Here is a 54,670-nt window from a genome sequence, read left to right as displayed (position 1 = left end):
CTCCCACGCCGTCGCTCGCGCCCAACGCCGCCACCCCGACGCCGATGGCGAACGCCACGACGAGTCCGATGGCCGTCGCGCGCCGCACCAGCCTCCGTCGACCGCCGGCCGCGTCGCCGTCGCCGTTCGTCCCGCCGTCGTCGCCCGGGTCGTCGCCGTCCCCGGTGGCCGATCGCTCCCGATTCCGGTCCCCGTCCCCCTCCACTGCCGCGGACGCGCGACCCGGCGTCCCGCCCGATCCCGCCGAGTCGTCGCCGGACGTCCGGTCGTCGTCCGCGCTCGTCGCGTCGTCGTCCGCGCTCGTCACGTCGTCGTCCGCGTCCGCCGTCCCGTCCGCCGGTCGCCGCTCGAACGACTCGGGATCGCGGTCGAGGAACTCCCGGCAGAGACGCGTCCGATCGGCGGGCGCGAGGCCGTAGGCGACCAGCCGATGGAGCGCCGCGGCGTCGACGACGCCGTCCGTGGCGTCCCGGTCGTCCTCCGGGTCCCTGATCGCGAGCCGTCGCGGCCGCTCCGCTCGCGGTGGCGTCGCCCGCAGGCCCCCGTCCGTCCGCTCGACGTCCCACCCGCGGGCCTCGTACGCCGCCGCGGTGAACGCCGCGAACGCTTCGTCGTCGAGCGCGTCGAGGCACTCGCGGAACGCCGGTCCGGGAACGGCCGTCATACCGAACCCTACGGCCTGTGGCGCAAAACACTTCGGCCCCGGCGGGCGGGAGTCGACGGCGTCCCGGATCGCTCCCGGCGGGCGTCGGACGGGGGCTCCGCGGCCGGCCGCCTAGAACTCGGTGCCCTTCCGCGCGCGCTGGCCGGCGTCGATGGGGTGGCGCTCCTTCCGAACCTCGGTCACCAGGTCCGCGTCCTCCGTGAGGTACGTCGGCCGCTCGTGGCCGCCGGTGCAGACGAGTTCCAGGTCGTCGGGCTTCGACGCCGCGAGGTCGGCCACGTCCGCGGGGTCGATCAGGTCGCGGTTGGCCGCGTACAGCACCTCGTCGAGGACGAGCATGTGGACCCCGTCCTCGGGGTCGCCGTCAAGGGGGAGCGGGGACGTGAGGTCGGCGGCGTCCGCCGCGTCCAGCAACTCGCGGGCGCGTTCGAGGCCGCCCCGGGCCTTCGCGGCGTGGTCGGCGTCGTCGCTCCCGTCGGTGAAGCCGTGCCAGCCGTAGTGGCCCGTGTGTTCGTAGGAGAACCCGTCGACCTGTGCGATGGCCTCGTACTCGCCGCGGACGTCCTCGACGCTCTCCGCGCCACCCTTCATGAACTGGAGCAGGTGGACGCGGTAGCCGTGGCCGGCGGCGCGGAGACCCATGCCGAGGGCGGCGGTCGTCTTCCCCTTCCCGTCGCCCCACCACGCCTGGACGAGGCCGAACTCCTCCGGCGCCCGGGCCTCGATACGGTCGCTGTCGTCGGTCATGGTCGTTCGCTCCCAGTCGACGCGGATCGGCCTTCAATGGTCCGGTGCGAGCGCCGACACCGCCGCGCGCTCGTCGGTTCGGACGCCGGACTCGGGCGGACCGTACTCCCCGTCGGGGTACCGGGAGGCGAGGCTCGCGTCGACGGCGTCGCGGACGCAAGCCCGCGCGGCCGCGCCGACGGGCGTCGCGCTCCCCGAGAACGCCGCCCGCTCGCCCGCCGGGTCGCAGGCCGCGACGACGGCGTCCGTCGTCGTCCCCGGAACGCCGACGCGTTCGAGGAGGGTCGCCGCCTTCGCCTCCGCGGCGACGGTCAGCAGGTTCGCGAGCGCACCCGGCGCGAGCGAGCGGGTCGTCCCGACGACGACGTTCACGGTGCCGGGGCCAGGGTCGCGAACGCCGCCGTCGCGGGCGTCGCCGTCGCCGGCCCCCTCGACCGGCGGCGGGTCGCGCTCCCCCACGGGCAGCGCCGCGGGGTTCGAGACGCCGGCGGTGGCGACGGCCTCGACGCTCCCCAGTCGCGCCCGGCGGGCGTGTCGCTGGCCGACGCCGGTCAACAGCGCGGGGGCGTCGGGGTGGGCGTCGAACCCCGCGTCGGCGAGGCGTTCGGCGACGTAGGCGTCGAGGTCGGTCCGCTCCCACCCCTCGGGGACGGTCACGTTGTAGGCGGCGGGTGCGACCCGCTCGCCGCCCGCGTGGCCGGTCGAGAGCCAGCGCGTCCTCGGTCTGGCGAGCCGACACGCGCCGTCGCGGACGGTGGCCTCGAAGGTCACAGCAGGGCGTCGAGGAGGCGGTCGTTCTCCGCGGGGCGGCGCACGGCGACCCGGACGTGGGCGTCGAGGCCGCGGAAGGTGGTGGCGTCGCGGATCACCACTCCCCGCCGGCGGGCATCGTCGGTCACGTCCTCGACGCGCCGGTCGCCGACCCCGAGGAGGAGAAAGGGCGCGTCCGAGGGCCACACCTCGTACGCGTCGTCGAGGGCGTCGGCCATGCGCTCGCGTTCGCGGCGCACCCGGTCGCGCGTCTCGGCGACGAACTTCGTCCGGCGGAGGCAGTAGGCCCCCACGTCCGCGGCGGGGATGGAGAGCCCCCAGGCCGGCCGCGCGGCGTCGAGGCGGTCGCGCAGGTCGCCGCTCGCGACGGCCATCCCGGCGCGGATGCCGGGGAGGCCGAACATCTTGGTGAGCGAGCGGGCGACGACGACGCCGGGTTCGCCCGCGAGCGTCCGGTAGTCGGTGAAATCGAGGAACGCCTCGTCGACGATCAGGACGGTGTCGGCGGCACGACACTCCTCGGCGTACGCCCGGACGTCCGCCCGCGGGTGGGCCTCGCCGGTCGGGTTGTTGGGGTTGCAGAGGACCGCCACCTCGTAGGGGGCGGGGTCGGTCTCCAGCAGTCGGTCGTGCGCGACGAACGTCGGTTCGGCCCCCTGGAGGCACACCTCGCGTTCGTACTCGCCGAAACTCGGCTCGGGGAGGAGGGCGCCGTCGCCCCTATCGAGCGTCACCTCGAAGGCGAGGCGGAGCGCCTCGCTCCCCCCGGCCGTCGGAATGACGGACAGCGGCTCGCAGCCGAGATACGCGCCGGCGGCGGTGCGGAACTCGCAGTAGTCGTCGCTCGGATACCGCGTCGCCGCCCCGTACGCCGACTCGTAGACGCTCACGACGCCGCTCGGCCGCTCCGGGTTCGTGTTGGCGCTGAAATCGAGGAGGTCCGTATCCGTCGCTCCGCCGTGCGGCACGCGGTCAACCTCGGAGACGGCCTCAGGGTTCATGTGGGGTGCCAAGACGCTCCACTACCTCAAGCGTTCCGTCCGGGACGGCGTCGAGGACGCCCGCCCGCTCGGCCAGCAGGAGCGCCCCGCCCATCCCAGCCCCCTCCTTGGCCTCGCCCGCGGCGTAGCGCGCGAGGGCGTCGTCGCGGCCGCCGAAACCCGGATCGGTGACGACCGTCTCGCAGTCCAGGCCGGCCGCCGTCGACCGGACGTCGGCGTCGGCGGCGACGTACGTCGTCGTCGCGAGGGTCAGCGGGTCGGCGACGCCGGCGTGTCGCACCAGCGCCGCCGCGGCCAGCATCTGCGACCCGCCGCCGAGGACCACCTCGGTCCCCGACTCCAGGGCGCCGGCGGTCAGGCCGGCGACGACGGCGAGGACCGGATCGCCGAGGAAGCGCACGGCGAGTTTCGGGCGGTAGGCCGCCCCGCCCGGGTCGACGTCGCTCGACTCGAAGGCCGCCGCCACCACCTCCTCCTTCAGGGCCAGCGGGTTCTCCGGAAGCGACGAGGAGACGGCGGCGTCGACGCCGAGCGCCCGGCAGACGGCGAGGGCGGTCGTGGTGCCGCCGGGAACCGTCTCGCCGACCACGAGTTCGTCGTCGGGGAGGTTCCGGCCGAGTTCGCGGGCGGCCACCCACGCCCCCGGCGCGGTGGGGACGGGGTCGGGGTCGCGCACGTCGCGGCCGGGCTTGGCGCCCACGCCCACCGTCGGCGCCCCCGTGGGTTCGGCGAGGCCGGCGTCGACGACGAGCGTCTCGAAGCCGGCCCGCTCCCGGACGGCGCGGGTGACGGCCGCGGGCGTCGGACACCCCGTCGGACTCACGGGGACGACCGGCGCGCGCACCAGGTGGCCGTACTCGATCAGTTCCGCGTCGGCGCTCGGCGTGTGGGCCCGCAGGTCGGGGTCGGCGCCCGCGGCGCTCAGCCCGTCGATCCGGGCCGTCGCCGTCGTCCCCGCGACGAGGACGAACCGGGTCACGACAGCGCCTCCGCGACCCACAGGTCCGAGGGGCGGTTCACGTTCACGGCGAGTCGCCGGTCGTCGGCGACGCGTATGTCGTCGTCGGTTCCCGCGACGACGTTGACGCCCGCGGGCGCCAGCGCCCGTCCGTCGCGCTCGAACGTCGCGTCGACGCTCACCCCCAGCCGTCGCTTCAGGTCGACCGGCACCGCCACCGCGAGCGACCCGTCCTCGGCGGCGTCGAGGACGCGGTTCACGACGCCGCCGGTCAGCAGGGGGAGGTCCGCGGCGACGGTCAGGGCCGGCCGCCCGACCCGATCCAGCGCGGCGGTCAGGTCCGCGACGTAGCCGTCGCCCGGCGTCTCGACGACGGTCGCCCCGGCCGTCCGCAGGCGCTCGCGGGTCGCGGGCGCCTGCGGCGAGACGGCGAGGTGGACCGCCCCGACCCGACTCGCCGCGAGCGCCGCCCGCACCCGGTCGACCATCGGCGTCCCGTCCACCTCGACGAGCGGTTTCTCCACCTCGCCGCCGAGGCGCGTCCCCGCGCCGCCACACATCACCAGAGCGTCCACACGACCACCCCCGCGTGGAGCGCCGCGACCCGGCCGAGTTCGTTCGCCGCGCCGAGGGCGTCGCCGGTGACGCCGCCGAGCCGTGCCGTCGCCCACCGGCCGACGAGGAGCGCGACGGCCGGCCCGGCGAGCAGCGCCGCGACCAGCGCCGGGCCGCTCCCCGCCGGCGCGGCGACGGCTGCGGGGGCGGCGACGGCGACGACTGGGAGGAGGGCGACCCCCGACGCCTCGCCGACGACGGCCGAGCCCAGCCCCTCGTGTCCGGGGTCGCCGAGCGCCGCGAGCGCCGCCATGCCGGCCTTGGCGCTCACCTCCGCGGCGAGGGCGAGGCGGACGGCGATCCGCGGGCCAGCGCCGGCGACGCCGAGGCCGCCGAGCGCGAGCGCCAGGAGCGCGAGTCCGAGCGCCAGCGCGCCGCCGACGCCCGTCCCCGGGTCCTCCAGGACCTCGCGCCGGTCCGTCGCGGGGCCGTGGGCCGCGGCGGCGTCGCCGCAGTCCGCGAGGCCGTCGGCGTGGGTCACGCCCGTCACGAGATAGAGGGCGAGGAGGTAGCCGGCGACGGCCGTGGGCAGCGGCGTCGGGGCGAGGAGGGGGAGGGCGGCGAGGCCGCCGACGACGTAGCCGGCGACGACGAAGGCGGCGGGCGTGGCGCGGAAGGCGTCCCACGCGGCCTCGTCGCCGCCGACCGGCAGGCGGGTGAGGAAGGCGAGCGCGCCCCGAACCGCCGTCAGCACAGCGCGATCACCCCCGCGAGGCCGAACGCCAGCCACCCCGCCCGGGAGACGACGGCGACGCCGCGGTCGGCGTCGGCCGGCGTCGGCGGCGCCGGCCCGCCGGGCAGCGCGTAGGCGCCCGGTTTCTCCAGTCGCACCCCCAGCAGGACCGCGAGGGTCGCCATCGGCCACCCGGCGTTCGGCGAGTCGGTGACGTGGGCGAGCGGCCGGGCCGACCGGAGGGCGCCCGGCCGCCCGGCCGCGACGGCGAGGAGTGCGGCGCTCGCCCGCGCGGGCAGCCACATGGTCAGGTCGTCGAGGCGGGCGGGCGCCCACCCCATCGGCTTCGACCGGTAGCCGAACGTCGAGTCGAGCGTGTTGACGGCCTTGATCCACGCCGCCGCCGCCGCGGCGAGGGGGAGGGAGACGGGAGCGAGGAGGGCGAAGCCGGCGAGCGGCGCGACGAGGCCGTCCGCGAGGTTCTCGGCCGCGCTCTCGACGGCGGCGCTCCGCACGTCACCGGCGTCGAGGGCCGCGGCGTCCCGGCCGGCGAGCGACCGGAGGCGCTCCCGTGCGGCCGGGAGCTCCGTCCCGCTCAGGGCGACGACGGCCCGCGCCTCCGCCAGCAGCATGCGTCGGCTGGTGGCGACGAAACAGACGAGGCCGGCGGCGACCCCGCCGACGAGCGGGTCGATCCGGTCGCCGACGACCACGAGGCCGCCGGCGAGGGCCGCGACGAGGAGGGGGACGGCGCCCGCGACGAGGAGGCCGGCGAGGCGCGGCCGCGACCAGGGTCGGTCCAGCGGCCCGAGCGCCCGCCCGAGCCACGCGACCGGGTGGAGGGCCGCCGGCGGTTCGGCGACGAGGCGGTCGAGGCCGGCGGCGAGGGCGACGCTCCCGGCGGCGACGAGCGTCACGGGGGGGCCTCCAGTCGGTCGCCGAGCGCCGACAGGGGCGTCTCGCGCACGTCCACGAAGGTGCCGCCGAGGGCGTCGATGCCGCCGTCGGTCGCGGGGTCGTCGCCGACGTGGACGAGGGCGGCGACGTCGACGCCCAGGTCGGTCGCGAGCGTCTCGAAAGGTCGGGGGTGGGGTTTGCGGAAGCCACAGGCGGCGCTGGTGACGACGGCGTCGAACCGGCCCCGGAGGTCCGCCCGAACGAGCGTCCGGGGGACGAGTTCGGGGACGCTGCAGTTCGAACAGAGGCCGACGGGGCCGCGCCCCTCGGCGGCGGCGAGGGCGGCGGCGACCCCCTCGCGGCGCTCCACGTCGGGGTCGAAGGCCGCGACGACGGCGCGTCTGACGACGCCGTCGGACGCCGTCACACCGCGGCTCCGGAGCGCGGCGGCGACGTGTGCCGGGAGGGGAACCTCCGCGTCGGCCGGGACGTCGAGGTGGGACGTGCGGTAGGCGTCGGCCCAGTCCCCGGGGACGGGGACGTCGCGGTCGCGGAGTTCGGCGGCGACGGCGGCGGCGGGGTCGTCCAGGGTCGTCGCCCGCACGAGCGTCCCGAAGAGGTCGAACGAGACTGGCACGGTGTGTCGGCGCAGTCGGCGCGCACCCACTTGACCGTCGCGGTCGGCGCGGAAGCGTTAGGTCGCCCCGACCGGAAGGGAGGCCGTGACCCTCGTCCGACTGCTCGGAATCGAGACGCCGGCCGACGCCGCCGACTGGTACGCGGCCGGCCGGGCCTACACCCGCCGGGTCGCGGCGGGGATGGACTTCGCCGGCGTCGACGCGGTGGACGGCGAGGCCGTGACCGCGGCGCTTCGCACCGATCCCGCCACCCTGTCGTCCCGCGAGGCCGAGTCCGTCGTCGGCGTCCTCGTCGGCGACGCCGTCTTCTCCGAACCGTTCTGTGAGTGGATGCCGACGTGGTACGAACTCGCCCTGTGGCCGGCGGTTCGCGTCCTCGAGCGGCGGTTGCGCGGCGTCGCGCGCCGGGTGGCCGCCGCGACGGGACTGACCGTCACCCTGCCGCGGTTCCCGCGCCCGCGGGACGCCCTCGTCGAGGGGCGGTCGCCGCTCGCGGGGGTGTCGGGGCTCCGCGAGCGGTTCGTCCTCGCGGCGGCGGTGACCCACCTCGAGTGGTTCGCCCACGCCGCGGCCGCCGACGGCGTCGACGTGCCGGCGGCGTTCCTGTCCCGGGCGCGGACGGAGACGCTCGCCCGCTACGCCGGCACGCGTCGGACGCTGTCGACGCGGGTCCGCCGCTTCCAGCGCCTCCTGTTCTCGGATCACGCGTGGGTTCGGGAGATAGACGAAGCCTACGGGCTCGACAGTCGGGTGTTCGACTGCTGGGAGCGGTGGCTCGGCGCCGAGCGGGAGCGCCTCGCGGCCGACGGCTGACAGACGGCCGTCAGACACGCACGAAGGTTTGAAATAACCCGGGGACGTGTGCGTGAACGATGAGCAAGATCACGTTCCGCGCCGACGACGACCTCGTCGAGCGCCTGGAGGAGTTCGACGCCTCCAAGAGCGAGGTGATGCGCGACGCGTTGCGCACGTACCTCGACGACGCGGAGCGTGAGGGCGGCAGCGGCGGCGACGCGCGACACCTCGACCTGCTGGAACGGGTGCTCACCGAGCGCGCGTTTGCGCGCCCCGACCCGCCGGATATCAACGTAAACGTCACGCTCGACGGCGAAGCCGTCGATTCGTCGGACGTGTCCGTCGAGAGCGAGCCGGAGCCGACGACGCGTAAGACACCCCGTGAAAACGCGGCGGACGAGGCGAAAACGCCGAGTAAAACGTGTTCCCAATGTGGCGAGGAGATGTCCTCTGGACACGTTTACTGCCCGAACTGCGGTGAGAAGGGTGCCCACCGCGTGTTCTGCGACTGCGGCGACGAGATCCGTTCGGACTGGGCGTTCTGTCCGAGCTGTGGCCGACGAACTCCCGCTGCGGACGTGTTGGACCGTGCGTAAACCGGCTGATACCTGTGTTTACGGCCGTTTCGAGGGTTCGTCTTACACCGGCCGTTAGTTTTATAAGGTATTGGTCTGTTGGTACGTCCGCGTAAGACGGTCGTCTTACAAGCTGGTCGCCCTGGAGGTAGCACGCCTCCGTCGGGCGGTTTCGGCCTGTAAGACAGTATGCGGGGTGCTGCCCCTTCCGTCTTACCGGGGGAATGCAAACATGGAGCGTGTGACACTACGAATTCCGAAGCAGCAGATCGAGGAGGTCGAACAGATGGTCGAGACGGGAGAGTTCCCGAACCGAAGCGAGGCCATCCGCTCGGCAGTCCGCGAGATGCTCAACGAGCAAAGCGAGTCCCGTGACGACAACCGCAACCGCAACCGCAGCTGGGCGAAGGTGTGACGATGCAGGGATTCGTCCAGGACGCCATCGAGCGCGAGGAGGCCGAACAGCGCGACGCCGACGAGGGCGACGACTTCGGCGATCCGCGGATCGTCATCGTCGGCGCCGGCGGCGCCGGCAACAACACGGTCAATCGTCTGTACAACATCGGCGTCGACGGCGCCGAGACGGTCGCGATCAACACCGACAAACAGCACCTGCAGATGATCGAGGCCGACACGAAGATCCTCGTCGGCAAGTCGCTCACGCAGGGGCTGGGCGCCGGCGGCGACCCCTCGATGGGGGAGCGAGCGACCGAGATGGCCCAGGGGACGATCAAGGAGGTCCTCGGCGAGGCCGACCTCGTGTTCGTCACCGCGGGCATGGGGGGCGGCACCGGGACCGGTGCCGCGCCCGTCGTCTCCAAGATCGCGAAAGAGCAGGGCGCCATCGTCGTCGGCATGGTGTCGACGCCGTTCAACGTCGAGCGCGCCCGCACGGTCAAGGCCGAGGAGGGACTCGAGAAGCTTCGCGGTGAGGCCGACTCGATCATCGTCCTCGACAACAACCGCCTGCTGGATTACGTGCCCAACCTGCCCATCGGCAAGGCGTTCTCGGTGATGGACCAGATCATCGCCGAGACCGTCAAGGGGATCAGCGAGACCATCACCCAGCCCTCGCTCATCAACCTGGACTACGCGGACATGTCCACGATCATGAACCAGGGCGGCGTCGCGGTGATGCTCGTGGGCGAGACCCAGGACAAGAACAAGACCCAGGAGGTGGTGAGCGACGCGATGAACCACCCGCTTCTCGACGTCGACTACCGCGGTGCGTCCGGGGGACTCGTCCACATCACCGGCGGTCCCGACCTCACGCTGAAGGAGGCCGAGGGCATCGCCAACAACATCACCGAGCGACTGGAGGCGAGCGCCAACGTCATCTGGGGCGCCCGCATTCAGGAGGAGTACAAGGGCAAGGTGCGGGTCATGGCCATCATGACCGGCGTCCAGAGCGCCCAGGTACTCGGCCCCTCCACCCAGCGGCAGGCGGAGAAGTCCCGCCGCAGTCTCAACGGCGAGGACGTTTCGGAATTCGACGCCAGCGAGAACGTCGGCCAGGATCAGGCGTCCTGGTCCGACGGCGGTCGCGATCAGGTCGACCAGCGCAACGGCGTCGACGTGATCCGGTAGCGGCCGCGGCGGACACCCTCTTCTCGCTCGACCGATCCGACCACCGACGGCTCAGACCGCCTCGATCGATTCGACCAGTCGGCACTTCCGACAGATCCGCCCGCCCGTGCTCGACCCACAGCGCTCGCACTCGCCGAGGTCACGGCCGTCGTCGTTCTCGCGGTAGCGTTCGGCCGCCAGTTCCGCGAGTTCCTCGTAGCCCGCCATGATCGAGTGTCTGGTTCCCGGGTGGTCCTCCTCCACGTCGAGCAGGAGTCGCTGGATCTCGCCACGATAGGCCTCGCTCGCGTGCGGACACTCCGTGATGTGTGCCGGCAGGTCCGCGAGGTGGGCGTACAGCGCCACCTCCTTCTCCGGCACGTCGCGCAGGGGTTTGGCGCGCGGGACGAAGTGGCTGCTCTCGGCGCGCCGGTCGAAGGGACCGAGGCTCGCGTCGAAGTGGTTGGCCATCTGCTTCAGATCCCCCTCGAAGAAGTTCATGAGTGCGGTCTGGGCCTCGTCGTCGAGGTTGTGGCCCGTCAGGAGTTTGTCGGCGTCGAGTTCCTCGGCGTACGACTCCAGGAGGTCGCGTCGGAACACGCCGCAGTACGCACAGGCCGCCATGTCCTCCGGGTCCTTCTCGACGACGTCGTCCATCCTGACGCCGAGTTCGTCGGCGTAGGACACCACCTCGTGGCGCAGGTCGCGGTCCGCGGTCAGTTCGCGACAGGCGTCGAGGCTCTCGTCGCGGTAGCCCTCGATCCCCTCGTGGATCGAGAGGGCGACCAGTTCGACCCGCGGGTCCTTCCCGAACGTCGAATCGAGGACGTGGGTCAGGACGACGCTGTCCTTGCCGCCAGAGAGGCCGATCACCCACGTCTGTGGGTTCTCCGGCGAGGCGTCCGCCGGGAGGAGGCCGTCCTCCCGAATCCGTCGGCGCACCCGCTTCTCGACCGAGGCGCGGAAGTGCTCGTCACAGAGGTGAGCCCCCGAGTAGGCCGCGTGCATCACCGCCTCGCGGCCGCACCTGTCACAGTCCATCGGCGCCACCTTGTCCGGCGGGTCGTATCACGGTTTCGCTGGACAACCGTTTTGCCCGCCGGGGCGCAAGGGCGCGTGATGGATCGAGACGCGGCACTGGACCGGGCGGCGGAGATCGTAGACACCGTGGACCGCGCGTCTGTCGACGGTCGGACACCGTCCGACGGTGACGGGCCCGCCCTCCTCCCCGTTCCCGTTCGCGAGGTGTGGGTGTACGGCGACGTGGCCCTCGGCCTCGACCCCCTCGACCGACTGGACGTGTACGTCACCAAGGACCTCCTCATGCGCGGCGACGACGGCCGGACCGCCGAGTTCGCGGAGCGGTTCGGGATCGAGGGCGTCGGCAAGACCGTCGACGCCGACTGGGCCGAGGCGTACCCCGAACACCTCCGCGCCAACGACGGCGGCCACGCGGCGCCCGAGCGCTGTCTCGCCGCCCACCTCGTCGACGACGACGAACCGATCCACCTGGAGGTGTGCAACGCCTCCTTCACGGACAACGTCACCCAGCGCCTGAAGGGGGCGATGGCGCGCGAGGCCTACGGTGAGATCCTCGATCCCCGAGGCGTCTGTCTGTGGGCCGACGGCCGGCGCGACGACGAGGCGATGGCGAAACTCCGCGGCGGCGAACTCGCCTTCCCGACGCTCCCGGAGGCCCTGGAGATGCTGGGGCTGGACGCGGAGACGGCCGCCGAGGCGGCCGACGCCATGCGCGACCGCCGCGCCGAGCGGACGGGGCGGACGGTTCGCGGCGACGTGGTGTGAGTGGCGTGCGGGTGACACCGACGGCGGTCGCGACGCGGGGGTGTCACGCTATCCCGCGCCGCGGCGACGGTCGGGGCACGGGAAGAGTGGCCGCCCGATCCGGGTTGGCCCCTCGTCACCCGGGCACTCGTCCGACCGTCACGTCGAACGGCACCACCTCGGCCCGGCGGTAGGTCCCCTCCTGCATCGCCGCGACCACCTCGCGGCCCATCTCCCGCCACGCCGTCCGGAGGTCGTCGTACTCGTCGCCGACCGCCCGCCGGAGTTCCGTCTCGTGGTCCGCCAGCCCCGCCCCGGTCGCCTTCCGGGTCGCGTCCCGAAGGTCGGCCTCGTCGTACGGCGGTTCGATCACCTTGCGGTGGTAGTGTCGCCGCGTCCGAACGTCGACGAGGCCGGCGGCCTCGAAGGCCTCCCGGACGCGGTCGCCGAGTGCCACGTCCGTCCCGACGCCCTCCAGATAGGCCTCGCGAACCCGCCGTTCGAGGTCGACCTCGCGGTCGACCGTCGACTCGACCGACACGTCCGCGTTGTCCGGTTCGACCGCCGCCACGCCGTCGGCGGCGACGCGCCGGAACTCCCGGAGCGTCGCCGTCGGATCGGGTAGGTTCACCAGCAGCGCCTGACACGCCACGAGGTCGAACGCGCCCGTGACGAAGGGGAGGCGCCCGGCGTCGCCGGCGACGACCGGGCAGTCGGTCTCCTCGCGGGCGACCCGCAGGAGCGCGGGGTCGGCGTCGAGGCCCACCACCTCGCCGCCGGACTCCTCCGCGAGCACGCGGGTGAGTTCGCCCGTGCCACACCCGACGTCGAGGATCCGCTCGCGCCCGGGGAGGTCGAGGGCGTCGAGCGCCTCGCGCGACGACCACAGGCCCCGTCGCGTCCGCCGGAGGTAGTCGGCCGAGAATCTGCGCACGGGCGCCCTACCCCGCCCGGCACCATAAGGGCCGCCGTCCCGACTCGCCGCGTCGGAGTCAGCCGTCGCCGCGGGCGGCCAGCGCCCCGCCGAGGAGCGCGGCGAGCGCCGCCGTCGCGCCGAACCCGGGGGCGTCGCCCGCCGTGGGGGCGTCCGTGGCGGTGGCCGTCCCCGTCCCCGTCGGTTCCGGCGACGGCGTGGGCGTCCCCGTCGCCGTCCCGGTCGGCGTGCCGGCCGCGCCGGGTGCGAGCGTCGCCACCACGCCCGCGTGATCCGACGGCCAGAGGCGGTCGCCGTCGACCGCGACCCGGTGGTCGGGATCGGCGCCCACCCGCGTCGCGTCGGTCGCGCCGAGTCCGCCGCGGACGAGGACGTGATCGATGCGCGCGTCCAGCGACGCCGCGTCGTTCCGGAGGTCGGCGGCGTGACAGCAGGTGTTCCCGACGCCGGCGGCGGCGTCGCGGAAGGGCCCCGTGAGGCGGTCGTAGGCCGCCCGCGACCCGCCCGGTCCGCTGTTGAGGTCGCCCACGAGCGCGACAGGGTCCCCCCGGTCGGTCAGCAGCGTCTCCAGTTCCGCCGCCTGCGCCGTCCGCGTCTCGGCCGACGCCGCTTCGAGGTGAGCGGTACAGAACGCCAGGCGGTCGCCGGCGACGTCGGCGTCGGCGACGCAGTAGCCCCGCTGGACGGCGAGCGTGCGGTCGCCCTCCGAGAGCGTGAGCGCGGCGTCGAACCGCCCGGTCGTCACGCCGGCGGTCGCCACGTCCTCGCGGGCGAGGATCAGGTCGCGGTCGGTCAGGCGCACCGCGCGGCGCTCCCCGTCCACCGTCCCGGGCAGTTGGACGTCGGTGGTCGTCGTCTCGGCGACGACGCGGTAGGGGAGGTCCCGCGCCGCGAGCGCGGCCGACAGGCGGTCGCGGAAGTCGTAGCGGACGGTCGTCGCCGTCGGCGTCGCCCCGCCGCTCGGCTCGCCCGTCCGGATCAGCGCGGCCTCCTGCACGCCGAGCAGGTCCGGCGCGGTCCGCTCGATTTCGCCCGCGACGGCGTCGAGGCGCGCCGGCGGGTGGCTCCGGTCGACCGACCGGAGGAGGTCGCCGACGGCGTCCCGGACGGCCTCGCTCCCGCTCGTCGCGGCCGCGAGCAGTCGGAACAGGTCGGCGCCGAGATAACAGTTGCGCGTGGCGACGGTCACCGGCGTCCCCTGGGCGCGCGCCCGCCCGACGACGCCCGTTCCGAGCGCGGCGGCCGCTCCGGCCAGCACGTGCCGTCTGGATACCGAGTCGTCCATCCGTCGCCCCGTACGGCCGGTCATCCCAAAAGCGGTCCGGCCTACCCCCCGTTCCGGAGTTCGCGGGCGCGGTCGATGTTCCACGCGAAGCCCCTGCCGTCCTCGGTCGGCGTCTCCAGCACGAACGGCAGGTCGCGGAGGTCGGGGTGGGTGACGATCCGGCGCATGCCGTCGACGCCGATCAGCCCCTCGCCGACGTGGGCGTGTTCGTCCTTGTTCGTCCCGCAGGCGTGCTTCGAGTCGTTGAGGTGGATGCACTGCAGGTTCTCGATCCCGACCACGTCGTCGAACTCGTCGACCGTCTCGTCGACGCTTTCGGGCGTCGAGAGGTCGTAGCCCGCGGCGAAGGCGTGGGCCGTGTCGAGACAGACGCCGAGGTCGTGACGGCTCTCGGCCAGCACCGTCGCCAGGTGTTCGAAGTCGCCACCGAGTTTCGTCCCGCTGCCCGCGTCGCTCTCGACGAGGACGGTCACGCCGTCGGGCACGTCGAGTTCGTCGAGGGCGCTCACGGCGTTGTCGAGGCCGCCGTCGACGCCCGCCCCCGTGTGTGCGCCGAGGTGGACGTTCACGTACTCGATGCCGAGCTTCTCGGCGGCGTCGACCTCCTTCTGCATGCTGTCGACCGACTTCTCGCGGAGGTCCGCCTTCGGCGTACAGAGGTTGACGAGATACGAGGAGTGGATGACCCACGGTCCGTCGAGGTGTTCGGCCGTCCCCTCCCGGAAGGCCGCGGCCTCGTCGTCGCCGACGTTCGGGTCCTGCCAGACCTGCGGGGAGTGGGTGAAGATCTGGCCGCAGTTCCCGCCGACGTCGCGCTCGTTGCCGACCGCGTTGTCGACGCCGCCGGCGATGGACACGTGTGCTCCGATTCGCATACCGGCCAGAGGACGCCGCCGAGCAAAGGCGCTTCGACTCCGGCCGTCGCTCCGGGCGAACGGTTTTGTCACCCCCGTCCGAATCCGGGTCCATGGAGAGCGAGGAACCCATCGACGTCGGCGAGACGGTCCCCGACGTCGGCGCGACGCTGGTCCGCCCCGACGGGACGGCGGCGGAGGCGACGCTCGGGGAACTGACCGCCGACCGACCGGTGTTGCTCAGCTTCTACACCGTCGACTTCAGCCCCGACTGCATCGACGAGTGGTGTTCCTTCCGCGATTTCGACTGGTTCTCCAGCGGGGATCACGTCCAGGTCGTCGGCTGTAGCAAGTCGAGCGCCGGCCTCCACCGCCGCTTTATCGACTACCTCGGCCTGAACTTCCCGCTCTTTGCCGACCCGGATCTCGAACTGTCCGACGTCTTCGGCGTCACCTACCGCGCCCTCGGGATCACCCGCCGGTCGCGCCGGTCGTGTTTCCTCCTCGATTCGGAGCTGACGGTGCGGTACCGGTGGGTGAGCGAACACTGGCTCGACCCCACCCGCGACACGCCGCCGGTCCACGAGATTCACGAGGCCATCTCCGACGAACTGGACGTCGAGGGTCCGGAGACGTTCGGCTTCTAACGTGGCGATCGAACGTCGTTGCACAGCTGCTCACATACGGCGTACGATCGGACGTCCGATCGGTTTCAATCGCGACGGTCGCCCCCGGGCCGCCGTCTCGTCCACTCGTCGCTCGCGTACTTCTCCGCCGCGCGCTCGCGTGCCCGGGCCAGTTCGTCGTCGGTCCACGACCCCGCCTCGGCGTCGGCCCACTCCCGCAGCGCCGCCTCGACGGCCGCTACCGCCTCCTCGCGGGTCGCCGCCGAGTGCTCCTCGATGCCCGTCACGCGCTCGCGGAACGTCGCCGCGTCGACGCCGGGGTCGGCGAACACCGCGAGGTGTCGCTCCGGCCGCACCGCGTAGGTGAGCGACCCGTGCTGGACGACGGCGTCGGTGCGGCGGTGCTGGGCGTTGCCGCTCACCTTCCGTGGCCCCGCGGATCCGGGCACGACCACGTCGTGCGCGGGGTGGAGTTCGCGAAGGTAACACGCGGGGTCGTACAGCGCCGGCCGCCCCGTCTCCGCGAACGTCGCGGGGACGCCGAGGCGGTCGAAGGCGTCGAGGATCGGCGCACAGAGCAGTCGGTACGACTCCACGAGGTCCCCGGGGAGTTCGTCGTCGGGCGCGACGATGGTGTAGGAGACGTCGCCGTGGCTGTCGTGGTAGATGCCGCCGCCGCCGGTCGGTCGCCGGGTCACGGTGATCCCGTCGCGGTCACAGCGCTCCCAGTCGACGGTGTCGGGGTCCTGGTGGTAGCCCAGGGAGAGCGTCCCCGGGTCCCAGCGGTACACCCGGAGCGTCCGGGGACCGCCGGCGGCGGCCGTCTCCGCCGCGATCTCGTCGAGCGCCATGTTCATCGGCCCCGGCCACCGCTCCTCGCGGATCAGCCGCCACTCCCGGTCGGCGAGCGGCCCGTCGCTCCCGTCCATACCCACCGGTCGGCGCCGGCCGGCAAATGGGTTTCGCGAGGCGGGCGCTCACCTCGCCGGTCGCGGCGGGGTTCGAGCGACGTCTCCGACCCCGATCAGGCCGACTCCGCGTCGTCCGTCTCCGGGCGGTACTCGCCGAGCAGTGACTCGACTGCTCCCCAGTCGACCGGCGGGGCGTGGTCGTCGAGCGCTGTCTCGAAGTCGGCCAGCCGGTCGCCGTAGCGGTCCCGCCACTCGACCGCCGACCCGTCGAAGCGGTCGCCGATCGACCGCCAGCGGTCCTCGAGGCTCGTCAGCCGGTCGTCGAGGGCGTCGAGGCTCTCGGGGTCGACGGCACCGTGGGCGTCGTCCGGGGCGGGGTCCGGCCAGGCCCGGAGGTCGTCGACTTCGGACCGGAGGTCCTCGAGCAGGAGCCGGGAGACCCGGTGTCTGAGGGCGGCGTCGAATCTGACGGCCGCGCGATCGACGCCCGAAGCGACGTCCCCGGCCGCGAGCGAGTCGAGGGTCTCCGCCACGCCGTCGACGAACTCCGACACCGCGTCGGCGTCGTCGTCGAGGGCGTCCAGTCGACGGCCGGGGTTCCGGACCCACGCCTCGAACTCCTCGGCGTCGACGCCGAGTTTGTCGGCAGTGTGCTGGGCCGAGTTGGCCGCGGCCTCGAGCCGACGAATCTCGACTGCCGTCTCGTAGATTGCGTCGGGGTCGTCCGCCAGGGCGACGACCGACTGGAGTCGGTCGCCGAGGTCGTCGACGCGGTCGGCGACCGCCGCGTGCCGATCCTCGAAGTCGTCGAGGCGCTCGGCAACGCTGTCGAGGTGATCGACCGCCGCGGCGGCCTCGCGAGCGTCGTCGATCAGCATGCCGGCGTTCTCGACCCGGGTCTCGGGGGTGGACACCACCTTCGAGACGTGGCCGAGTGCGTCGTCGACCGCCTCGCGGCGCACGATGCCGTCCGTCGTCACCCGTCCGAGCGCCGCCCGAACCGCGTCGGGGTCGTCGCCGGTTCGGGTGACGACCGCGTCCACGGCCGCGTCCAGCGACAGCCCGTCGAGCGAGTCGTCGTGGTCGGTCACACGTCTCGTTTCCGCCGAGGCGGCGTTATACCTTCCGTCTCGACGGTGGCGGTGGCTATTGTGGGGTATATAGCGAATAGTTCGACACACGTTCACATGGAGACGGGAGGTACCTCTCATATAAACCGTCTTTACGGGATCTACGGGATCGTTACGTGATGTCCGAAGACTCAGACCGAAACGGGCGTGTCTCGCGGCGGACGTTCATTGCAACGACTGGAACAGTCGGTATCGCCGGTCTGGCCGGCTGTGGCGGCCAATCGGGTGGGGGCGGGGGCGACGGCGGCGGCGAGTCCGAGCCCGACCCTACTGCTACCGAAACCGAGTCGGGAATGGACAGCGAACCGACGGAGACGGAGTCGAGCGACGACGGCGACGGCGGCGACGGCCTCAACACCTCGCTGCTCAACGCCGAGGGGTCCTCGACCGTCTACCCCATCTCGAACACCGGTAGTTCCTACTGGAACTCCAACGCGCCGCCGAGCGACGGCGAGTACTGGGGGTCGAACTCGGAGAGCACCGTCCCGGGCTGGGAACAGCTCGGCGAGCCGGACATGCTTCTGGCCGATTACTTCGCCCAGAAGTTCGGCTTCGAGCCGACCGAGCAGCGCTCCAGCCCGCCGTTCCCGACGACGGTCGGCCTGAGCCACTCCGGGACCGGCTGTGAGGCCGTCACGGAGGGCCTGGTCGACATCGGCAACTCCTCGGGACCGATCACGGCCGAACTCGACTGGAGCGAGGAGCGGGCCCAGAGCACGGTCGTCGACAACGTCGTCGGCCGCGACGGCCAGCCGGTCGTCGTCAGTTCGGACGTCGTCGACGCCGGCGTCACCGAACTGACCGGCGAGGAGGTCCGCGGGATCTACCAGGACGAGATCACCAACTGGAACCAGATCGAAGGGGTCGACTACGACCAGGAGATCTACGCCATCGGCCGCGCCGAGGGCTCCGGGACGGACACCTCGTTCCGCCTGAACATGCTCGGTGGCGCCGACGCCCCGATGCCGGGCGTCGACACCCGCTTCGGGCAGAACCAGCAGGTCGCGCAGGCCGTCTCCCAGAACGAGGGCGCCATCGCGTACATGGCGCTCGCGTTCACCAGCGAGACGGTCGTTCCGGTCGCCATCAACTTCGAGGGCACGGTCTACGAGCCGGACCGCGACGCGGAGAACACCATCTTCGACAGCGACTACCCGCTCAACCGTGACCTCCACATGTACACGCTGATCGAGGAGGACAACCCCAACGGCGGCGGGTACGACGCACGGGAGGCTGCGTTCATCAACATGTTCCTCAACGAGTTCGGACAGACCGTCTTCGTCGAGGGGAACAACTACATCCCGCTGCCGACGAGCGACCTGGAATCCATGAAGGAGAAGGTCTCGGCGCTCGCCACCGAAGACCTGATCATGCCCTGATCCGGCGGCCAGTCCGGATCGGCTCGCCGCTAGGCCACCGAACGCCCGTTTTCATGACACCTTCCCTATCAATGCACCCCACGCACGCAACATGGCATCAGCAACACGTAGCGAACGACTGAACGCGGCCGCCGGACAGCAGGTCCAGCGCGTCCGCGATTTCGTCGACGACACCGAACCCGCCGCGCTGGTCGTCGTCGGGGTCATCGCCGTCTCCCTGCTGACGGCGTTCGTCGGGTTCCTCGCGGTGTCGAACCTGACCGTCCTGCCCTTTGCCGTGTTCGTCGCGGCGACGGGCTACGGCTGGGTGCGACACCAGGAGGAGACCGCACTGATACTGACGCTGACGATGACCGTCTCGACGCTGTTGATCCTCGGGCTGATCATCGTGTTCATCTTTCGGGAGTCGATCCCGGTCATCCGGTACGAGACCGCGACCGTGTTCGGCGTGAGCGTGCCGGGGCTTCGGCTGTTCATCCAGCCCAACTGGGACGCGGTGTCGCCCCCGATCCGGTACTCGATGGTGCCGATGATCCACGGGACGCTGATGGTGACCGTCGTCGCGACGGCGGTCGCGGGGCCGCTGGGGGTCGCCGCCGCGCTCTTTCTCTCGGAGATCGCCCCCGATATCGTCCGGGAGTTCGTCAAGCCGGGCGTCGAGATCCTCGCCGGCATCCCCTCCATCGTCTACGGCTTCATCGGCTTCACGATCCTGAGCCCGTGGGCGTCTGACCAGTTTCGGACCGTCGGACAGGGGAGTTATCTCTTCGTCGGCATCGTCGTCGGGTTGATGGCGCTTCCGACGGTCGTCTCCGTCGCCGAGGACGCCCTCAGTAGCGTCCCCGAGTCGATGAAAAGCGGATCGCTCGCGGTCGGGACGACCGACTGGCAGACCATGACCTCGATCACCCTGCCGGCGGCCTTTTCGGGCGTCTCCGCCGCGGTCCTCCTCGGCGTCGGACGCGCCATCGGCGAGACGATGGCCGCGACGGTCATGCTGCGCGGCGTCCCGCAACTCACCGAACCGCTGGTGAACGTCTTCTACGGCCAGGAGACGCTCACCTCGCTCATCGCCCGCAACTACGGCGAGGCGGACGGCCTCCAGATGGACGCCCTGTTCGTCGCCGGCGTGATCCTCTTTATCACTGTGCTCTTCATTTCGATCGGCGCACAGTACATCGAGTGGCGAATGCGCAGCAAGCTCGGAGGTGAAGCCTGATGGCGGGCGCGACCCAGTCGCGGCTGGTCGAGGGCGACACGACGGCGACCGACGCGGTCGCCGGCGCGACGGTCGGCCTCTCGGCGATCCTGTTCGTGCTCGCGGTCGCGGCGATGTTCGAGCGAGTGAGTCTCACCGGCACGATCGCCGGCCTGCCGACGGTGACGCTGCTCGGCGGGCTGTTGATCGGCCTCGGCGTCGCGGTGGCCGTCTTCGGTCTGGGCTCGTGGCTCGGCTACGTCGAGACCGACCCCGACGCGAGCGCCGGCCTGATCGCGAGCTTCGGCGCGGCAGTGCCGTGGATCGTCATCGGGGGCGGCGTCGCCTCCCAGACGCTCGGGCTCGGCACCGCCGGCGGCGTCGTCGGGGGCGTCCTCGGCGGCGGCCTGGCCTTCGGCGGGACCGCCCTCCCCCGGGAGGACGTGGGCTCGACGGTGCCCCTCGGCGCCCTGCTCGCGTTCGTCGGCGCCGTCTTCCTCACCGGAACGATCGGTCCCGAGTGGCTGTGGAACCTCGGCTGGGAACAGCAGGCCTCGATCACGGCCGAGTTCCTCGTCCCGGTCGCGACGCTGTTTTGTGCCTGCTACGGCGGCTGGGCCGCCGCGAAGGCCTACGGCCGGTTCGGCGCACGCGGCCGACACATGGGCGCGTACGTCCTGGTCTACCTCAACGCGCTGTCCATCGTCGCCTTCCTGTTCATCCTCATCGCCTTCGTCGTCGTCCAGGGGATTCCCGGCCTGCTCAACGGCGTTCAGGTCGGCGCTGGCGTCGGCCCGCAGCTGTTCGGGTCGTTCGAGTTGCCGGTGTACGTCCCGTTCGTGATGAACGGCGTCGCGCTCCTGAACGACTTCCAGGGGGTCCTCCCGGCCATCGTGGGAACCATCTGGCTGGTCGTCGGCGCGGTGCTGTTCGCGGTGCCGCTGGGCGTCGGCGCGGCCATCTTCCTCACCGAGTACGCCGAGCGCGGCCGGTTCACCCAGGCCGTCGAGGTGGCGACCAACGGCCTCTGGAGCACGCCGAGCATCGTCTTCGGGCTCTTTGGCTTTGCCTTCCTCATCCCGCGCTTTGGCAACCGGAAGTCGCTGCTCGCCGGGATGCTCACCCTCGGATTCATGCTCCTGCCGCTCGTGCTCATCACGAGCCGCGAGGCGATGCTCTCGGTGCCCGACGAGTACCGCGACGCGAGTGCGGCGCTCGGCGTATCGAAGTGGCAGACGATCCGCAGTGTCGTCCTCCCGGCCGCGCTTCCGGGCGTCGTCACGGGGGTCATCCTCGGCGTCGGCCGGATCGCCGGCGAGACGGCGCCGATCCTGCTGACGATGGCGGGCGGGACGTTCGTCCCCGGGGAACAGACGGTCGACGTCATCGGCGGCTTCGAGTTCACCGGCACGCCGCCCTTCGTCGCCAACCCCGAACTCCTGCAGGCGACGTCGGCGCTCCCCTACCAGCTGTACGCCCTCATCACCGCGGGCGTCGGTCTGGGGAGTAACGTCTCCAATGCGAACGAGTTCCGGTGGGCGACGGCGCTCATCCTGCTCGTCGTCGTCCTCTCGTTTTACGCGATCGGCATCGGCGCACGATACTACTTCCGACAGCGACTCAGGCACGACTAACGATGAGCGATTCACGACAGACCCAAAGTCAGAACCAGACACGGACCAGCACGACGGGCAGTGACCAGCCCCTCGAAACCACCAGCGGCGAGACGGTCGAGGAGACCAGAGAGGAGTGGGTCGAGTACGACTTCCAGGGGACGGCGAAGATGGTCGCCGACGACCTCGACGTCCACTACGGCGACGATCACGCCCTGAAGGGCGTCTCGATGAAGATCCCCGAAAAGAGCGTCACCGCGCTCATCGGCCCTTCGGGGTGTGGGAAGTCGACGTATCTCCGCTGTCTCAACCGGATGAACGACCGGATCAACGCGGCCCGCGTCGAGGGATCGGTCCAGCTCGACGGGAAGGAGATCTATCAGGACGGCATCAACCTAGTGGAACTCCGCAAACGGGTCGGTATGGTGTTCCAGTCGCCGAACCCGTTCCCGAAGTCGATCCGGGAGAACATCTCCTACGGTCCGCGGAAACACGGCGACATCGACACCGGGTTGCTGGCCCGAATGCTCGGCCGTGACGACACCGAAGAGGAGCGCGAACTCGTCGAGCGGGCGCTCAAGCAGGCCGCCCTCTGGGACGAGGTCCACGACCGACTGGACGACAACGCCCTCGGCCTCTCGGGCGGCCAGCAACAGCGGCTCTGTATCGCCCGCTGTCTGTCCGTCGATCCGGAGGTCATCCTGATGGACGAGCCGGCGTCCGCGCTCGACCCCATCGCCACCGCCAAGATCGAGGACCTCATCGACGACCTCGCGAAGGAGTACACGGTCGTCATCGTCACCCACAACATGCAGCAAGCGGCCCGCATCTCGGATCAGACCGCCGTCTTCCTCACCGGCGGCAAACTCGTCGAGTACGACGACACCGACAAGATCTTCGAGAACCCCGAGAGCCAGCGGGTGGAGGACTACATCACCGGCAAGTTCGGATAGCCGTGACCCGAGACGAGTTTCAAGAGTCGCTCGCCGAACTCCGTAGCGAGGTGCTGCGGATGAGCGCCCTCGTCGCCGACCGCCTCGACCGGTCACTGACGGCCCTGGAGACGGTCGACGAGGCGACGGCGCGGGGCGTGATCGGCGCCGACGACGAGATCGACCGGATGTATCTGGATCTGGAGTCGACGTGCATCCAGCTGTTCGCCCAGCAACAGCCCGTCGCCGGCGACCTCCGATTCGTCGCCTCGTCGTTCAAGATCCTCACGGATCTGGAGCGCGTCGGCGACCTGGCGGTCAACCTCGCGCAGTACACCCTCGAAGCGGACCGCGAGCGGTTCGGGGAGGTCGACCTCTCGGCCATCGGCACACAGGCGACCGAACTGTTGGACGACGCGATGACCGCCTACCGCACCGACGACGCGGCGCTGTGTCACGAGGTGGCGGCCCGGGACGACGAACTCGACTCGCTGTGTCAGACGGCGAGCGAGCGGGTGGTCCGGGAGCTGATCGAACGCGAGGTCGAGGCGGAGGACTCGTGGGCCGTCGAGCGGCTGATGGACGACGTCTCCCGGCTCCTGCTGACGATCCGCGACCTCGAACGCGTCGGGGATCACGCCGTCAACGTCGCCGCGCGCACCCTGTACATGATCGAGAGCGATCCGGAGCTCGTCTGACATGGAGACACGCAAACTACAGAAGATCGGCGGCTCGACCTACTCGGTGTCGCTCCCCAAGGAGTGGGCGACGGAACACGCCCTCGAGGCGGGGATGCCGATTCACCTCTATCCCCACACCGACGGCTCGCTCGTCGTCCGGAGCGCGGCCGAGGACGGCGGCGCCCTGGGCGCGACGGAGATTCACCTGCCCGACTCCGATCCCGACACCGTCAGACGGGCGCTGGGTGCGGCCTACGCCGTCGGCTACGACACCGTCTCCCTCCGCTCGCCCGACGAGTTCGCCGACGCCGAGTGCCGCACCGTCCGCCGACTCGTCGACCGGATGGTGGGGATGTCGGTCGTCGAGGAGGGGGACGGGCGGGTCGTCGTCGAGAACCTCCTCGACGCCGGCGAGGTGTCGATCCAGCAGTCGGTCGTCCAGCTCCAGTTCACCGCCCTGTCGATGCAACGCACCGCGATGGAGGCGCTGCGGAACCCCGACGAGGCCGAGCGACTCGACGGTCGGGACGACGGCGCGGATCGACTGTTCGGCATGATCACGCGTCACTTCAACCGTTCGCTCACCGACTTCGAGGAGATCGATCACCTCGACGTCCGGCGGTCGGAGCTGTTCGATTACTACCTGACGGCCCGCCAGTTGGAGCGGGTCGCGGACCACGCCGTCGAGGTCGCCGCCCTCGCGGACCGAACTGACGGGACCCTTCCCGAGGAAGTCCTGACCGACGTCTCCTCGCTCGCGGAGCGCTCGCGCGACGTGGTGGAGACGGCGACGACGGCCGTCCTCGAATCGTCGAGCGAGCGCGCCTACGCGGTGCTCGACCGCCGGGACGCGGTGGTCGACGACGCCCGCGCCATCGATCGGGCGCTCTTCGAGCGGTCTCCCCCCGGAGCCTACGCCCTCTCCCGCGTCCTCCGCGCCCTCACTCGCACCGCCGCGTGCGGCGGCAACGTCGCCCGCGTCGCGCTCCGGACGAGCCTCCGGCCCGACGGCTAGCGGCGGTGTGGCGGACTCGGCGCCCGCACCGTCGAGACGTACGCCGCGAGGTCGGCCGCCGCGACGATTCCGATCACCGTCTCGCCGTCCACTACCGGGAGGTGGTAGTGGCCGGATTCCACCATCGCGTCCGCCGCCCCCGCCACGGGGACGTCCGCACCCGTGGTGACGACGTCCGTGCTCATGACCGCCGACACCGGGGCGTCCGGGCCGTGTCGACCGCCGCCGGCGACGACGCGAACGAAGTCGGTCACGGTGAGGATGCCGTCGAGACGCCCCTCCGCGTCGACGACGACGACCGAGCCGACGTCGTGTTCGATCAGTACCCGTGCCGCCTCCCGAAGCGTGGCGTCGGCGCTCACCGTGTGGACCGGTGCCGACATGAGACTGCCGACGAACACGTCCTCCATTCGTCGTGGTACGCGTTCACGTAGCATAAGGGTAGCGCGGCGGTCACGGCGGATACAAGTGCGGCGAACCCGGGGTTCGACCATGGCAGACACAGCCGAAGTCGTGATCGTCGGGGGCGGGGTCGCCGGCCTGTCGGCGGCCACCTTCACCGCTCGCGCCGACCTGGAGACGCTCGTCCTCGACGCGGGTTCGCCGATCCTCCGTCGGAACGCCCACCTGGAGAACTACCCCGGCTTCCCGGCCGGCGTCAACGCCCGCCTGTTGCTCGACATGATGGCCGAGGGCGCGGAGCGCGCGGGCGCCGACCGGCGCGAGGCACGGGTGGCGCGCGTCGCCCGCGACGACGACGGGTTCGCCGTCGAGACGGACGCCGCCGACCGATACCGGGCCGACTACGTCGTCGCCGCGACCAAGAACGCCACCGACTACCTCCCCCCGGGGGTCGACGTCGTCGACCGGGGCAAGCCCTTCGTCGAGTGCGACGAGCGGGGGCGGACGGGCGTGGAGGGCCTCTACGCGGCCGGCCGCCTCGCGGGCAAACCCCACCAGGCCGTCGTGAGTGCCGGGCACGGCGCCGAAGTCGCCGTCACGCTCCTGGAGGACGCGGACCGCCCGTTCTACCACGACTGGGTGGCGCCCGAGGGCTACTTCACCGACCGCGGCCGTGACCTGCCGCCCGGGTGTGAGGAAATCGACGACGAGGAACGCCGCCGACGCGAGGCCGAATCGCTGGCGCTCATGCGCGAGCGGTTCGCCGAGCCCCACCCCTCCGAGCAGCCGACCCACCCGAGCCTCGATCGGTGAGCCACCACAGCGTTATCACGCCACCCGTCCTGTGTCAATGCGATGCCAGATACGAAACGGGGGCGGGAGGAGCAAGCCCGCCACGAGGTGAAGCGCCAGCGGCGACGGGCACTCGACGAGGAACGCGAGCGGGGTGACGAGGCCGAACCGCCCGACGACCGGCCGGTCACGTGTCACCGTCGTGGGTGCAACGACCCCGCGGCGTTCGTGGTGACCGAGCGGTACCAGGAGGAGACGGGCCACGGCGCCGTCACCGCGGAGGCGTTCCTCTGTCTCGCCCACACCGACGAGGAGAGCCCCGCGAACCTGGACGGTGCCTACGACGACTACGTGTTCCGGGTCGACCCGATTCCCGCGGCCGAGGACTGACCGACCGCCGTTTGCTATCGCGCCATACGGTTTACGACCCGACGCGGGGGGCTTTTGTCCCTCGCGCGCGGAGTCGGGAGTATGGTCGAAAACGTGGCCCGCGTGGTGGCCGAACTCGACCCCGAGGACTTCTATCTCCTCTCGGGCGTCGAGCAGGGGATGCGGTTCAGCGAGTGGGTCAACCGCGAGAAACTGCCGGATTACGCGGACCTGACGCCCGAGGAGGTGGAGTACCGGCTGGATCGCTGCATGAAACGCGACCTGATCGAGCGCCGGACCATCCAGTACGAGGGGTACCAGCTCACCTTCGAGGGGTACGACGTCCTCGCCCTCCACACCTTCGCGGAGCGGGACACCATCGAGGGCGTGGGCGCGCCGCTCGGCGTGGGCAAGGAGAGCGACGTCTACGAGGTGCAGTCCTACCGGCCGCTGGCGCTGAAGTTCCACCGCGAGGGCTACACCAACTTCCGGGAGGTGAACCGGGAGCGGGAGTACACCGCCGACCACCACCACGTCTCCTGGCTCTACACCGCGCGGAAGGCGGCCGAGCGGGAGTACGAGGCGCTCGAAACCCTCTATCCCGACGTCGCGGTCCCGCGACCCGTGGATCACAACCGCCACGGTATCGTGATGGCGAAGTTCGAGGGCGTCGAACTCGCTCGCGCGACACTCGACGACGAACAGGTGGTGGGGGTCCTCGATCTGGTGCTCCGCGAGGTGGCGAGCGCTCACGACGCGGGGTTGATCCACGCCGACCTCAGCGAACACAACGTCGCCGTCGCGTCCTCGGGGATCACGGTCTTCGACTGGCCGCAGTCGGTGTCGACCGATCACGAGAACGCCGCCGACCTGCTCGAACGCGACGTGTCCAACCTGATCGGCTTCTTCGAGCGGAAGTATCCCGCCGTCGTCCCCGACGTGGACGCCGCGAGCGTCGCCGACGCCGTCGCCGCCGAGGAGTTCGAGACGGTCCGGGAGTTCGCGGCGAGTCGAAGTTCTTAACCCGTACCGACCGGTAGCCCCGACAACTCGCTGGTAGACGGGCCTCCAGCGGGCACCCGACTCGTCGGGACGAGATGTGGCTCGCCAGCCGGCGACGCTGAATCGCAAGCGCCCGTGGTGACACCCATGGCACGAAGCTTCTACTCCCACATCCGGGACGCGTGGCGGGACCCCGACGACGGGGCCCTCGCCGAACTGCAGTGGCAACGAAAGCAGGAGTGGCGCGATCAGGGCGCCATCGAACGCATCGAGCGACCGACCCGCCTCGACAAGGCGCGGAACCTGGGCTACAAGGCCAAACAGGGCATCGTCGTGGTCCGGACCTCCGTCCGCAAGGGCGGGGCCCGGAAGCGACGGTTCAAGGCCGGCCGACGCACCAAGCGACAGGGCGTCAACCGCATCGGTCGCCGCAAGAGCATCCAGCGCATCGCCGAGGAGCGCACCTCCCGCAAGTACCCCAACCTCCGGGTGCTCAACTCCTACTGGGTCGGCGAGGACGGCTCCCAGAAGTGGCACGAGGTGATCCTGGTTGACCCCGAACACCCCGCCATCCAGTCCGACGACGACCTGAACTGGATCTGTGACGACTCCCAGCGCGGGCGTGCGTTCCGTGGCAGGACCAGCGCCGGCCGCAAGGGCCGCGGTCAGGACGGGCGCGGCAAGGGCACGGAACACACTCGGCCGAGCGTCGGCGGCGACTCCCGGCGCGGCAAGTAACGCCCTTTTCCCGTTTTCCCCACCCGTGAGCGGCCGCGCCGTGCCGCGTCGATAAATCGCATATCGCGATATGGAACGACGGCCCACCGACAAACGATTAGTACGCGGAGCGTTGACGGACGCCCATGTCACGGATCACTACCGCGGCCGGCCGGCGGGCCGATTCGCCGGCGGGAGCGTAGCGTGTCCGACCTGCCACCCGTCTACGGCGGCGAGACCCTCCACGTCCATCTGGGCGACGGTGAGAGCGAGGTTGCGGCCATCGACCCCGCGGACGCCAGGCGCTTCCTCGGCGGCAACGGCTTCGCGGCGAAGGCGGTCCACGACCACGTCCCGCCCGATGCGGACCCGTTCGACCCCGCGAACGTCGTCGCCTTCACCGTCGGTCCGATGAACGGCACGCCCTTCCAGTCGACGAGTCGGGGCGTCGTCGGCTTCGTCAGCCCGCAGACGAACGGCTTCTTCGACAGCACCTTCGGCGGCACCTTCCCCCGCGCCCAGAAGACGACCGGCTTCGAGTCCGTCGTCCTCCACGGCGCCGCGGACGAACTCTCCTACGTCGTGGTCGACGAGGAGGGGGCGTCGGTCGTATCCGCGCCCGACCTGGCGGGGCTGGACACCTACGAGACGTGCGCCGAGGTGGGCGACCGGGTCGCCGAGGCCGAGGGCGTCGACGCCGACGACGTCCACGTCGTCGCCGCGGGGCCGGCGGGCGAGAACCTGGTACGCTACGCCTGCCTGCTCCACGACTCCGAGATGCGGGAGGGGGTCGCCGGCCGCGGCGGCGCCGGCGCCGTCCTCGGATCGAAGGACGTCAAGGCCGTCGCGGTGATCGAGGGGTCGTTCCGGCCCGAACCGGCCGCCGACGGCGACCTGCGCGATCTGGTCGGCGACCGGATGGGGCCGCTGATGGCGGAGACGGAGATGCTCCAGAACTACGGCACCAGCGGTCTCGTCAACCCGATCAACGAGATGGGGAAACTCGGCCGGCGGAACAACCGGATCGAGCAGGCCCCTCGCGAGGACGCCGAGGCGATCAGCGGCGAGCGCATCCGCGAGGCGTACGTCACCGAGGACACGACGTGTGCGAACTGTGCCGTCGCCTGCGGGAAACACGTCACCGTCGAGGGCGAGGGGGTGACCGACGGGAAGATCCCCGAGTTCGAGAGCCTCTTCGGCACCGCGACCATGACCGACGTCTTCGACGTCGAGCGGGTGATGAAGGCCAACGACCTCTGTGACCGACTGGGGATGGACACCATCTCCTGGGGCGTCTCCGTCGCCTTCGCGCGCGAGTGTTACGACGAGGGGCTCCTGACCGACGAGGACTCCCCGCACCTCGCGTTCGGCGACGCCGACGGACTGGTCGAACTCGCGCGCCTGACGGCCCACCGCGAGGGGTTCGGCGACCGCCTCGCCGAGGGCTCGTTCCGCCTCGCCGCCGAACTCGACGACGGAGCCGAGCGCTACCTCCACGGCGTCAAGGGCCTGGAGTTCGCGGCCCACTCGCCCCGCGGCCTCAAGGGCATGAGCGTCGGCTACGCCACCGCCACCCGCGGCGGGTCACACCACGACACCCGGCCTACCCTCCAGTACGACGGCGAACACGCCGAGACGACCGAGGGGACGCCGGAGTTCGCCGCCCGCACCCAACACTTCACCGCGCTCGGCGACTCGCTCACCCAGTGTCGGTTCGTGAGCGAGGCCGGCTGGGGCAAGCGCGTCACCGACCGCTACCGCGACGCCATCACCGCCGCGACCGGGTGGGACCTCTCGACCGACGAGGTAGAACGGATCGGCGAGCGCGTCTACAACCTCGAGCGCCTCATCAACGTCGAACGCGGCGTCGCCCGCCGCGAGACCGACACGCTCTCGCATCGCGTGATGCACGAACCCATCCCCGAGGGACCGAGCGAGGGGATGTACTGTCCGCCCGAGGAACTCTCGGCCATGCTCGACGAATACTACGACTTCCGCGGCTGGGACGACGACGGGATTCCCACGGCCGAGCGCCTCGAAACGCTCGACATCGCGGAGCTGGCGAACTGACGGCCGACCTCACGCCCCCGCTTCCCGATACCCGACCAGCAGCCACGTCCCCAGTGCGACGGCCGCCGCGACGAGTACGAACACCCAGAAGGCAACCCAGGCGCCGACCCCGACGCTGCCGGTTCGAACCCCCGCGGCGACGCCCGCTACCGCGGCGAGGCCGAACGGCGTCAGGAACGGCAGGTCGGTCCACGACCCGCCGGCGTTGTAGTACTCGACGGCGTACCCCCAGACGTTGCCGACGGTGAACTGGAAGAGGACGAGTCCCACCAGCCCCGAGAGGAGGGCGCGAAGCAGCGTCTCGCCGGTGACGGTGCCGGCACGCGACAGGGAGACGCCCGTTCCCGCGAGGAGGACCAGGACCATCAGCGCGTGCCACGGACGGAGTCGATCACGGAGGGCCATATCCGGTGCTCGTTCGCCCGGGCAAAGAGGGTACGGACACCGTCTCGCCGCCGTCGGTCCAGGTAGCCACCCACCGCATCGTCCCGATTCCGTATCGCCGTATTCGGTTTATCACGGCTGGCGCCGACCGCGCCCGAACGGCACGGATTTATCCACGTCGCTCCCCGAGAGTGTGGTATGAGTGGGCTCTCGCTCGATTCGACACAGCTGGATCGCTACTCCCGACACATCATCATGGACGAGGTCGGTCCGGAGGGGCAGCAGCGCCTGTTAGATTCGAGCGCGCTCGTCGTCGGTGCCGGCGGGCTCGGTGCGCCCGTCATCCAGTACCTCGCGGCCGCGGGCGTGGGTCGCATCGGCGTCGTCGACGACGACGTGGTCGAGCGATCGAACCTCCAGCGGCAGGTGATCCACGGGGATAGCGACGTGGGTCGCCCCAAAGTCGACAGCGCGAAGGACTTCGTGGCGACGCTCAATCCCGACGTCGACGTCGAGACGTACGAGACGCGTCTCGACCGGGACGACGCCGACCTGATCGAGGACTACGACGTGGTCGTCGACGCCTCCGACAACTTCCCGACGCGCTATCTCGTCAACGACACCGCCCGACTCGCCGGGGTCCCCGTCTCCCACGGCGCCATCTACAAGTTCGAGGGCCAGGTCACGACGCTTCATCCCGACGGGCCCTGCTACCGGTGTCTGTTCCGCGAGGCGCCCGAACCGGGTACCGTCCCCGACTGTGCGACCACGGGCGTCCTCGGCGTCCTCCCCGGCACCGTGGGCTGCATCCAGGCCACCGAGGCCGTCAAACTCCTGCTCGACGCCGGCGACCCCCTGATCGGCCGGATGCTCTTCTACGACGCGATGGACATGACCTTCGAGACGGTGCCCTACGCGAAGGATCCCGACTGCCCGGTGTGTGGCGACGACCCCATCGACTCCATCGACGACGTCGAGTACGTCGACGGCTGCGAAATCGGTGCCGACTGAGGTCGAACGAAATCCTTTAGCGGGCGCGAGAGGCAAGTGTTCGTACGGGACCGTGGGTTAGCCTGGTATACTTCGGGCCTTGGGTGCCCGTGACCCCGGTTCGAATCCGGGCGGTCCCACTCCCACTTTTTGCTCGGTCGCTGCGCTCCCTCGCAAAAACTTGGGGAAAAACCGCAGGGAAGGATTCGAATCCGGACAGTCCCACTCCCACTTTTTGCTCGGTCGCTGCGCTCCCTCGCAAAAACTTGGGGAAAAACCGCAGGGAAGGATTCGAATCCGGACAGTCCCACTCCCACTTTTTGCTCGGTCGCTGCGCTCCCTCGCAAAAACTTGGGGAAAAACCGCAGGGAAGGATTCGAATCCGGACAGTCCATACTCTTTATACGTATAGCAGCTGTTCTTGCCGCTTCATTCCCCCGGGTCAGTCGGGGGTGGTCGGCGTGACCGAACCAGGTGGTTCGACCCCCGACCTGTCTGCGAGAGTTCACTTCGGTCCGACCGGACCGAGTGGCGCGACCCCGAGCCACTCACCGGTGGGCTGGTCGCGTTCTACCGGCACTGTTCCGACTGTTGGAACGAGCCGCCGGAACTCGGTACGCCCGCGCTCCACGAGCAACCGTGCGAGCGTGTCGGGAATCTCTTCTGACCGTTGCCTTCGTCAGTCGTCGGCCGTGTAGGCACCGCTTCGATGCTCGATTCTGCGGACTTCGAGTGTGGACGTTCCGTGATCGAGCACGCAGGCGAGGCGATACTGTCCGACCCGCAGTTTGGAGAACGGCCCGCCGGTTAGCGGTTCGAGGAAGTCCGACGGCTCCCGCCACTCCGAGTCCACCACTTCGTCGAGCTTCGAGACGGTTCGGTCCTGGACGTGCGGATCGAGCCCGTCGAACTGATCCGCAGCGCGTTGGGTGAACTTCCAGGTCCAGTCACTCGTCATTCTCGTCGCGGTCCATCATCTCGACGACTTCCTCCCGCGACACCAGCTCCGCGTCACCGGAACGCAGTTCGTGCTCGCTCGCCGCGATCTGTTTCCACCCCTCCCGTGAGAACTCGGGGTGTTTGATCGCGTCCCGAGCGGCGTAGCGGAGGAACTCGCTTCGGGAGTTGAACCCCTGTTCCTGCCACGTCGCGTCGATATCCTCGAGGAAGGCCTTGCTCAGACGGAGATTGATCTGGACCGTCTCCGGTCCGTCGCCTCCAGTTCCGCTGTCGGCATCGGACATATACAAACGCTATGCGTGCGTATACGAATAACCCTTCGGACGGTCGTCGCGCTACTCTTCCGTTCCGACTCGTGTCTCGCGTTCCACCGGCAACCACGGCGTGTGGAGTTCCTCGGCGATCTCCGTCGACAGCTCGTCCGCCACCTGCTCCTTGTTCCGGAGATCGTCGCGGTAGTGCTTCGCGGCGATAGCTTCGCGCATCCCTTCTGCCGTCTCCTCGGAAAGGAACCCCGCAACCGCCTCCGGAGGTGGCCCGCCGTACGTCCGCACCGTATCGGCCGCGTGACGCCGTCGCGTGGTTCTACTCGGCCGCGTACAGTTCGACCTCTAACTCCGATACCCCTGCCTGCTCCTGTATCCGGGTCACGAAGTCCCGCTCGTCATCCGTCACGACCGGCTCTCCCACGTCGATTGCCGTCGCCGCGATGATCGCATCCGCGGACCCGACACCGATGTCGTTCGGGTCGGCCGCCTGCGTTTCTCCCTCGATTTCTCCCGCCCGCTTCGCTATCGATGCCGTGAGTTCGACCTGTGGAAGCCCATCGAGCAGTCGTTCGAACTTCCGTCGGTTGTGTTCTGTCCGTGTACCCTTCCCGACCGCGACCCACAACTCGAACATCACGATTCGCGGGACTCGCCGCGGGAGGCCTTCGCGTTCGATCCGTCGTGCCTTCTCGATCGCCTCCGGTCGGTCGTTGTCTAGGTCTATCAGAAAGTTCGTATCGAGGATCATCCCGTGCTACGAACCCTTCTCGTCGAGCCCTGCGGCCGACTCGGCGTCCGCGCGCGCCGTCCGCTTCAGCGTGGCCTTCTGCGCTGCCGCCCGCTCCGCGTCGTACTCAGCGCTCTCGTCGACGAGATCGAGGAGGGACACGTCCTCGATGAGGCGAGCGACGGCGTCCGAAAACGTCTCGTCCTCCCGCTTGTGGGCTTTCACCCGCTCGTACACGTCGTCGTCCAGTCGGACGTTCTTGGTTCCCATATGTATACGTCTGTAAACGAGTGGCTTCAGACTTTCCCTCGTCCGAATCCGCCCACATCCCGGTCGTCATCCCGTACTCGTCGCCGAGGCCACGCCGAATCCGGCTGCGCAACCCCTTGACAAAACTTCACAAATGCGAGAGATAGCTTGGGCGACCACGAAACTTCGTTTCCGAATCAGACAATCTTAATATGCGAAAGCCGCAACTGGACGGTGATGACCAAGTCCAATCAGGACTGGTGGCCGAACCTGTTGAACCTGAGTATCCTCGACGACAACGTCCGTGACGTGGGTCCGCTGGACGAGGACTTCGACTACGCCGAGGAGTTCGAGAATCTCGACCTCGACGAGGTGAAAGCGGACATCGAGGATGTCATGACGACCCCCCAGGAGTGGTGGCCGGCCGACTACGGTCACTACGGGCCGCTGTTCATCCGGATGGCGTGGCACAGCGCCGGGACGTATCGCAACCTCGACGGCCGCGCCGGTGCGTCCGGTGGCCTCCAGCGCCTCCCGCCGGAGAGCAGCTGGCCGGACAACGTGAACCTCGACAAGGCTCGCCGCCTGCTCCAGCCGGTCAAGCAGAAGTACGGTCGCAAGCTCTCGTGGGCCGACCTGATCGTCCTCGCCGGGAACGTCGCGCTGGAGTCGATGGGCTTCGAGACGTTCGGCTTCGCCGGCGGCCGCGAGGACGAGTTCAAGTCCAACGAGGCCGTCGAGTGGGGACCCGAGGAAGAGTGGGAGACGACCTCGCCCGAGCGCTTCGAGGAGGGAGAGGTCGGCAACCTCAAGGACCCGCTCGCGAACACCGTGATGGGCCTCATCTACGTGAATCCCGAGGGGCCGTACGGTGAGCCGGACCTCGAAGGCTCCGCGAAGAACATCCGCGAGGAGTTCAGCCGGATGGCGATGAACGACGAGGAGACGGTCGCGCTCATCGCCGGCGGTCACACGTTCGGGAAAGTCCACGGCGCCGACGACCCCGACGAGAACCTCGGTCCCGAGCCGGAGGCGGCACCCATCGAGGAACAGGGCCTCGGCTGGAAGCACGACTTCGAGGAGCTCGGCGAGAAGGCCGGGATGATCACCAGCGGTATCGAGGGCCCCTGGAACGCCACGCCGACCCAGTGGGACATGGGCTACGTCGACAACCTGCTCACTCACGAGTGGGAGCCCCACAAGGGTCCCGGCGGTGCGTGGCAGTGGCGCCCCGAGAACGAGGAGGAAATCGAGCAGGCGCCGGGCGCGTTCGACCCGTCGGAGACGCAACAGCCGATGATGCTGACGACGGACGTCGCCCTGAAGCACGACCCCGACTACCGGGAGATCCTGGAGCGCTTCCAGGAGCATCCGGACGAGTTCCAGGAGGCGTTCGCGAGGGCGTGGTACAAGCTCATCCACCGCGACATGGGCCCACCCGAGCGATTCCTCGGTCCGGAGGTCCCCGACGAGACGATGATCTGGCAGGACCCGATCCCGGACGCCGACTACGACCTCGTCGGCGAGGAGGAGGTCGCCCACCTCGAGGAGGCGATCCTCGACTCGGACCTCACCCGCTCTCAGCTCGTCAAGACCGCCTGGGCGTCGGCGTCGACGTACCGCGATAGCGACAAGCGCGGCGGTGCGAACGGCGCGCGCGTCCGCCTCGAACCCCAGCGAAGCTGGGACGTGAACGAGCCGGAGGAGCTGGAGACGGTTCTGGAGACCTACGACGGGATTCAGGAGGAGTTCAACGGTTCGCGCTCGGACGACGTGCGGGTGTCGCTCGCCGACCTGATCGTTCTGGGCGGCAACGTCGCCGTCGAGCAGGCGGCGGCGGACGCCGGTTACGACGTGGACGTCCCGTTCGAACCGGGTCGCACGGACGCCACCCAGGCACAGACCGACGTCGAATCCTTCGAACCCCTCGAACCGAAGGCCGACGGCTTCCGGAACTACCTCGGTGGCGACTACGACGACCTCTACGAGACCCCCGAGGAGCGGCTGGTCGACAAGGCCCACCTCCTGAACCTGTCGGTGCCCGAGATGACGGTGCTGGTCGGCGGCATGCGCGCGCTTGGTGCGACCTACCAGGACTCCGACCGCGGCGTCTTCACCGACCGACCGGGGACGCTGACCAACGACTTCTTCGTGAATCTGCTCGACATGGACTACGAGTGGGAGCCGGTCTCGGAGGACGAGGAAGTCTTCGAGGGGCGCGACCGCGACACCGGCGACGTCGTGTGGGAGGCCACCCGGTTCGACCTCGTCTTCGGCTCGAACGCCCGCCTTCGCGCCACCGCGGACGTCTACGGCGCCGACGACGCCGAGGAGAAGTTCGTCAGCGACTTCGTGGACGCGTGGCACAAGGTGATGACCCTCGACCGCTTCGACCTCGAGTGAGCCGCGGGTCCCGGGTCGGCGGCCGCCGGCGATGAGCGCGACCCGGGCCGCGGCCCGTTCCCGCATCGCGTCCTGACGCGGTGTTCCGCCCTGCCTCCGCGATCGATCGGGACGCTACCGATTCTCGTCCACCAGGTGCGCGCCGGCGTCGTGCGTTCGGCAGACCGACGCGTCGTATCCGGCGTCCGTCAGTCCCGTTCCGAGCGCGAACACCGTCTCCCCGAGCATCGCCATCGAGGCCCGTCCGCCGACCTCGTCGACGGCCGCCAGAATCTCCGCGAGTCGGTCGGTCACGAGCCCCGTCTCGCCGGCGAAGCGCCGCGATTCGTCGAGCAGGGTCGGGAGCGTCGGCCGGTCGAGCAGTCGCGAGAGGGCGTCCTCGCCGGCGGCCGCCAGCCGGTCGGTGTCTCCCGCGAGCACGTCGGCCGTCGAGAGGTCGCCGAGCGAGAGGTACTCGACGCGCGTCCGATCGGGCACGCCGTCGAGGCGCCCGTGCGCCGGCGCGCCGGGATCGAGACGGATCGGCACGCCGCCGCGGGCCTGCGCCACCACGTCGCCGAGACCCGTCCCCGCGACCACCTCGGCCCGGTGGGCGAGCGTCACGAGCGCGTTCGTCGACCGCGCGCAGTCGAAGGCGCGGTTCGCCGCGAGCGCCGCCCCGAGCGCCATCGCCCCGGAGACGCCGAACCCCGTCCCGATGGGCGGGTCGCTCGCCGCGACGACGCGCGCCCGGTCGGCCACCCCCAGCGCCGACAGCACCGTCTCGACGGCCGCCATCGACATCGCCTCGCCGTCGAGGTCGACCCGCGGGGCGTCGTGGCCCTCGGCCGGCCGCACCGTCACGCGGACGCCGTCCGAGAGGGTCAGTCCCGCGCCGCGCGACCCCGCCCGTTCGGGGTCGTCCTGGGGGTACGGACTGAAGAACCCGGTGACGTGGCCGGGGACGAACGCCGTCGCGCCGTCACGCCGCGACTGCTCGCTCATGCCCCGACGACGGACGGCGAGTCGTTAAGCCCTGTCGGAACGGCCGCGGCGGCGGGACGATCCGTCACGCAGTCCCGTCGAACGGCGGCGTCGCGGGAACGCGGCCGTTCCGTTTCGCTCGCCGGGGACGTTCGATCTACGGACTCAGGCGCTGCCTGTCTCGCGGGAAGATGACGGCCTCCCGGATGTTGTCCAGATCCAGCATGGTCATCACGAGGCGCTCGACGCCGTAGGCCCACCCGGCGTGGGGCGGCATCCCGTATTTGAACATCCGGGTGTAGTAGTCGAACTGCTCGGGGTCGAGTCCCTGCTGTTCGAAGCCGGCGACGAGTTCGTCGTAGCGGTGTTCGCGCTGGCCGCCCGAGACGAGTTCCATCCGCGGGTGCATCAGGTCGAACCCCTTCGAGAGCTGCGGGTCGTCGTCGTAGTCCTGAATGTAGAACGGCTTGATCTCGGAGGGCCAGTCGGTGATGAAGTAGTGACCGCCGACGTCCGAACCGAGGGCCTTCTCGGCCTCGGTCGGCAGGTCGTCGCCCCAGACCAGCTGTTCGTCCAGTTCGCCCGTGGCGTTGATCCGCTCGATGGCCTCCTCGTAGGTGAGCCGGGGGAACGCCGCCTCGGGAACCGCGAAGTCGTCGTAGCCGAGCAGGTCGAGTTCCTCGGCGCAGTTCTCGGCGACGCCCTCGTAGGCTGCCTTGAGCGTCCCCTCACAGACGTCCATCGCCTCGTGGTGGTCGACGAACGCCGACTCGAAGTCGATCATCGTCGCCTCGTTGAGGTGGCGGGGCGTGTTGTGCTCCTCGGCGCGGAAGATGGGGCCGATCTCGAAGACGCGTTCCAGGCCGCTGCCGACCATCAGCTGTTTGAACAGCTGTGGCGACTGGTTCATGAACGCCTCCTTGCCGAAGTAGGTGATCGGGAAGAGTTCGGTGCCGCCCTCCGTCCCGGTGGCGACGATCTTCGGCGTGTTGATCTCCGTCGACCCGACCGAGCGGAAGTACTCGCGAACCGCTCGGAGGATCTCCCCGCGGATCTCGAAGATGGCCTTCACCTCGGGCTTGCGGAGGTCGAGGGTCCGGTTGTCCAGCCGGGTGGGGAGTTCGGCGTCGACCTTCCCCGAGGGGTCGAGCGGGAGTTCGGGGTCGGCCTCCGCGAGCACGTCGACCGACTCGGGAACCATCTCCAGCCCCGTCGGCGCTCGCGGTTCCTCCTCGACGGCACCCGTGACGGAGACGACGGACTCCCGGTGGACACCGAGTCCCGTCTCCACCAGTCCGTCGTCCATCTCGTCTTTCTCGAATTTGATCTGGAGTTTGCCGGTCCTGTCACGGAGGATCAGGAAGGCGATGCCGCCGAGGTCCCGAATCTCGTGGACCCAGCCGGCGACCGTGGCCGTCTCGCCGGCCGCGACGTCGGCCGCGTGGGTTCGGTGTTCCATACGCATCCGTATCGGACCCCGCATCTTAAACGCGACCGTTTCCGGTCGGTGGACGGCTCGCCGAGCCGTGACGTGCCGTCGCTGGAGTGAGCGACGACGCGCCGTCGCTCACCCGACGCGGTACTCGCCGATCACGTCCTCGTCGAGGGAGACGCCGAGACCCGGTTCCTCGGGAAGGGCGATGCGGCCGTCCGCCAGCTCCGGCGGCGTCTCGAACAGCGCCTCGTACACCGGGAAGTCGGTCGGATCGAACTCCAGCCACTCGCAGGCCGGCGACGCCGCCATCACGTGCATCGTCGCCGCGAGGCCGACGCCCGTCGTGAAACAGTGGGGGGTGACGACCGTGCCGTAGGTCTCCGCGAGCGCACAGACCTTCTTCGCCTCCGTGATCCCGCCACACCGCATCACGTCGGGCATGGCGTAATCGACCGCGTCCGCCTCGAACAGGTCGTGAAAGCCCCACTTCGTGTACTCGTTCTCGCCGGACGCGATGGGCACGTCGAGTTCGTCGCGCAGGGCGGCCAGCCCCTCGACGTCGTACGGCGAGAGCGGTTCCTCGTACCAGTAGACGTCGTACTCCGCCAGCATCCTCCCGACGCGACGGGCGTCGGGCCGGTCGTACCCGCAGTTCATGTCCACCATCAGCGCGGCGTCGCCGATGGCGTCGCGCATGGCCGCCACCCGCTCCTCGTCGGCGTCGATGCCGCGGCCGAGGTGGGTCTTGACGCCCGCGAACCCGCGGTCGACGTACGACCCGGCGCGCTCGGCCATCGTCTCGGGGTCCTGCCAGAACAGGTCGCTCGCGTAGGGTTTGAGCGACCCCTCGACGGGTCCACCCAGCAGCCGGTAGACGGGCACGCCGTGGTGTTTGCCCGCGACGTCCCACAGCGCGATGTCGACCCCGCTGGCCGCCGAGAGGCCCTGCCCCTTCCGGTCCTTGTACACCGTGTCGGTCACCATCGACGCCCAGTGGCGCTCGATGTCCAGGGGGTCCTCGCCGATCAGTTTCGGGGCGTACTTCTCCTCGACGATGCGCTCGACGATGGAGGACTCGGGCCCGACGCCCTCGCCGACGCCCGTGATGCCCGCGTCCGTCTCGACGACGACGAACGCCGCGCCCCGGACGTCCATCGAGCGGTCGTTCGAGACGCCGAGTGGCCGGTCCAGCGGTACCTCGATACGTTCGACGCGAACGTCGGTGATCTCCATCGTTCGCGCTTCCGTCGGCGACGAGAAAAATCCCGGTGTCGCCGAGAGTTTATATCCGATCCCGCGGCCATCCCGGCGCAGACGTGACACCTGACATCGACGCGTTGGCACGATGGCCGTTCGACACCGAGGCGTGGCCACGGATCGGCCTCGTCGGCGCACTGCTCGTCGCGACGCTCCCGCTCGTCGTTCCCGGCGTCCTGCTCGGCGGGTACGCCGTCCGCGTTCTGCGGGCGGACGCCGGCGACGACCCACTACCGCGGTTCACCGACCTCCGGGCGCTGGCGGGGACGGGCGTGCGAACCGCCGGAGTCGTCGCCGCGTACCACCTCCCGGCGGTGGCACTCGTCGCCGTCGGCACGCGCGGCGCGGCGTCGGCGTCGATGCTCCTCCAGTGGGAGGCGCTCGTGCGCTTCGGGCCGAGCGCGGTCGGTCGGCTCCCCGGTCTCGCCTCCCTCGCAGGCGCCGTCGGCGTCGGTCTCCTCGGTGCGGCGTTGCTCCCGCTCTGTGGCTACGCCTCGACCGTCGCGGTGACCGCGTACGCCGACACCGGCGATGCCACCGACGCGTTCGCGGTCGGTCGGCTGCGCCGTCGAGTGTTCTCGGTCGCCACGCTCCGCGCGTGGCTGCTCGCCTCGCTCGCCGTGATCGGGTCGGGCGTCGCCGCGTTCCTCGTCGCCGCCGCCACGACGCCGGTGCCGGGCGTCGGGCGCGTCGTCACCGCCGCGGTTCGGTTCTACGGTCTCGTCGTCGGTCTCGCCGTCTGGAACGTCGCGCGACCTGCGCTGGCGGACGACGAAGCGGACGCGAGCGGCGTCGAGGGCGGAGAGCGCGCGATGACCCGGTCCCGGTCGGCGTCGACCTGATCACTCGTGGGCGTCTTTGGCGCCCTCGACCGTCTCGCGGACGGCGTCACAGCCCTCGTCGTGGAGTAGGTCGCCGACCACGACGACGTCGGCGTGTTGGCCCATCTCGTAGGCGGCGTCGTAGTCGCCGACGCCGCCACCGTAAAAGAGGGTGGCGTCGACGAGCGCGTCCTGTGCGGCCTGTACCGTCTCGGGATCGCCGAACGTGCCGGAGTACTCCACGTAGACGATTTCCTGCCCGAACAGCTTCTCCGCGACGGCGGCGTAGGCGGCCACGTCGTCGGGCGACTGGTCGCAGTCGGCGTCGGTGTACTCCGCGACCGACGACTCGGGATTGAGGACGATGTACGCCTCGGTGTGGGTGCGACTCCAGTCGAGGCCGTTCTCGATGCGCACCCACTCCTTGTGGGCGCCGGTGACCCAGAAGCTGTCGCCGGCGTTGAACACCGTCGGGATCAGGTAGCCGTCGAGGGCGTCGTCGTCGATGACGACGGCCGGATTCGACGGCTCCTGGTAGAGCGGCACGCCGTACTTCGCACAGGCGTCGACGACCGTCTCCATCTTCCCTTTGGTCATGCCCGTCGTCCCACCGATTTCGATGGCGTCGGTTCCGGTGGCACAGACGTCCTCGAACGTCTCGCCCGCGACGAGGTCCTTGTCGGGGTCGACCTTGAGGACGTGGTCCCACTCGTCCCACGGCGTGTTCATTGGGGATGTCTACTCCGCGGAACCGATAAAAAGGGTCCGACTCGTCCCGCCCGTCCGACCCGTCGTCCGTCGGTACCGGCCGTTCTCGGGGCGTCGTGGCGACCGAGGGACGGGCTGACGGTATCAGTCCGCGTCGGCCTGCCAGTCCCGCACCGTGTCCTCGCCGACGCCGTCGATCTCGTTCGCCAGCGCGTCCGGTTCGGCGGCCTTCAGTCCCGACACGTCCTCGACGCCGGCGGCTTTCAGTTTCTCCGCCGTCTTCTCGCCGATGCCGTCGATGGTCTCCAGTTCCGTCCCCTCCTGTCGGGCCTGATACTCGCGGTAGTTACAGATCGGACAGCCCAGCTCCCAGGGCTCGCGATCCGAGTCCTCGTAGGTGATCCGAAGCCCCGGCAGGTCGTGTTCGTCACAGACGTCGTCGGTGAGTTCCGCCGCGCCACGGCGGGGCATCGGGAGGGAGTACTCGCAGTCGGGGTAGCGCGTACAGCCGACCAGCCGGCCGCCCGAGCGGAGGCGCTTGACGGCGAGTTCGCCCCCCTCGTCGTCGCCACACTCGGGACACGGCCCGACGATCAGGTCGGGTTCCTCGTCGGCCGCCTCGGCCGCACAGAGCGGACACCCGTGGACGAACGTCTTGCGGCCGGCCAGCATCTTCACGTCGTGCAGGCCGTGTTCCCCACACACCTCGTCGAGCAGGATCGGCTTGCCCGTCGAGGGCAGCGGGAGGGTGAACTCGCAGTCGGGGTAGCCGTCACAGCCGACGAAGTAGGATCCCCCGCGGCTGCGTCGGATCACGAGGTCGGCGCCGCACTCCGGACACGGCCCGACGGTCTTGTCGGCCTTCAGCGACTCGCGCAGGTGGTCGCCGAGCGCCTCCCGGGAGTCGGTGAGCCGGTCGAACACTTCCGCGAGTATCTCGCGTGACTCGTCGGTCACCTCGTCCAGCGTGGCCTCGCCCCGGGCGATGGCCTGCATGTCCGCCTCCAGTTGCGCCGTCATCTCTTCGCTGACGATGAGGTCCGCGAACTCCTCGGACGCCTCGACGACGCCCCGAGCCAGCCGGGTGGGACGCGGCGGGTCGCCCTCGATGTACCCCCGGTCGTACAGCTTCTGAATCACGTCGTGGCGCGTCGCCTTCGTCCCGATGCCCATGTCCTCCATCGTCTCGATGAGGCGGGACTGGCCGTACCGGCGCGGCGGCTGGGTCTGCTTGGCCTCGAGGCGCGTCTCTTTCACCGCGAGTTCCTCGCCCTCGCTCACGTCGGGGACGTAGTTCTCGCTCGTCGACCGGTAGGGGTAGACGGCGTGGTACCCCGGATCGACCAGGCGCTTGCCGTTCGCCTTCAGGGAGAGGGTCTCGCTCCCGCCCGCGATGCCCGCGACGACGCGCAGGTGCTCCCAGGTCGCCGCCTCGGCGACGGTGGCGAGGAAGTGTCGCACGACGAGTTCGTACACCTCCCACTCGTCTTCGGAGAGATCGGAGGGCGAGGGGAGTTCGTCGGTCGGGTGGATCGGCGGGTGGTCGGTCGTCTCCTCGTCGCCCGCGGTCGGCTCGATGTCGTCGGCGTCGAGGAGGGACGCGGCGTCGTCGCCGAACCGGGAGCCCGCGGAGAGCGCGTCCAGCAACTCCCGCGGGTCGAGGTCCTCGGGGTAGACCGTGTTGTCCGTCCGGGGGTACGTGATGTAGCCCGCAGTGTAGAGGTCCTCGGCGATGCTCATGGCCCGCTGGGCGGAGTAGCCGATCCCGCTCGCGGCGCGGATGAACTGCGTCGTGTTGAACGGCGCCGGCGGCTCGTCGGTGCGGGTGCGACGGCGGACCTCCTCGACCGTCGCCGTCTCGGCCGCCGACAGGACCGCGTCGACGGCCTCCGCGCGGTCCTCCTCCCAGACGCGTTCGGCCTCCGTGTCGTCCGAATCGAGGTAGAAGTACTGCGCCTCGAAGGTCTCCGAGTCCTTCGCGAGGTCGGCGAACAGTTCCCAGTAGTCCTCGGGGTCGAAGGCGTCGATCTCCCGCTCGCGGTCGACGATCAGCTTCAGCGTCGGCCCCTGCACCCGGCCGACGGAGATGAAGTCGTCGCCGAGCTGTCGAGCCGAGAGGGAGAGAAAGCGCGTGAGCGAGGCGCCCCACATCAGGTCGATGATCTGCCGGGCCTCGCCCGCGGCCGCCAGGTCGAAATCCAGGTCGTCGGGGTCGGCGAACGCCTCGGTCACCTCGCGGTCGGTGATGGAGGAGAAGCGCACCCGGTCGACGGGCGCCTCCTCGTTGACCTCGCGGACGAGTTCGTACGCCTCCTTGCCGATGAGTTCCCCCTCGCGGTCGTAGTCGGTGGCGATGTGGATCCGCGAGGCGTCCCGTGCCAGCCGTCGGAGCGCGGCGACGATGTTCTCCTGTGTCGGCCGCTTCTCGACCTCCGCGGTCACGAGTTCGACCGGTTCCACGTCGCGCCAGTCGCTGTACTCCGGGGGGAAGTCGACGCCGACGACGTGACCCGACAGCCCGATGCAGCGCTTGCCGCCCCACTCGTAGACGTTGACGCCGTTCATCCGCTCGGCCTCCGCGGACCCGCCGCTCAGGATGTCCGCGATGCGGCGGGCGGCGTTGTCCTTCTCCGTGATTATCAACTCGGGGCCGCGTTTCATCGCCGATTCGTACGCCGAGCACCCGCCTAAAACTTTCGCGGGGCGAAATCGACCGACGTGACGGGTGTGAACGGGGACCACACGTCGCCCGGCGGCGGCGTGACCGGTCACTCTGCGGGCGGGTCCGCGGCCGGACGGCGGATCCGCACCGGCGCCCGGTCCGGGAGCGTCACGCCGCCGACGTGACGCACCGCCGGGTCGTCGTCGACGGCCGCCGCGACGGCCTCGGGCGCGCGGACGATCACCCCGCCGCCGGCGACGACGACCAGTTCGCCGCCGGCGCCGACGACGCGACCGAGCACCCGCTGGATCGCCGTCTCGTCGCTCGACGGGGCGAAGGCGATCAGGTGCGTGTCGGTCACTCGCCCTCCAGCAGCCGCTTCGCGTGGTCGAACCAGGTCTCGACGCGATTCGTCGAGGCACGGGTGATCTCGGCCACCTCGTCGGGGTCGCGGTCGAGGAGCGTCGGCAGGTCCGTGACGCCCGCCGCGCGGAGGCGGTCGGCGTAGGTCGGGCCGATGCCGTCGACGGCCTGCAGGTCCGGCCCGGCCCCGCCCCCTTCCTCGTCGCGTCCGTCCGCCGATCCGGCGTCCGTGTCCGAGTCCGACGCCGGACCGACCGAGACGGTCAGATCGACCGCCGTCCCGGCGGGGACCGACTCGCCCGCCGCCGGCGTCTGTCCGACCACGGCGTCCGCCGGCTCGTCGCGCGTCTCGGCGTCGACTTCCCCGACCGAGAGGCCGGCCGCCGAGAGCGCCGCCACCGCGTCGTCCAGGTCGTTCCCGATCACCGCCGGCACGTCGATTTCGCGACGCTCGGAGACGGTGAGGTCGACCGCCGTACCCGGTTCCGCGACGGATCGGGGCGAGGGGAACTGGTCGATCACCACGTCGTCGGCGTCGCCGGGTTCGGTCGTCACCTCGCCGACGGTGAAGCCCGCGCGCCGGACGGCTTCCCGTGCCTCGTCGAGCGACCGGTCGCGCACGTCCGGGATCGGATCGTAGGTGGCCGCGTCGTCCCGTGTGGTCGGGCGGAGGTCGAACCGGAGCGTGCTCAGCGTCTCCCGATCCACCGACTCGGCGAGGTCCGGAAGCTGGAACTGCGGGCCGTCCCCCCCGCCCACGACGTTCGCCTTCAGGTCGACTTCGATCCGTCCGATGGCGTAGTCGGCCTCCGAGAGGTCGTCGCGGGCACTCGTGAAGGCGTCGCCCAGCGACGCGACGAGTCGGTCGGGAGCGACGGTGCCGCGCTCGGCTTCGAGGCCGTCCAGCCGGTCACGGAGCGCGTCGCGCTCCGCCTGCAGACGGTCGACCCTCGTCCGAAACAGGTCGCGCTCGCTCTCCACCTCGAGCAGGCGCTCGCGCAACTCGGTGTCGAGATACTCCTTGGTCCGGTAGAGCCCCTCGACCGCTCGCTTCTCGGTCCGGTCGAGTTTCGAGGTGTCGAGGGCGGTGAGTTCCGTCGTGAACCGGAAGTCGTCGCCCGGCATCTCACTCGGTCCCGGGGACGGGGACGATGTCGAGACGGACGCGACTCGACGCCGCCACGTCGTAGCCGGTCCGCGTCGTGAACTCGGCGTCGGTCGGCGCGGCGACGAGCGTCGGCCGATACGCCCGAACCCGGCCGTCGGCGTCGCGTTCCGGCCGGCCGCGCATCGACAGCGACACGTTCAGGTCCGCCTCGACGCCCGCGAAGCGAAACCACGGCGTCTCGATTGGCGTCTCCAGGTCGCCGGTCTCCACCGCACGCCTGATGTCCCGCCGGGTCGAGAGCGACGCGCGGTCGAGTTCGGTCTGCCCCTCCGCCACCGCACGGGCGACGCCGGTGACGAGTTCGCCCAGCGGTCGGGCGACCCAGGGCTCGGCGGCCCGGCTCACGACGATCCACCCTCGGCCGGGCGCGTGATGACTTCGGGCACCGAACGGTCCGGCGCGGGCTTTGGCACCAGCGTCGTCTTCAGCCGGCAGGCCGCGCTCGCGTCCAGCCCGTACACCTTGCTGTCGTACTCGCTGTGTGACCGCACGTCGAGTTCCACCTCGCGTTCGCCCTTCACCTCCTGTTTCTGGTAGCCGCCCCTCCCCCCGATGGAGAAGAAGCCGAGGTTGAGGCCGACGCCGCCGCCGCCGCCGTACTTCTTGCGCGACTGCTCGTAGGAGGTGCGCATGTCCCGCGAGAACGTCGAATCGCTCTCGACGTGCGTGCTTCGGGTGTGCCACCGCACCCAGAACCTGAGATCGATCTCCGTCTCGCTGAACTCGTAGAACGTGGGCGTGACGCCGTAGGCCAGCAGGGAGAGCGGCTGGTCGTTCGTCAGCGTCGAGACGTTCGTGACGTTGCCGTCGGCGTCCGTCTCCTCGACGATGCCGAGGATGACCGCGCCGGCGTCGAGTTCCATGTCCGCGAGCGTCTGTGCCGTCTGGACGGAGTTGAGGTCGAGCGCCGTCTGTCCGTCCGCCACCGCCAGGGCGGCTTTGCGGACGAGTTCGGCGAACGGGATCTCCTTGACGATGTTGTTGACGGGATCTGCCATGAGAATCTCCGCAGTCCGGGACGCGGGCTGCCGTCTTAACTGTTTAGTAAGACAACAATTCTCTGCACGACCGGCGGGAACGACGCCGCTTATGTCCCGCCCGTGATCACCGCAGATATGGCGTCCGGAATCCACGTCCAACTCGAACTCCGCGGCGTGACTGGCTGTCCCGCGTCGTCGCTGAGCGAGGCGGTGACCGTCGAGTCGGTGACCGTCGGTCAGGGGGACACGGCGGAATCGACCGTCGTCGGCGAGATGACCGTAGCGCACGACGGGGAGGCCGTGAACGACGACGCCGCGGAGGCGGTGTTCGAGGACGGCTCGAAGTCGGTGTACCGATACACCCACGACGAGGAGTGCCCGTGTTCGCGCGTGCCGACTCACGGCTGCCCGGTCCGGGGGCTCCAGGCGGACGACGGCCGCCTCCGACTCGCGTTCATCGCGCCCGATCTCGACACCCTGCGCGCCGTCGCGTCCGACCTCGAATCCTGCTGTGACGACGTTGCGATCCGGCGACTCGTCCGCGGCGGCGCCACCGAGGAGGACCCTGCCTTGCTCGTCGCCGACCGGAACGCGTTCACCGACCGCCAGTACGAGGTGCTCAAGACGGCCCACGAGATGGGCTACTTCGACTCGCCGAAGAGCGCGAAATCGGACGTGGTGGCCGACGAACTCGGCGTCTCCGTCTCCACGTTCGTCGAACACCTCTCGGTGGCCCAGACGAAACTGCTCGACCAGATCATGTCGAACTGACGGGAGTCACGGGACCAACCGACTGGCGGCGTCCCGTTAAAAAAGCCCGAGCATCCTAGTCGGTCGGTGTATCCGACCGGCGCCCCGACCCACCCGTGTCGCAATGTCGCAGACGATCTATCAGGCTATCGGCGGACGAGACGCAGTCGAAGCAGTCGTCGACGACTTCTACGAGCGCGTGCTCGACGACGACCAACTGACGCCCTACTTCGAGGATGCGGATATGGGGGACCTCCGATCCCACCAGGTGCAGTTCATCAGCGCCGTCGCCGGCGGACCCGTGGAGTACAGCGGCGACGACATGCGCGAGGCACACGAACACCTCGGCATCGAGGAGGCGGATTTCGACCTCGTCGGGCGCTACCTGCAGGCGGCCCTGGAGGACAACGGCGTGCCGGAGGAGCACGTGGAGACGATCATGGCCGAGGTGGCCGCGCTCAAGGCGCCGGTGCTGGGTCGCTGACGGCCGTCGGCGACGTCACTCCTCGAGCCGTTCGCGAAGCAACCCGTTGACGGTGCCGGGGTCGGCGCTCCCGCCCGTCTTGCTCATCACCTGCCCGACGAGGAAGTTGAGGGCGCCGCCCTCGCCGGCGTGGTAGTCCTCGACGGCCTCGGGGTTCTCCTCGATTGCCGCCTCGACGGCGGCGGCGACGGCGTCGTCGCCCGCCTTGCCCAGCCCCTCCCGTTCGACCACCTCGTCGGGGGTCAGCCCCTCGTCGAGCATCGTCCGGAGGACCACCTCGCGGGCGTTCTTCTCGGTTATCTCGTCGGCGTCGACGAGTTCGATCAGGCGGGCGAACTCGTCGAGACGCCCCTCGACGTCCGTGATACGCATGTCGCGGTAGTTGAGTTCGCCCAGCAGGTCGTCGGCCACCCACGTCGCCGCGAGGTCCGGATCGAACCGGTCGGCGACGTCCTCGAAGAAGTCCGCCACCTCCTTCGTCGAGGTGAGCTTCGACGCCGCCTCGGCGTCGAGGCCGTACTCCTCGCGGAAGCGTTCCCGGCGGGCGTCCGGGAGTTCCGGGATCGGAACCCGCTCCTTCCAGTCCGCGACCTGCAGGGGCGGGAGGTCCGCCTCGCGGAAGTAGCGGTAGTCCTTCTCCTCCTCCTTCGAGCGCATGGAGACGGTGATGCCCCGCGATTCGTCCCAGTGGCGCGTCTCCTGTTCGACCTCGCGGCCGCGCTCGACCGCGTTCTTCTGTCGGGTCACCTCGTAGGCCAGGGCCTTCTCCGCGCCCTTGTGGCTGGAGATGTTCTTCACCTCGGTGCGGTTGGCCGCCGCGAGGGTCGACTCGTCGATCCCGCCGTCCGCGTCCATCTCGTCGGCGGGGACCAGGGAGATGTTGGCGTCGATCCGGAGGCTGCCGTCCCGGGAGGCGTCGAACACGCCGAGGTACTCCAGCACCTCCTCGAGTTTCGCGAGGAAGGCACGCACCTCGCCCGGGCCGCGGAAGTCGGGTTCGGTGACGATCTCCATGAGCGGCGTGCCCGCGCGGTTGTAGTCGACCAGCGTGTAGTCGGCCGTCTCGATGCTGCCGCCCTCGTGCTGGAGGCTCCCGGGGTCCTCCTCGAGGTGGGCGCGGCCGATACCGATCTCCCGGCGGTCGCCCTCGACGCTCACGGAGAGCGTCCCGTCGGCACAGATCGGCGCGTCGTACTGCGTGATCTGGAAGTTCTTGGGGAGGTCGGGGTAGTAGTAGTTCTTCCGGTGGAACCGCGTCTCCTCGGCGACGTCGGCGTCGAGCGCCTTGCCCACCTTCACCGCGGCCTCGACGGCCGCCTCGTTCAGGACGGGCAGGGAGCCGGGGAGCCCCAGACAGACCGGACAGGTCCGCGTGTTCGGGGCCTCGTCGTCCGCCGCCTCGGTCGAACAGCCACAGAAGATCTTCGTGTCGGTTTCGAGCTGGACGTGAACCTCCAGCCCGATGACGACCGCGAGATCACGTTGCTGGAGCGCCTGCGCAGTCATTGCGCGGGCTTACACGGCCGGTGGCTAAAGGCTAACGGGACTCGATGTCGTCCTCGTTCCACTCGACCTCCTCGACCTGGTCCGTCTCGCGGAGGATGAACGGGCCGATGGAGAGGGTGTGTTTCGTCACCGTGGCGATCCGGAGGACGTAGGCCAACAGGACGAGGAAGGGCAGGACCGCCACCGTCGACGCGAGCGCGACCACGGGGACGACGCCCAGCGACCGGGCCGTGACGCCCGCGGGGTCGAAGAAGGCGATCATACAGACCGCCACGAAGAGCGCGGGGAGCGCGGCCGCGAGGATCCCCCGCGAGAGGTTGATGAGTTCCCACTGGAAGTACAGCGTCTTGAAATGTTCGCGGGCGGGCCCGAACAGTTCGAGCGTGTCGACGAGCGAGTCGAGCGCGGCCGCCGCCTCGTCGTCGAGGGAGTCGTGATCCGCGCGGATGCGCTGGGCGGTGAATATCTTCCACGAGTAGTTGAAGTTCAGCGCCGCAGAGAGCACGTCGAACTCGCCGAACTGCGCGCCGTCGAGGTCGTCGGTGACGCTCTCGGCGTTGCCGATCAGGCTCTCGGTGAGGTCGACCACCGCCGCGTGAGCGGGGTGTTCCTCGTCCACGGCGCTCTGGAGGTTGCGGGCACGCCGGCCGGCCATCTGTACGAGCGCCCGCAGGAACTGCGAGGGTCTGGCGGGGCTGACCGGCGCCTCGATGAGTTCGGCGGCGTCCTCGCGAAATTCGAGGGCGCCGGCCATCCGCTCGCGCTGGTCGCCGACCGCGCCGAGTTCCTGGGAGAGCACGAGCTGGTTGAGCGTCAACACCAGCGTGACGCCGGTGATGGTGGCGGTGAGAAAGCCCTGAAAGAGGGTGCCGACCGAGTCGCCGGCGCGGAGTTTGTCCGCGGCGGTCGGGAGGGCCATCCCCACCACGAGCAACACCACGAACACCCCGACGAACAGTCCGGCGACGACGAGTCGGCGGTCGGCCTCCAGCAGGAGCCAGAGCTTGGTCCGGCTCTCGGCGGCCCGAGCGCGCAACCGGTCGCTCGGTCGGTCGTCGCCCCCGTCGGCGTCGGTCATGTGCCGTCTGGAACGCCGCGACGCAAAAAACCCCTCGGGGATCCGACGGCCGCAACTATACGTTCCCGGGCCACGGAGTAGGGCCATGGACTTCGAAGCGCCACCCGAACACGCGCTGATCCGGTCGACCGCCAGCGACATCGCGTCCGAGTACGACCCCGAGTACTGGCGCGAACGCGAGGCGGAGGGCGAGTTCGCCGCCGACTTCTGGGACGAACTCGGGGAGGCGGGCTTTCACGGCCTGTTGATCCCCGAGGAGTACGGCGGCGCCGGCATGGGGCTCCAGGAGATGGGGCTGGCGATGGAGACGCTGTGTGCCGAGGGCTGTGGCATGGCCGGCACCTGGTATCTCGTCGTCACCGCCGGCATGGCCGCCATCGCCCTCCGGGAGTCGGGCACCGAGTCCCAAAAGGAGACGTATCTGACCGACGTCGCGACCGGCGACCGGATCTTCTCCTTCGCCATCACGGAGCCCGAGGCGGGGACGAACACGCTGAACGTCGGCACCCGGGCCGAACGCGACGGCGACGGGTACGTCCTGAACGGCAAGAAGGCGTGGATCACCTTCGCGGACCGCGCCGATAACATGATCCTGGTCACGCGGACGACGCCCCGCGACGAGGTTGACAAGCCGACGCAGGGGCTCAGCCTCTTCGTCGTCGACATGGACGACCCGGGCATCGAGGTGTCGCCCATCCGGAAACACGCCATCAACTACTCGAAGTCGTGTGAGGTGTTCGTCGAGGACGTCCGCGTCCCGGAGACGGCGCTCCTGGGCGAGGAGGGGGAGGGCTGGTGGCACCTGGTGGAGACGCTCAACCCCGAGCGTGTCGGGTTCGCCGCGGCCGCGACGGGCATCGCCGAACTCGCCGTGTCGAAGGCCGTCGACTACGCCAACGACCGCGAGGTGTTCGACGCCCCCATCGGCACCCACCAGGCCGTCTCCTTCCCCATCACGCAGGCCTACACGAACGTCGAGACGGCGCGGCTGATGCGCCGGAAGGCGGCGTGGCTGTTCGACCGGGGGGAGGACTGTGGCTACGAGACGAACGTGGCGAAGGCCGCCGCGGTGGAGGCGGGCATCGACGCCGTCTACCACGCCATGCAGGCCTTCGGCGGGTGGGGGTACGCCGTCGAGTACGACGTCGAGCGGTGGTGGCGGGAGATCAACCTCACCCGCCTCGCGCCCGTCACCCAGCAGATGGCGTACAATCACATCGCGACCGAGATGGGGTTCCCGAGGTCGTACTGATGGACGTACGCGTCGCCGGGGCGACGGCCGAGGAGGCGGCGGCCATCGCCCGCGCGCTCGCGACCCGGTTCGGCGAACACGTCCGCGTGTTCGCCGGCCGTGACGAGGCGGACCCGGTCGCCGAGAGCGACCCGCCGGCCGGACCCGAGGGACCGGCCGACGACGGGGCCGGCCCGACCGACCGCGAGGAGGCGCTCTGGGAGGAAATCGCGGACATCCTCGAAGGGGGGCCGGAGAAGTACCGGGAGCGACAGCGCGAGGCCGGAAAGCTGTTCGTCCGCGACCGGCTCGACCTGTGGTTCCCCGACGGCCTCACCTTCGAGGACGGCAAGTTCGCCAACTTCGACGCGTGGCACCCGTCGGCGACGGGGGCGGACGCGGACGAGACGGGGGACGGCGACCGCCTCCCCGCGGACGGACTCCTCACCGGCGCCGCGAACTTCGAGGGCCGGGAGGTCCACTTCATGGCCAACGACTACACGGTCAAGGCGGGGTCGATGGCCGAGAAGGGCGTCGAGAAGTTCCTCCGGATGCAGGAGCGCGCGCTGAAGACGGGGCGGCCGGTCCTCTACCTGATGGACTCCTCGGGCGGCCGGATCGACCAGCAGACCGGCTTCTTCGCCAACCGGGAGGGGATCGGGAAGTTCTACTACAACCACTCGCGCCTCTCGGGGCGGGTGCCGCAGGTGTGTGTCCTCTACGGCCCCTGCATCGCCGGCGCGGCCTACACCCCCGTCTTCGCCGACTTCACCGTCATGGTCGAGGGCTCCGCGATGGCCATCGCCTCGCCGCGGATGGTCGAGATGGTCACCGGCGAGGAGATAACCCTGGACGAACTGGGCGGGCCGGCGGTCCACGCCGCCGAGTCGGGGAGTGCGGACCTGGTCGCCAGCGACGAACGGGAGGCCCGCGCGCTCGTCGCGCGACTGCTCTCCTACCTCCCCGACAACGCCGACGCCGATCCGCCACGGACCGAGGGGCGCGCCCCCGCGAAGTCGCCCGAGGGGATCGATTCCGTCGTTCCGGAGGCACAGCGGGAGGGGTACGACGTGCGTGACCTGCTCGACCGGATCGCCGACGAGGGGTCGGTGCTGGAGCTGAGACCCGACTTCGGCGCCGAAATCGTCACCGCCTTCGCCCGGTTCGACGGCCGACCGGTGGGCGTCGTCGCCAACCAGCCGGCCGTCCGCGCTGGCGCCATCTTCCCCGACTCCGCGGCGAAGGCCGCCGAGTTCGTCTGGACCTGCGACGCCTACGGGATTCCCCTGTGCTACCTCTGTGACACGCCGGGCTTTATGGCGGGATCGAGCGTCGAGAAGGAGGGAATCCTCGAACAGGGCAAGAAGATGATCTACGCCACCTCGGCGGCGACGGTGCCCAAGCAGTGCGTCGTGGTGCGGAAGGCCTACGGCGCGGGCATCTACGCCATGTCGGGGCCGGCCTACGACACCGAGTCGACGCTGGGGCTCCCCGGCGCCGAAATCGCGATCATGGGGCCGGAGGCGGCGATCAACGCCGTCTACGCCCGCAAACTCGCCGACATCGACGACCCCGAGGAGCGCGAGCGACGGGAGGCGGAACTGCGCGAGGAGTACCGCGAGGAGATAGACGTCCACCGGATGGCGAGCGAGGTGGTGATCGACGAACTCGTCCCGCCCAGTACCCTCCGCGAGGAACTGGTTGCCCGGTTCGACTTCTACGAGACGGTCGAGAAGGAGCGACCGGCGAAGAAACACGGGACGATCCTGTAGCGGGGGACCCGTCGGCGACGACCAGGCGGGGCAATCCCTTTGACCGCCGCCGCCCACGTCGACCCCATGACGGGGTGTTACTACGAGGAGTTCGAGGTGGGGCAGACCTTCGAACACGACAAGCGGCGGACGATCACCGAGAGCGACAACCAGCGCTTCTGCGACATGACGATGAACCAGCAGCCGCTCCACCTCGACGCCGAGTTCGCGGCCGGGACGGAGTTCGGCGAGCGCATCGTCAACGGGCTCTACACCATGAGCCTCGCGGTGGGACTCACGATTCCGGACACCACCGACGGCACCATCGTCGCCAACCTCGGTTACGACGACGTGGAACACCCGGCACCCGTCCGCATCGGCGACACCATCCACGCGCGGACCACCGTGACCGACAAACGGGAGACGGAGGACGGCGACCGGGGCGTCGTCACCATGCACGTCGAGGCGTTCGACGCCGACGACCGCCTCGTCTGTGCGTTCGACCGAACCGTCCTCGCCGAGAAGCGCCCGTCCTGAGACTGCCGGCCGGCCGTCGATGCGGACAGTCACCACCCGGGTAGCTATCCCGAAACGGAACGGTCGACGGCGCGTGCCACCTCCAGTCGAAATCCACGGGTCGAGTCCGTTGTGAACTATTGGCGTACGGCGTGGTCCCCGCGGTCCCGACCGCACCGGAGGCAACATAGCAGCGATTAACCGTCCGCGCCGCCGAGTCGAGGACGGGTCATGAACGCCTCCCACCCCGACGACGCCGGCCCCCACGTGGACGTCTCCGACGAGGGTCGCCTCCGGTCGGTCGTCGTCACGTACGAGGGGTCCGCGGACCGGCAGACGCTCTACCCGCCGGGTGCGACCGACGCCGAGCGGCTCACCCACTGGCTGACCGCCGACGCCGACGCCTTCCAGCACCTCGACGAGATGCGCTAGTCGTCCAGCGCGCGCAACACCGCCGCCACGCGCTCGTTGCGCCGCCGGAGCAGGGCCTCCGGCTCCTCGTCGTACTCGTGGAAGCCCGCGCCGTCGGCGACGCCGCCCCGACCGGCCGCCAGGCGCTCCTCGAAGAGCGGTCCCGGGTCCTCCGCGTCGCTCAGATGTGGATAGAGATTCCCCGCGATGGTCCGAAACAGGTCCAGGCCGGCGAGGTCGGCCGTCTCGAACGGGCCGACGACGGCGGTACGCAGGGCGTAGCCGTCCCGGACCGCCCGCTCGACGTCCTCGAGGGAGGCCACGCCCTCGCTCACGAGGTGCGTACACTCCCGGAGGACGGCGAACTGGATGCGGTTCCAGACGAACCCCGGCACGTCGCGCTCGACGACGATCGGCTCGCGGTCGACGGCCTCGACGAACGCGGCCGTCCGCTCGACCGTCTCGTCGCTCGTCTCCTCGCCCCGCACCACCTCGACGGTCGGGAGGAGGTAGGGCGGGTTCCACCAGTGACAGCCGACGACCCGGTCGGCGACGTCCGGCACCGCCGCGCCGACGTCGCTGATGGGGATGCCCGAGGTGTTCGTCGCGAGGACGGCCTCCTCCGGCGCGCTCGCCGCCAGCGTCTCGAAGACCGCCTCCTTCGTGTCGATGTCCTCCGAGACGCTCTCGACGACGAGCGCCGCGTCCGCGGCCGCCGCCGGGAGGTCGAGCGTGTAGTCGATCCGCTCGCCGACGGCCGCGGGCGCGTCGTCGAGCCACCCCTCCGACTCGAGGAAGCCCAGGGCGTCGTCGACGCCCGCGCGTGCGTCGTCGAGGTTCGACTGTCGGTGGTCGACGAGCGAGACGGACGCCCCGTGGCGGGCGAACTGGACCGCGAGGCCGTGGCCCATCGTCCCCGCGCCCACGACGGTGACCGCCGCGGGCGTCGACGGCGTGGTCTGTGCCATGGACTGACGGTGGCGTGTGGGGCGTATAAACCTCTGCCCGCC

At 70.3% G+C, this 54,670-nt stretch carries 60 protein-coding genes and 1 tRNA gene (1 of these 61 running past the window's edge); 27 read left to right on the top strand and 34 right to left on the bottom strand.

What is annotated here, in order from left to right:
* From NBT67_RS09050 to NBT67_RS09010, 9 genes are all read right to left on the bottom strand, one after another.
* Positions 1–664: the beginning of a hypothetical protein gene (locus tag NBT67_RS09050; RefSeq protein WP_251341392.1), read on the bottom strand. Its footprint begins 830 nt before the window's first position; 664 of the gene's 1,494 nt are visible here — the first part of the coding sequence; its start codon is at positions 662–664; its stop codon lies off the left edge, out of view.
* Between the two features lie 111 nt (positions 665–775).
* Positions 776–1,411: a cob(I)yrinic acid a,c-diamide adenosyltransferase gene (locus NBT67_RS09045; protein WP_251341391.1), complete on the bottom strand. Its 636-nt coding sequence runs from the start codon at positions 1,409–1,411 to the stop codon at positions 776–778.
* 33 nt (positions 1,412–1,444) lie between these two features.
* Positions 1,445–2,182 carry an adenosylcobinamide amidohydrolase gene (locus NBT67_RS09040; protein WP_251341390.1) on the bottom strand — a complete coding sequence of 246 codons (738 nt, stop codon included), beginning with the start codon at positions 2,180–2,182 and terminating at the stop codon, positions 1,445–1,447.
* Positions 2,179–3,183: an aminotransferase class I/II-fold pyridoxal phosphate-dependent enzyme gene (locus tag NBT67_RS09035; protein ID WP_251341389.1), complete on the bottom strand. Its 1,005-nt coding sequence runs from the start codon at positions 3,181–3,183 to the stop codon at positions 2,179–2,181. The genes NBT67_RS09040 and NBT67_RS09035 overlap by 4 nt, the downstream gene beginning before the upstream one ends.
* Complete coding sequence (locus NBT67_RS09030; RefSeq protein ID WP_251341388.1) at positions 3,173–4,162, bottom strand: nicotinate-nucleotide--dimethylbenzimidazole phosphoribosyltransferase; 990 nt, start codon at positions 4,160–4,162, stop codon at positions 3,173–3,175. The genes NBT67_RS09035 and NBT67_RS09030 overlap by 11 nt, the downstream gene beginning before the upstream one ends.
* The gene (locus NBT67_RS09025) at positions 4,159–4,701 is read right to left on the bottom strand and encodes an NTP transferase domain-containing protein (RefSeq protein WP_251344368.1); all 543 of its coding nucleotides are present in this window, start codon (positions 4,699–4,701) and stop codon (positions 4,159–4,161) included. The genes NBT67_RS09030 and NBT67_RS09025 overlap by 4 nt, the downstream gene beginning before the upstream one ends.
* Entirely contained in the window at positions 4,701–5,450 is a 750-nt protein-coding gene (gene cobS / locus NBT67_RS09020) for an adenosylcobinamide-GDP ribazoletransferase (protein ID WP_251341387.1), read from the bottom strand. Before cobS ends, NBT67_RS09025 begins: the two co-directional genes overlap by 1 nt.
* Positions 5,444–6,346 (bottom strand): CobD/CbiB family cobalamin biosynthesis protein, encoded by a 903-nt coding sequence (locus NBT67_RS09015; RefSeq protein WP_251341386.1) that lies wholly within the window; start codon positions 6,344–6,346, stop codon positions 5,444–5,446. The genes cobS and NBT67_RS09015 overlap by 7 nt, the downstream gene beginning before the upstream one ends.
* Complete coding sequence (locus NBT67_RS09010) at positions 6,343–6,963, bottom strand: HAD family hydrolase (RefSeq protein ID WP_251341385.1); 621 nt, start codon at positions 6,961–6,963, stop codon at positions 6,343–6,345. The genes NBT67_RS09015 and NBT67_RS09010 overlap by 4 nt, the downstream gene beginning before the upstream one ends.
* Positions 6,964–7,048: 85 nt before the next feature.
* On the opposite strand from NBT67_RS09010, the gene NBT67_RS09005 reads away from it, so the two are divergent.
* From NBT67_RS09005 to ftsZ, 4 genes are all read left to right on the top strand, one after another.
* Entirely contained in the window at positions 7,049–7,777 is a 729-nt protein-coding gene (locus NBT67_RS09005) for a DUF8116 family protein (RefSeq protein ID WP_343218013.1), read from the top strand.
* A 59-nt stretch (positions 7,778–7,836) separates the two neighbouring features.
* On the top strand, positions 7,837–8,355 hold the full coding sequence (locus NBT67_RS09000; protein ID WP_251341384.1) for a double zinc ribbon domain-containing protein: 519 nt from the start codon (positions 7,837–7,839) through the stop codon (positions 8,353–8,355).
* A 211-nt stretch (positions 8,356–8,566) separates the two neighbouring features.
* Positions 8,567–8,749, top strand: coding sequence for a ribbon-helix-helix domain-containing protein (locus NBT67_RS08995; protein ID WP_251341383.1), 183 nt, complete (start codon positions 8,567–8,569; stop codon positions 8,747–8,749).
* A gap of 2 nt (positions 8,750–8,751) precedes the next feature.
* Positions 8,752–9,921: a cell division protein FtsZ gene (gene ftsZ / locus NBT67_RS08990; protein WP_251341382.1), complete on the top strand. Its 1,170-nt coding sequence runs from the start codon at positions 8,752–8,754 to the stop codon at positions 9,919–9,921.
* Between the two features lie 51 nt (positions 9,922–9,972).
* Here ftsZ and ncsA read toward each other — a convergent pair whose 3' ends face one another.
* Entirely contained in the window at positions 9,973–10,941 is a 969-nt protein-coding gene (gene ncsA, locus NBT67_RS08985) for a tRNA 2-thiolation protein NcsA (protein WP_251341381.1), read from the bottom strand.
* A gap of 78 nt (positions 10,942–11,019) precedes the next feature.
* Between ncsA and NBT67_RS08980 the strand changes: the two genes are divergently transcribed.
* Entirely contained in the window at positions 11,020–11,706 is a 687-nt protein-coding gene (locus tag NBT67_RS08980; protein ID WP_251341380.1) for a DUF7095 family protein, read from the top strand.
* Positions 11,707–11,821: 115 nt separating this feature from the next.
* Here the strand turns inward: NBT67_RS08980 and NBT67_RS08975 are convergent, their stop codons facing one another.
* Genes NBT67_RS08975 through NBT67_RS08965 form a run of 3 tightly spaced genes read right to left on the bottom strand, consistent with a single transcriptional unit; the run spans position 11,822 to position 14,779 of the window.
* On the bottom strand, positions 11,822–12,619 hold the full coding sequence (locus NBT67_RS08975; protein ID WP_251341379.1) for a class I SAM-dependent methyltransferase: 798 nt from the start codon (positions 12,617–12,619) through the stop codon (positions 11,822–11,824).
* Positions 12,620–12,677: 58 nt separating this feature from the next.
* Entirely contained in the window at positions 12,678–13,904 is a 1,227-nt protein-coding gene (locus NBT67_RS08970) for an endonuclease/exonuclease/phosphatase family protein (protein ID WP_251341378.1), read from the bottom strand.
* Between the two features lie 41 nt (positions 13,905–13,945).
* Positions 13,946–14,779 (bottom strand): deoxyribonuclease IV, encoded by an 834-nt coding sequence (locus NBT67_RS08965; protein ID WP_251341377.1) that lies wholly within the window; start codon positions 14,777–14,779, stop codon positions 13,946–13,948.
* Between the two features lie 92 nt (positions 14,780–14,871).
* Between NBT67_RS08965 and NBT67_RS08960 the strand changes: the two genes are divergently transcribed.
* Positions 14,872–15,405 carry a redoxin domain-containing protein gene (locus NBT67_RS08960; RefSeq protein ID WP_251341376.1) on the top strand — a complete coding sequence of 178 codons (534 nt, stop codon included), beginning with the start codon at positions 14,872–14,874 and terminating at the stop codon, positions 15,403–15,405.
* A gap of 65 nt (positions 15,406–15,470) precedes the next feature.
* On the opposite strand, the gene NBT67_RS08955 is transcribed toward NBT67_RS08960, so the two are convergent.
* Positions 15,471–16,313 carry a lipoate--protein ligase family protein gene (locus NBT67_RS08955; protein WP_251341375.1) on the bottom strand — a complete coding sequence of 281 codons (843 nt, stop codon included), beginning with the start codon at positions 16,311–16,313 and terminating at the stop codon, positions 15,471–15,473.
* A 95-nt stretch (positions 16,314–16,408) separates the two neighbouring features.
* On the bottom strand, positions 16,409–17,386 hold the full coding sequence (locus tag NBT67_RS08950) for a halo transducer protein (RefSeq protein WP_251341374.1): 978 nt from the start codon (positions 17,384–17,386) through the stop codon (positions 16,409–16,411).
* A 158-nt stretch (positions 17,387–17,544) separates the two neighbouring features.
* Between NBT67_RS08950 and NBT67_RS08945 the strand changes: the two genes are divergently transcribed.
* The 6 genes from NBT67_RS08945 to NBT67_RS08920 all read left to right on the top strand — a co-directional run bounded on the left by NBT67_RS08945 (position 17,545) and on the right by NBT67_RS08920 (position 24,242).
* Positions 17,545–18,804: a PstS family phosphate ABC transporter substrate-binding protein gene (locus NBT67_RS08945; protein ID WP_251341373.1), complete on the top strand. Its 1,260-nt coding sequence runs from the start codon at positions 17,545–17,547 to the stop codon at positions 18,802–18,804.
* 91 nt (positions 18,805–18,895) lie between these two features.
* Positions 18,896–20,023, top strand: coding sequence for a phosphate ABC transporter permease subunit PstC (gene pstC, locus NBT67_RS08940; RefSeq protein WP_251341372.1), 1,128 nt, complete (start codon positions 18,896–18,898; stop codon positions 20,021–20,023).
* Positions 20,023–21,636: a phosphate ABC transporter permease PstA gene (gene pstA, locus NBT67_RS08935; RefSeq protein ID WP_251341371.1), complete on the top strand. Its 1,614-nt coding sequence runs from the start codon at positions 20,023–20,025 to the stop codon at positions 21,634–21,636. The genes pstC and pstA overlap by 1 nt, the downstream gene beginning before the upstream one ends.
* A gap of 2 nt (positions 21,637–21,638) precedes the next feature.
* Complete coding sequence (gene pstB, locus NBT67_RS08930) at positions 21,639–22,568, top strand: phosphate ABC transporter ATP-binding protein PstB (protein WP_251341370.1); 930 nt, start codon at positions 21,639–21,641, stop codon at positions 22,566–22,568.
* 2 nt (positions 22,569–22,570) lie between these two features.
* Positions 22,571–23,245 carry a phosphate signaling complex protein PhoU gene (phoU, locus tag NBT67_RS08925; protein ID WP_251341369.1) on the top strand — a complete coding sequence of 225 codons (675 nt, stop codon included), beginning with the start codon at positions 22,571–22,573 and terminating at the stop codon, positions 23,243–23,245.
* Position 23,246: 1 nt separating this feature from the next.
* Positions 23,247–24,242, top strand: coding sequence for a phosphate uptake regulator PhoU (locus tag NBT67_RS08920; RefSeq protein ID WP_251341368.1), 996 nt, complete (start codon positions 23,247–23,249; stop codon positions 24,240–24,242).
* On the opposite strand, the gene NBT67_RS08915 is transcribed toward NBT67_RS08920, so the two are convergent.
* A complete protein-coding gene (locus tag NBT67_RS08915) occupies positions 24,239–24,652 on the bottom strand; it encodes a CBS domain-containing protein (protein WP_251341367.1) in 414 nt (137 codons plus the stop codon). The two genes, NBT67_RS08920 and NBT67_RS08915, sit on opposite strands and share 4 nt — an antisense overlap.
* Here NBT67_RS08915 and NBT67_RS08910 point away from each other — a divergent pair.
* The 5 genes from NBT67_RS08910 to NBT67_RS08890 all read left to right on the top strand — a co-directional run bounded on the left by NBT67_RS08910 (position 24,651) and on the right by NBT67_RS08890 (position 29,594).
* Entirely contained in the window at positions 24,651–25,457 is an 807-nt protein-coding gene (locus tag NBT67_RS08910; protein WP_425498920.1) for an NAD(P)/FAD-dependent oxidoreductase, read from the top strand. The two genes, NBT67_RS08915 and NBT67_RS08910, sit on opposite strands and share 2 nt — an antisense overlap.
* 42 nt (positions 25,458–25,499) lie before the next feature.
* Positions 25,500–25,826: a hypothetical protein gene (locus NBT67_RS08905; RefSeq protein ID WP_251341365.1), complete on the top strand. Its 327-nt coding sequence runs from the start codon at positions 25,500–25,502 to the stop codon at positions 25,824–25,826.
* A gap of 81 nt (positions 25,827–25,907) precedes the next feature.
* Positions 25,908–26,828, top strand: coding sequence for a serine/threonine-protein kinase RIO2 (locus NBT67_RS08900; RefSeq protein WP_251341364.1), 921 nt, complete (start codon positions 25,908–25,910; stop codon positions 26,826–26,828).
* Positions 26,829–26,954: 126 nt separating this feature from the next.
* A complete protein-coding gene (locus NBT67_RS08895) occupies positions 26,955–27,545 on the top strand; it encodes a 50S ribosomal protein L15e (RefSeq protein WP_251341363.1) in 591 nt (196 codons plus the stop codon).
* A gap of 183 nt (positions 27,546–27,728) precedes the next feature.
* Complete coding sequence (locus NBT67_RS08890; RefSeq protein ID WP_251341362.1) at positions 27,729–29,594, top strand: aldehyde ferredoxin oxidoreductase family protein; 1,866 nt, start codon at positions 27,729–27,731, stop codon at positions 29,592–29,594.
* A 9-nt stretch (positions 29,595–29,603) separates the two neighbouring features.
* Here the strand turns inward: NBT67_RS08890 and NBT67_RS08885 are convergent, their stop codons facing one another.
* The gene (locus NBT67_RS08885; RefSeq protein ID WP_251341361.1) at positions 29,604–29,999 is read right to left on the bottom strand and encodes a hypothetical protein; all 396 of its coding nucleotides are present in this window, start codon (positions 29,997–29,999) and stop codon (positions 29,604–29,606) included.
* A gap of 177 nt (positions 30,000–30,176) precedes the next feature.
* Here NBT67_RS08885 and ubaA point away from each other — a divergent pair, with 177 nt between their 5' ends.
* Positions 30,177–30,989 carry an SAMP-activating enzyme E1 gene (gene ubaA, locus NBT67_RS08880; RefSeq protein ID WP_251341360.1) on the top strand — a complete coding sequence of 271 codons (813 nt, stop codon included), beginning with the start codon at positions 30,177–30,179 and terminating at the stop codon, positions 30,987–30,989.
* A gap of 46 nt (positions 30,990–31,035) precedes the next feature.
* Positions 31,036–31,108 (top strand) — tRNA-Pro (locus NBT67_RS08875).
* Positions 31,109–31,647: 539 nt separating this feature from the next.
* On the opposite strand, the gene NBT67_RS08870 is transcribed toward NBT67_RS08875, so the two are convergent.
* The 5 genes from NBT67_RS08870 to NBT67_RS08850 all read right to left on the bottom strand — a co-directional run bounded on the left by NBT67_RS08870 (position 31,648) and on the right by NBT67_RS08850 (position 33,194).
* Complete coding sequence (locus NBT67_RS08870) at positions 31,648–31,926, bottom strand: type II toxin-antitoxin system RelE family toxin (RefSeq protein WP_251341359.1); 279 nt, start codon at positions 31,924–31,926, stop codon at positions 31,648–31,650.
* Positions 31,916–32,212, bottom strand: coding sequence for a ribbon-helix-helix domain-containing protein (locus NBT67_RS08865; protein ID WP_251341358.1), 297 nt, complete (start codon positions 32,210–32,212; stop codon positions 31,916–31,918). The genes NBT67_RS08870 and NBT67_RS08865 overlap by 11 nt, the downstream gene beginning before the upstream one ends.
* A gap of 51 nt (positions 32,213–32,263) precedes the next feature.
* The gene (locus NBT67_RS08860) at positions 32,264–32,413 is read right to left on the bottom strand and encodes a hypothetical protein (protein WP_251341357.1); all 150 of its coding nucleotides are present in this window, start codon (positions 32,411–32,413) and stop codon (positions 32,264–32,266) included.
* A gap of 100 nt (positions 32,414–32,513) precedes the next feature.
* Positions 32,514–32,945 carry a PIN domain-containing protein gene (locus tag NBT67_RS08855; RefSeq protein WP_251341356.1) on the bottom strand — a complete coding sequence of 144 codons (432 nt, stop codon included), beginning with the start codon at positions 32,943–32,945 and terminating at the stop codon, positions 32,514–32,516.
* A gap of 6 nt (positions 32,946–32,951) precedes the next feature.
* Complete coding sequence (locus NBT67_RS08850) at positions 32,952–33,194, bottom strand: antitoxin VapB family protein (RefSeq protein ID WP_251341355.1); 243 nt, start codon at positions 33,192–33,194, stop codon at positions 32,952–32,954.
* A gap of 216 nt (positions 33,195–33,410) precedes the next feature.
* Here NBT67_RS08850 and katG point away from each other — a divergent pair, with 216 nt between their 5' ends.
* Positions 33,411–35,576: a catalase/peroxidase HPI gene (gene katG, locus NBT67_RS08845; protein WP_251341354.1), complete on the top strand. Its 2,166-nt coding sequence runs from the start codon at positions 33,411–33,413 to the stop codon at positions 35,574–35,576.
* Positions 35,577–35,690: 114 nt separating this feature from the next.
* On the opposite strand, the gene NBT67_RS08840 is transcribed toward katG, so the two are convergent.
* From NBT67_RS08840 to NBT67_RS08830, 3 genes are all read right to left on the bottom strand, one after another.
* Positions 35,691–36,560, bottom strand: coding sequence for a pantoate kinase (locus tag NBT67_RS08840; RefSeq protein WP_251341353.1), 870 nt, complete (start codon positions 36,558–36,560; stop codon positions 35,691–35,693).
* Positions 36,561–36,696: 136 nt separating this feature from the next.
* Entirely contained in the window at positions 36,697–37,998 is a 1,302-nt protein-coding gene (aspS, locus tag NBT67_RS08835) for an aspartate--tRNA(Asn) ligase (RefSeq protein ID WP_251341352.1), read from the bottom strand.
* 108 nt (positions 37,999–38,106) lie between these two features.
* Positions 38,107–39,207, bottom strand: coding sequence for a mandelate racemase/muconate lactonizing enzyme family protein (locus NBT67_RS08830; protein WP_251341351.1), 1,101 nt, complete (start codon positions 39,205–39,207; stop codon positions 38,107–38,109).
* 83 nt (positions 39,208–39,290) lie between these two features.
* Between NBT67_RS08830 and NBT67_RS08825 the strand changes: the two genes are divergently transcribed.
* On the top strand, positions 39,291–40,073 hold the full coding sequence (locus tag NBT67_RS08825) for a DUF4013 domain-containing protein (protein ID WP_251341350.1): 783 nt from the start codon (positions 39,291–39,293) through the stop codon (positions 40,071–40,073).
* Here NBT67_RS08825 and NBT67_RS08820 read toward each other — a convergent pair whose 3' ends face one another.
* The 6 genes from NBT67_RS08820 to NBT67_RS08795 form a co-directional block, all read right to left on the bottom strand.
* Entirely contained in the window at positions 40,074–40,781 is a 708-nt protein-coding gene (locus tag NBT67_RS08820) for a phosphoglycerol geranylgeranyltransferase (RefSeq protein ID WP_251341349.1), read from the bottom strand. It lies immediately after the preceding gene.
* 123 nt (positions 40,782–40,904) lie between these two features.
* Positions 40,905–43,421 (bottom strand): DNA topoisomerase I, encoded by a 2,517-nt coding sequence (locus NBT67_RS08815; protein ID WP_251341348.1) that lies wholly within the window; start codon positions 43,419–43,421, stop codon positions 40,905–40,907.
* A gap of 107 nt (positions 43,422–43,528) precedes the next feature.
* The gene (locus NBT67_RS08810; RefSeq protein ID WP_251341347.1) at positions 43,529–43,783 is read right to left on the bottom strand and encodes a hypothetical protein; all 255 of its coding nucleotides are present in this window, start codon (positions 43,781–43,783) and stop codon (positions 43,529–43,531) included.
* The gene (locus tag NBT67_RS08805; RefSeq protein WP_251341346.1) at positions 43,780–44,910 is read right to left on the bottom strand and encodes a PASTA domain-containing protein; all 1,131 of its coding nucleotides are present in this window, start codon (positions 44,908–44,910) and stop codon (positions 43,780–43,782) included. The genes NBT67_RS08810 and NBT67_RS08805 overlap by 4 nt, the downstream gene beginning before the upstream one ends.
* Position 44,911: 1 nt before the next feature.
* The gene (locus tag NBT67_RS08800; RefSeq protein ID WP_251341345.1) at positions 44,912–45,298 is read right to left on the bottom strand and encodes a hypothetical protein; all 387 of its coding nucleotides are present in this window, start codon (positions 45,296–45,298) and stop codon (positions 44,912–44,914) included.
* Positions 45,295–45,951, bottom strand: coding sequence for a hypothetical protein (locus NBT67_RS08795; RefSeq protein ID WP_251341344.1), 657 nt, complete (start codon positions 45,949–45,951; stop codon positions 45,295–45,297). Before NBT67_RS08795 ends, NBT67_RS08800 begins: the two co-directional genes overlap by 4 nt.
* A 117-nt stretch (positions 45,952–46,068) precedes the next feature.
* Here NBT67_RS08795 and NBT67_RS08790 point away from each other — a divergent pair, with 117 nt between their 5' ends.
* Together NBT67_RS08790 and NBT67_RS08785 are read left to right on the top strand one after the other, a co-directional pair.
* Positions 46,069–46,704, top strand: coding sequence for a helix-turn-helix domain-containing protein (locus tag NBT67_RS08790; protein ID WP_251341343.1), 636 nt, complete (start codon positions 46,069–46,071; stop codon positions 46,702–46,704).
* Positions 46,705–46,807: 103 nt separating this feature from the next.
* On the top strand, positions 46,808–47,167 hold the full coding sequence (locus NBT67_RS08785) for a group I truncated hemoglobin (RefSeq protein WP_251341342.1): 360 nt from the start codon (positions 46,808–46,810) through the stop codon (positions 47,165–47,167).
* Between the two features lie 15 nt (positions 47,168–47,182).
* On the opposite strand, the gene gatB is transcribed toward NBT67_RS08785, so the two are convergent.
* Both gatB and NBT67_RS08775 read right to left on the bottom strand, forming a co-directional pair.
* Positions 47,183–48,673: an Asp-tRNA(Asn)/Glu-tRNA(Gln) amidotransferase subunit GatB gene (gatB, locus tag NBT67_RS08780; RefSeq protein WP_251341341.1), complete on the bottom strand. Its 1,491-nt coding sequence runs from the start codon at positions 48,671–48,673 to the stop codon at positions 47,183–47,185.
* Positions 48,674–48,704: 31 nt separating this feature from the next.
* Entirely contained in the window at positions 48,705–49,751 is a 1,047-nt protein-coding gene (locus tag NBT67_RS08775) for a DUF7972 family membrane protein (protein WP_251341340.1), read from the bottom strand.
* 85 nt (positions 49,752–49,836) lie between these two features.
* Between NBT67_RS08775 and NBT67_RS08770 the strand changes: the two genes are divergently transcribed.
* The 4 genes from NBT67_RS08770 to NBT67_RS08755 all read left to right on the top strand — a co-directional run bounded on the left by NBT67_RS08770 (position 49,837) and on the right by NBT67_RS08755 (position 53,681).
* Positions 49,837–51,003, top strand: coding sequence for an acyl-CoA dehydrogenase family protein (locus NBT67_RS08770; RefSeq protein WP_251341339.1), 1,167 nt, complete (start codon positions 49,837–49,839; stop codon positions 51,001–51,003).
* Positions 51,003–52,754 carry an acyl-CoA carboxylase subunit beta gene (locus NBT67_RS08765; protein WP_251341338.1) on the top strand — a complete coding sequence of 584 codons (1,752 nt, stop codon included), beginning with the start codon at positions 51,003–51,005 and terminating at the stop codon, positions 52,752–52,754. The genes NBT67_RS08770 and NBT67_RS08765 overlap by 1 nt, the downstream gene beginning before the upstream one ends.
* Positions 52,755–52,820: 66 nt before the next feature.
* On the top strand, positions 52,821–53,270 hold the full coding sequence (locus NBT67_RS08760) for a MaoC family dehydratase (protein WP_251341337.1): 450 nt from the start codon (positions 52,821–52,823) through the stop codon (positions 53,268–53,270).
* 210 nt (positions 53,271–53,480) lie between these two features.
* Positions 53,481–53,681, top strand: a complete 201-nt coding sequence (locus NBT67_RS08755) for a DUF7511 domain-containing protein (RefSeq protein WP_251341336.1) — start codon at positions 53,481–53,483, stop codon at positions 53,679–53,681.
* Here the strand turns inward: NBT67_RS08755 and NBT67_RS08750 are convergent.
* Positions 53,678–54,628, bottom strand: coding sequence for a 3-hydroxyacyl-CoA dehydrogenase family protein (locus NBT67_RS08750; RefSeq protein WP_251341335.1), 951 nt, complete (start codon positions 54,626–54,628; stop codon positions 53,678–53,680). The two genes, NBT67_RS08755 and NBT67_RS08750, sit on opposite strands and share 4 nt — an antisense overlap.
* Positions 54,629–54,670: the final 42 nt, after the last annotated feature.

The sequence above is a fragment of the Haloplanus sp. GDY1 genome (genome assembly GCF_023703775.1).
Taxonomy (GTDB): domain Archaea; phylum Halobacteriota; class Halobacteria; order Halobacteriales; family Haloferacaceae; genus Haloplanus; species Haloplanus halophilus.
This window is presented reverse-complemented; position numbering and strand designations above follow the sequence as displayed.

Coding starts and splice junctions, on each gene's coding strand:
- NBT67_RS08870 (WP_251341359.1), bottom strand. CDS start 31,926: ATGACGAGTGACTGGACCTGGAAGTTCACCCAACGCGCTGCGGATCAG.
- ncsA (WP_251341381.1), bottom strand. CDS start 10,941: ATGGACTGTGACAGGTGCGGCCGCGAGGCGGTGATGCACGCGGCCTAC.
- NBT67_RS08865 (WP_251341358.1), bottom strand. CDS start 32,212: ATGTCCGATGCCGACAGCGGAACTGGAGGCGACGGACCGGAGACGGTC.
- NBT67_RS08760 (WP_251341337.1), top strand. CDS start 52,821: ATGACGGGGTGTTACTACGAGGAGTTCGAGGTGGGGCAGACCTTCGAA.
- NBT67_RS08945 (WP_251341373.1), top strand. CDS start 17,545: ATGTCCGAAGACTCAGACCGAAACGGGCGTGTCTCGCGGCGGACGTTC.
- NBT67_RS08900 (WP_251341364.1), top strand. CDS start 25,908: ATGGTCGAAAACGTGGCCCGCGTGGTGGCCGAACTCGACCCCGAGGAC.
- NBT67_RS08775 (WP_251341340.1), bottom strand. CDS start 49,751: ATGACCGACGCCGACGGGGGCGACGACCGACCGAGCGACCGGTTGCGC.
- NBT67_RS08765 (WP_251341338.1), top strand. CDS start 51,003: ATGGACGTACGCGTCGCCGGGGCGACGGCCGAGGAGGCGGCGGCCATC.
- NBT67_RS08980 (WP_251341380.1), top strand. CDS start 11,020: ATGGATCGAGACGCGGCACTGGACCGGGCGGCGGAGATCGTAGACACC.
- NBT67_RS08850 (WP_251341355.1), bottom strand. CDS start 33,194: ATGGGAACCAAGAACGTCCGACTGGACGACGACGTGTACGAGCGGGTG.
- gatB (WP_251341341.1), bottom strand. CDS start 48,673: ATGACTGCGCAGGCGCTCCAGCAACGTGATCTCGCGGTCGTCATCGGG.
- NBT67_RS08855 (WP_251341356.1), bottom strand. CDS start 32,945: ATGATCCTCGATACGAACTTTCTGATAGACCTAGACAACGACCGACCG.
- NBT67_RS08805 (WP_251341346.1), bottom strand. CDS start 44,910: ATGCCGGGCGACGACTTCCGGTTCACGACGGAACTCACCGCCCTCGAC.
- NBT67_RS08860 (WP_251341357.1), bottom strand. CDS start 32,413: ATGCGCGAAGCTATCGCCGCGAAGCACTACCGCGACGATCTCCGGAAC.
- NBT67_RS08755 (WP_251341336.1), top strand. CDS start 53,481: ATGAACGCCTCCCACCCCGACGACGCCGGCCCCCACGTGGACGTCTCC.
- NBT67_RS08820 (WP_251341349.1), bottom strand. CDS start 40,781: ATGAACACGCCGTGGGACGAGTGGGACCACGTCCTCAAGGTCGACCCC.
- NBT67_RS09035 (WP_251341389.1), bottom strand. CDS start 3,183: ATGAACCCTGAGGCCGTCTCCGAGGTTGACCGCGTGCCGCACGGCGGA.
- NBT67_RS08955 (WP_251341375.1), bottom strand. CDS start 16,313: ATGGACGGGAGCGACGGGCCGCTCGCCGACCGGGAGTGGCGGCTGATC.
- NBT67_RS08895 (WP_251341363.1), top strand. CDS start 26,955: ATGGCACGAAGCTTCTACTCCCACATCCGGGACGCGTGGCGGGACCCC.
- NBT67_RS08965 (WP_251341377.1), bottom strand. CDS start 14,779: ATGCGAATCGGAGCACACGTGTCCATCGCCGGCGGCGTCGACAACGCG.
- ubaA (WP_251341360.1), top strand. CDS start 30,177: ATGAGTGGGCTCTCGCTCGATTCGACACAGCTGGATCGCTACTCCCGA.
- NBT67_RS09045 (WP_251341391.1), bottom strand. CDS start 1,411: ATGACCGACGACAGCGACCGTATCGAGGCCCGGGCGCCGGAGGAGTTC.
- NBT67_RS09025 (WP_251344368.1), bottom strand. CDS start 4,701: ATGTGTGGCGGCGCGGGGACGCGCCTCGGCGGCGAGGTGGAGAAACCG.
- NBT67_RS08885 (WP_251341361.1), bottom strand. CDS start 29,999: ATGGCCCTCCGTGATCGACTCCGTCCGTGGCACGCGCTGATGGTCCTG.
- NBT67_RS08830 (WP_251341351.1), bottom strand. CDS start 39,207: ATGGAGATCACCGACGTTCGCGTCGAACGTATCGAGGTACCGCTGGAC.
- ftsZ (WP_251341382.1), top strand. CDS start 8,752: ATGCAGGGATTCGTCCAGGACGCCATCGAGCGCGAGGAGGCCGAACAG.
- NBT67_RS08795 (WP_251341344.1), bottom strand. CDS start 45,951: ATGGCAGATCCCGTCAACAACATCGTCAAGGAGATCCCGTTCGCCGAA.
- NBT67_RS08790 (WP_251341343.1), top strand. CDS start 46,069: ATGGCGTCCGGAATCCACGTCCAACTCGAACTCCGCGGCGTGACTGGC.
- NBT67_RS08905 (WP_251341365.1), top strand. CDS start 25,500: ATGCCAGATACGAAACGGGGGCGGGAGGAGCAAGCCCGCCACGAGGTG.
- NBT67_RS08785 (WP_251341342.1), top strand. CDS start 46,808: ATGTCGCAGACGATCTATCAGGCTATCGGCGGACGAGACGCAGTCGAA.
- aspS (WP_251341352.1), bottom strand. CDS start 37,998: ATGGAACACCGAACCCACGCGGCCGACGTCGCGGCCGGCGAGACGGCC.
- pstB (WP_251341370.1), top strand. CDS start 21,639: ATGAGCGATTCACGACAGACCCAAAGTCAGAACCAGACACGGACCAGC.
- NBT67_RS08840 (WP_251341353.1), bottom strand. CDS start 36,560: ATGAGCGAGCAGTCGCGGCGTGACGGCGCGACGGCGTTCGTCCCCGGC.
- NBT67_RS08915 (WP_251341367.1), bottom strand. CDS start 24,652: ATGGAGGACGTGTTCGTCGGCAGTCTCATGTCGGCACCGGTCCACACG.
- NBT67_RS08960 (WP_251341376.1), top strand. CDS start 14,872: ATGGAGAGCGAGGAACCCATCGACGTCGGCGAGACGGTCCCCGACGTC.
- NBT67_RS08750 (WP_251341335.1), bottom strand. CDS start 54,628: ATGGCACAGACCACGCCGTCGACGCCCGCGGCGGTCACCGTCGTGGGC.
- NBT67_RS08815 (WP_251341348.1), bottom strand. CDS start 43,421: ATGAAACGCGGCCCCGAGTTGATAATCACGGAGAAGGACAACGCCGCC.
- NBT67_RS08770 (WP_251341339.1), top strand. CDS start 49,837: ATGGACTTCGAAGCGCCACCCGAACACGCGCTGATCCGGTCGACCGCC.
- NBT67_RS09000 (WP_251341384.1), top strand. CDS start 7,837: ATGAGCAAGATCACGTTCCGCGCCGACGACGACCTCGTCGAGCGCCTG.
- pstA (WP_251341371.1), top strand. CDS start 20,023: ATGGCGGGCGCGACCCAGTCGCGGCTGGTCGAGGGCGACACGACGGCG.
- NBT67_RS08920 (WP_251341368.1), top strand. CDS start 23,247: ATGGAGACACGCAAACTACAGAAGATCGGCGGCTCGACCTACTCGGTG.
- NBT67_RS08970 (WP_251341378.1), bottom strand. CDS start 13,904: ATGGACGACTCGGTATCCAGACGGCACGTGCTGGCCGGAGCGGCCGCC.
- pstC (WP_251341372.1), top strand. CDS start 18,896: ATGGCATCAGCAACACGTAGCGAACGACTGAACGCGGCCGCCGGACAG.
- NBT67_RS08995 (WP_251341383.1), top strand. CDS start 8,567: ATGGAGCGTGTGACACTACGAATTCCGAAGCAGCAGATCGAGGAGGTC.
- katG (WP_251341354.1), top strand. CDS start 33,411: ATGACCAAGTCCAATCAGGACTGGTGGCCGAACCTGTTGAACCTGAGT.